Source organism: Mediterraneibacter gnavus ATCC 29149 (genome assembly GCF_008121495.1).
Taxonomy (GTDB): Bacteria; Bacillota; Clostridia; order Lachnospirales; family Lachnospiraceae; genus Mediterraneibacter; species Mediterraneibacter gnavus.
In genome coordinates this window covers 1,090,124-1,147,794 of the sequence record NZ_CP043051.1, presented here as the reverse complement: position 1 = coordinate 1,147,794, position 57,671 = coordinate 1,090,124, and the positions used below count along the sequence as shown (strand labels likewise).

At 40.8% G+C, this 57,671-nt stretch carries 54 protein-coding genes and 1 other annotated feature (2 of these 55 running past the window's edge); of the genes, 39 read left to right on the top strand and 15 right to left on the bottom strand.

Translation table 11 applies throughout. The features are described from left to right. Positions 1 to 776, bottom strand: the 5' portion of a protein-coding gene (locus tag FXV78_RS05565; RefSeq protein WP_004844106.1) for a GH25 family lysozyme. Its footprint begins 31 nt before the window's first position; the window shows 776 of its 807 coding nt (coding positions 1-776); its start codon is at positions 774 to 776; the stop codon falls past the left edge of the window. 217 nt (positions 777 to 993) lie between these two features. Between FXV78_RS05565 and FXV78_RS05560 the strand changes: the two genes are divergently transcribed. The 4 genes from FXV78_RS05560 to FXV78_RS05545 all read left to right on the top strand — a co-directional run bounded on the left by FXV78_RS05560 (position 994) and on the right by FXV78_RS05545 (position 8,034). Further along, positions 994 to 1,689: a response regulator transcription factor gene (locus tag FXV78_RS05560; RefSeq protein WP_009244190.1), complete on the top strand. Its 696-nt coding sequence runs from the start codon at positions 994 to 996 to the stop codon at positions 1,687 to 1,689. A 13-nt stretch (positions 1,690 to 1,702) separates the two neighbouring features. After that, the gene (locus tag FXV78_RS05555; protein ID WP_004844104.1) at positions 1,703 to 4,306 is read left to right on the top strand and encodes a HAMP domain-containing sensor histidine kinase; all 2,604 of its coding nucleotides are present in this window, start codon (positions 1,703 to 1,705) and stop codon (positions 4,304 to 4,306) included. Positions 4,307 to 4,435: 129 nt separating this feature from the next. After that, positions 4,436 to 5,605 carry a class I SAM-dependent methyltransferase gene (locus FXV78_RS05550; protein WP_004844103.1) on the top strand — a complete coding sequence of 390 codons (1,170 nt, stop codon included), beginning with the start codon at positions 4,436 to 4,438 and terminating at the stop codon, positions 5,603 to 5,605. After that, a complete protein-coding gene (locus FXV78_RS05545; RefSeq protein ID WP_004844102.1) occupies positions 5,602 to 8,034 on the top strand; it encodes a C39 family peptidase in 2,433 nt (810 codons plus the stop codon). Before FXV78_RS05550 ends, FXV78_RS05545 begins: the two co-directional genes overlap by 4 nt. A 61-nt stretch (positions 8,035 to 8,095) precedes the next feature. Here FXV78_RS05545 and FXV78_RS05540 read toward each other — a convergent pair whose 3' ends face one another. Further along, positions 8,096 to 8,590 (bottom strand): QueT transporter family protein, encoded by a 495-nt coding sequence (locus tag FXV78_RS05540; protein WP_004844101.1) that lies wholly within the window; start codon positions 8,588 to 8,590, stop codon positions 8,096 to 8,098. Between the two features lie 231 nt (positions 8,591 to 8,821). On the opposite strand from FXV78_RS05540, the gene FXV78_RS18175 reads away from it, so the two are divergent. From FXV78_RS18175 to FXV78_RS05515, 4 genes are all read left to right on the top strand, one after another. Continuing rightward, on the top strand, positions 8,822 to 9,070 hold the full coding sequence (locus tag FXV78_RS18175; RefSeq protein WP_226972112.1) for a DnaB-like helicase C-terminal domain-containing protein: 249 nt from the start codon (positions 8,822 to 8,824) through the stop codon (positions 9,068 to 9,070). Positions 9,071 to 9,287: 217 nt separating this feature from the next. After that, complete coding sequence (locus FXV78_RS05525; protein ID WP_081448196.1) at positions 9,288 to 9,491, top strand: hypothetical protein; 204 nt, start codon at positions 9,288 to 9,290, stop codon at positions 9,489 to 9,491. Positions 9,492 to 9,505: 14 nt separating this feature from the next. After that, complete coding sequence (locus FXV78_RS05520; RefSeq protein WP_004844097.1) at positions 9,506 to 10,060, top strand: hypothetical protein; 555 nt, start codon at positions 9,506 to 9,508, stop codon at positions 10,058 to 10,060. A 1,090-nt stretch (positions 10,061 to 11,150) separates the two neighbouring features. After that, the gene (locus FXV78_RS05515) at positions 11,151 to 12,659 is read left to right on the top strand and encodes a MarR family transcriptional regulator (protein WP_118227401.1); all 1,509 of its coding nucleotides are present in this window, start codon (positions 11,151 to 11,153) and stop codon (positions 12,657 to 12,659) included. Between the two features lie 163 nt (positions 12,660 to 12,822). Here the strand turns inward: FXV78_RS05515 and FXV78_RS05510 are convergent, their stop codons facing one another. The 3 genes from FXV78_RS05510 to FXV78_RS05500 form a co-directional block, all read right to left on the bottom strand. After that, the gene (locus FXV78_RS05510; RefSeq protein WP_004843981.1) at positions 12,823 to 13,071 is read right to left on the bottom strand and encodes a hypothetical protein; all 249 of its coding nucleotides are present in this window, start codon (positions 13,069 to 13,071) and stop codon (positions 12,823 to 12,825) included. A gap of 728 nt (positions 13,072 to 13,799) precedes the next feature. Beyond that, on the bottom strand, positions 13,800 to 14,090 hold the full coding sequence (locus tag FXV78_RS05505; protein WP_004843983.1) for a DUF4318 domain-containing protein: 291 nt from the start codon (positions 14,088 to 14,090) through the stop codon (positions 13,800 to 13,802). Between the two features lie 39 nt (positions 14,091 to 14,129). Beyond that, complete coding sequence (locus FXV78_RS05500) at positions 14,130 to 16,028, bottom strand: PfkB family carbohydrate kinase (RefSeq protein ID WP_004843984.1); 1,899 nt, start codon at positions 16,026 to 16,028, stop codon at positions 14,130 to 14,132. Positions 16,029 to 16,291: 263 nt separating this feature from the next. On the opposite strand from FXV78_RS05500, the gene FXV78_RS05495 reads away from it, so the two are divergent. The 15 genes from FXV78_RS05495 to FXV78_RS05425 all read left to right on the top strand — a co-directional run bounded on the left by FXV78_RS05495 (position 16,292) and on the right by FXV78_RS05425 (position 30,726). Next, positions 16,292 to 16,936 (top strand): ECF transporter S component, encoded by a 645-nt coding sequence (locus FXV78_RS05495; protein ID WP_004843985.1) that lies wholly within the window; start codon positions 16,292 to 16,294, stop codon positions 16,934 to 16,936. Beyond that, positions 16,917 to 17,759: an energy-coupling factor transporter transmembrane component T gene (locus FXV78_RS05490; RefSeq protein ID WP_004843986.1), complete on the top strand. Its 843-nt coding sequence runs from the start codon at positions 16,917 to 16,919 to the stop codon at positions 17,757 to 17,759. Before FXV78_RS05495 ends, FXV78_RS05490 begins: the two co-directional genes overlap by 20 nt. A gap of 15 nt (positions 17,760 to 17,774) precedes the next feature. Next, positions 17,775 to 18,629, top strand: a complete 855-nt coding sequence (locus FXV78_RS05485; RefSeq protein ID WP_004843987.1) for an energy-coupling factor ABC transporter ATP-binding protein — start codon at positions 17,775 to 17,777, stop codon at positions 18,627 to 18,629. Continuing rightward, on the top strand, positions 18,626 to 19,435 hold the full coding sequence (locus tag FXV78_RS05480; RefSeq protein WP_004843988.1) for an energy-coupling factor ABC transporter ATP-binding protein: 810 nt from the start codon (positions 18,626 to 18,628) through the stop codon (positions 19,433 to 19,435). The genes FXV78_RS05485 and FXV78_RS05480 overlap by 4 nt, the downstream gene beginning before the upstream one ends. Before the next feature lies 1 nt (position 19,436). Further along, positions 19,437 to 20,138, top strand: coding sequence for a phosphoribosylanthranilate isomerase (locus FXV78_RS05475; protein WP_039959970.1), 702 nt, complete (start codon positions 19,437 to 19,439; stop codon positions 20,136 to 20,138). Next, a complete protein-coding gene (locus tag FXV78_RS05470) occupies positions 20,131 to 21,108 on the top strand; it encodes a carbohydrate kinase family protein (protein WP_004843990.1) in 978 nt (325 codons plus the stop codon). The genes FXV78_RS05475 and FXV78_RS05470 overlap by 8 nt, the downstream gene beginning before the upstream one ends. Continuing rightward, complete coding sequence (locus tag FXV78_RS05465) at positions 21,105 to 22,076, top strand: nucleoside hydrolase (protein WP_004843991.1); 972 nt, start codon at positions 21,105 to 21,107, stop codon at positions 22,074 to 22,076. The genes FXV78_RS05470 and FXV78_RS05465 overlap by 4 nt, the downstream gene beginning before the upstream one ends. A 95-nt stretch (positions 22,077 to 22,171) precedes the next feature. After that, positions 22,172 to 22,837 (top strand): HAD family hydrolase, encoded by a 666-nt coding sequence (locus FXV78_RS05460; protein ID WP_004843992.1) that lies wholly within the window; start codon positions 22,172 to 22,174, stop codon positions 22,835 to 22,837. 1 nt (position 22,838) lies between these two features. After that, on the top strand, positions 22,839 to 24,020 hold the full coding sequence (locus FXV78_RS05455; protein WP_004843993.1) for an iron-containing alcohol dehydrogenase: 1,182 nt from the start codon (positions 22,839 to 22,841) through the stop codon (positions 24,018 to 24,020). Positions 24,021 to 24,205: 185 nt separating this feature from the next. Continuing rightward, on the top strand, positions 24,206 to 25,099 hold the full coding sequence (locus FXV78_RS05450) for a ribokinase (RefSeq protein ID WP_004843994.1): 894 nt from the start codon (positions 24,206 to 24,208) through the stop codon (positions 25,097 to 25,099). A gap of 26 nt (positions 25,100 to 25,125) precedes the next feature. Beyond that, entirely contained in the window at positions 25,126 to 26,049 is a 924-nt protein-coding gene (rihC, locus tag FXV78_RS05445) for a ribonucleoside hydrolase RihC (protein WP_004843995.1), read from the top strand. A 41-nt stretch (positions 26,050 to 26,090) separates the two neighbouring features. Beyond that, positions 26,091 to 27,530: an MFS transporter gene (locus tag FXV78_RS05440; protein ID WP_004843996.1), complete on the top strand. Its 1,440-nt coding sequence runs from the start codon at positions 26,091 to 26,093 to the stop codon at positions 27,528 to 27,530. A 156-nt stretch (positions 27,531 to 27,686) separates the two neighbouring features. Continuing rightward, positions 27,687 to 27,931, top strand: a binding site (T-box leader). 111 nt (positions 27,932 to 28,042) lie between these two features. Beyond that, complete coding sequence (locus FXV78_RS05435; protein ID WP_004843998.1) at positions 28,043 to 29,053, top strand: ABC transporter substrate-binding protein; 1,011 nt, start codon at positions 28,043 to 28,045, stop codon at positions 29,051 to 29,053. A 25-nt stretch (positions 29,054 to 29,078) separates the two neighbouring features. Continuing rightward, entirely contained in the window at positions 29,079 to 29,960 is an 882-nt protein-coding gene (locus FXV78_RS05430) for an ABC transporter permease (protein WP_004843999.1), read from the top strand. After that, positions 29,953 to 30,726: an ABC transporter ATP-binding protein gene (locus FXV78_RS05425; RefSeq protein ID WP_004844000.1), complete on the top strand. Its 774-nt coding sequence runs from the start codon at positions 29,953 to 29,955 to the stop codon at positions 30,724 to 30,726. The genes FXV78_RS05430 and FXV78_RS05425 overlap by 8 nt, the downstream gene beginning before the upstream one ends. A gap of 75 nt (positions 30,727 to 30,801) precedes the next feature. Here the strand turns inward: FXV78_RS05425 and FXV78_RS05420 are convergent, their stop codons facing one another. After that, the gene (locus FXV78_RS05420; RefSeq protein WP_004844001.1) at positions 30,802 to 31,122 is read right to left on the bottom strand and encodes an FtsX-like permease family protein; all 321 of its coding nucleotides are present in this window, start codon (positions 31,120 to 31,122) and stop codon (positions 30,802 to 30,804) included. 297 nt (positions 31,123 to 31,419) lie between these two features. On the opposite strand from FXV78_RS05420, the gene FXV78_RS05415 reads away from it, so the two are divergent. From FXV78_RS05415 to FXV78_RS05385, 7 genes are all read left to right on the top strand, one after another. After that, the gene (locus tag FXV78_RS05415) at positions 31,420 to 31,911 is read left to right on the top strand and encodes a MarR family winged helix-turn-helix transcriptional regulator (RefSeq protein WP_004844003.1); all 492 of its coding nucleotides are present in this window, start codon (positions 31,420 to 31,422) and stop codon (positions 31,909 to 31,911) included. Continuing rightward, on the top strand, positions 31,904 to 33,637 hold the full coding sequence (locus FXV78_RS05410) for an ABC transporter ATP-binding protein (RefSeq protein ID WP_004844004.1): 1,734 nt from the start codon (positions 31,904 to 31,906) through the stop codon (positions 33,635 to 33,637). The genes FXV78_RS05415 and FXV78_RS05410 overlap by 8 nt, the downstream gene beginning before the upstream one ends. After that, positions 33,630 to 35,513, top strand: a complete 1,884-nt coding sequence (locus tag FXV78_RS05405; RefSeq protein WP_004844005.1) for an ABC transporter ATP-binding protein — start codon at positions 33,630 to 33,632, stop codon at positions 35,511 to 35,513. The genes FXV78_RS05410 and FXV78_RS05405 overlap by 8 nt, the downstream gene beginning before the upstream one ends. A 115-nt stretch (positions 35,514 to 35,628) precedes the next feature. Then, positions 35,629 to 36,405, top strand: coding sequence for an ABC transporter ATP-binding protein (locus tag FXV78_RS05400; RefSeq protein WP_039959971.1), 777 nt, complete (start codon positions 35,629 to 35,631; stop codon positions 36,403 to 36,405). Next, a complete protein-coding gene (locus FXV78_RS05395; protein WP_004844007.1) occupies positions 36,395 to 38,443 on the top strand; it encodes an ABC transporter permease in 2,049 nt (682 codons plus the stop codon). The genes FXV78_RS05400 and FXV78_RS05395 overlap by 11 nt, the downstream gene beginning before the upstream one ends. 9 nt (positions 38,444 to 38,452) lie before the next feature. Beyond that, positions 38,453 to 39,124, top strand: a complete 672-nt coding sequence (locus FXV78_RS05390) for a response regulator transcription factor (protein WP_004844008.1) — start codon at positions 38,453 to 38,455, stop codon at positions 39,122 to 39,124. Position 39,125: 1 nt separating this feature from the next. Further along, positions 39,126 to 40,148, top strand: a complete 1,023-nt coding sequence (locus FXV78_RS05385; RefSeq protein WP_004844009.1) for a sensor histidine kinase — start codon at positions 39,126 to 39,128, stop codon at positions 40,146 to 40,148. A 148-nt stretch (positions 40,149 to 40,296) separates the two neighbouring features. On the opposite strand, the gene FXV78_RS05380 is transcribed toward FXV78_RS05385, so the two are convergent. Next, complete coding sequence (locus FXV78_RS05380; RefSeq protein ID WP_148844604.1) at positions 40,297 to 41,382, bottom strand: IS701 family transposase; 1,086 nt, start codon at positions 41,380 to 41,382, stop codon at positions 40,297 to 40,299. A 445-nt stretch (positions 41,383 to 41,827) separates the two neighbouring features. Between FXV78_RS05380 and FXV78_RS05375 the strand changes: the two genes are divergently transcribed. Next, on the top strand, positions 41,828 to 42,760 hold the full coding sequence (locus tag FXV78_RS05375) for an Rpn family recombination-promoting nuclease/putative transposase (RefSeq protein ID WP_004844010.1): 933 nt from the start codon (positions 41,828 to 41,830) through the stop codon (positions 42,758 to 42,760). A gap of 242 nt (positions 42,761 to 43,002) precedes the next feature. Here the strand turns inward: FXV78_RS05375 and FXV78_RS05370 are convergent, their stop codons facing one another. The 3 genes from FXV78_RS05370 to FXV78_RS05360 are packed head-to-tail and all read right to left on the bottom strand — an operon-like array spanning position 43,003 to position 45,705. Then, positions 43,003 to 44,181 carry a M24 family metallopeptidase gene (locus tag FXV78_RS05370; RefSeq protein WP_039959973.1) on the bottom strand — a complete coding sequence of 393 codons (1,179 nt, stop codon included), beginning with the start codon at positions 44,179 to 44,181 and terminating at the stop codon, positions 43,003 to 43,005. 41 nt (positions 44,182 to 44,222) lie between these two features. Beyond that, a complete protein-coding gene (locus FXV78_RS05365; RefSeq protein WP_004844012.1) occupies positions 44,223 to 44,585 on the bottom strand; it encodes a sensory rhodopsin transducer in 363 nt (120 codons plus the stop codon). Between the two features lie 16 nt (positions 44,586 to 44,601). After that, positions 44,602 to 45,705 carry a substrate-binding domain-containing protein gene (locus tag FXV78_RS05360; RefSeq protein WP_004844013.1) on the bottom strand — a complete coding sequence of 368 codons (1,104 nt, stop codon included), beginning with the start codon at positions 45,703 to 45,705 and terminating at the stop codon, positions 44,602 to 44,604. 187 nt (positions 45,706 to 45,892) lie between these two features. Here FXV78_RS05360 and FXV78_RS05355 point away from each other — a divergent pair, with 187 nt between their 5' ends. The 3 genes from FXV78_RS05355 (at position 45,893) to FXV78_RS05350 (ending at position 49,135) form a co-directional block, all read left to right on the top strand. Next, on the top strand, positions 45,893 to 47,902 hold the full coding sequence (locus FXV78_RS05355; protein WP_004844014.1) for an extracellular solute-binding protein: 2,010 nt from the start codon (positions 45,893 to 45,895) through the stop codon (positions 47,900 to 47,902). Positions 47,903 to 47,976: 74 nt separating this feature from the next. Continuing rightward, the gene (locus FXV78_RS18170) at positions 47,977 to 48,324 is read left to right on the top strand and encodes a transposase (protein ID WP_004615306.1); all 348 of its coding nucleotides are present in this window, start codon (positions 47,977 to 47,979) and stop codon (positions 48,322 to 48,324) included. Then, on the top strand, positions 48,314 to 49,135 hold the full coding sequence (locus FXV78_RS05350) for an IS3 family transposase (protein ID WP_004841748.1): 822 nt from the start codon (positions 48,314 to 48,316) through the stop codon (positions 49,133 to 49,135). The genes FXV78_RS18170 and FXV78_RS05350 overlap by 11 nt, the downstream gene beginning before the upstream one ends. 391 nt (positions 49,136 to 49,526) lie before the next feature. On the opposite strand, the gene FXV78_RS05345 is transcribed toward FXV78_RS05350, so the two are convergent. The 5 genes from FXV78_RS05345 to FXV78_RS05325 all read right to left on the bottom strand — a co-directional run bounded on the left by FXV78_RS05345 (position 49,527) and on the right by FXV78_RS05325 (position 53,437). Continuing rightward, entirely contained in the window at positions 49,527 to 50,024 is a 498-nt protein-coding gene (locus FXV78_RS05345; protein WP_004844016.1) for a DUF6106 family protein, read from the bottom strand. Continuing rightward, positions 50,017 to 50,940 (bottom strand): PucR family transcriptional regulator, encoded by a 924-nt coding sequence (locus FXV78_RS05340; RefSeq protein WP_004844017.1) that lies wholly within the window; start codon positions 50,938 to 50,940, stop codon positions 50,017 to 50,019. Before FXV78_RS05340 ends, FXV78_RS05345 begins: the two co-directional genes overlap by 8 nt. Before the next feature lie 81 nt (positions 50,941 to 51,021). Continuing rightward, on the bottom strand, positions 51,022 to 52,134 hold the full coding sequence (locus FXV78_RS05335) for an ABC transporter ATP-binding protein (protein ID WP_004844018.1): 1,113 nt from the start codon (positions 52,132 to 52,134) through the stop codon (positions 51,022 to 51,024). Between the two features lie 120 nt (positions 52,135 to 52,254). Then, on the bottom strand, positions 52,255 to 52,506 hold the full coding sequence (locus FXV78_RS05330; protein ID WP_009244164.1) for a helix-turn-helix domain-containing protein: 252 nt from the start codon (positions 52,504 to 52,506) through the stop codon (positions 52,255 to 52,257). 13 nt (positions 52,507 to 52,519) lie between these two features. Next, positions 52,520 to 53,437, bottom strand: a complete 918-nt coding sequence (locus FXV78_RS05325; protein ID WP_004844020.1) for a hypothetical protein — start codon at positions 53,435 to 53,437, stop codon at positions 52,520 to 52,522. Positions 53,438 to 53,660: 223 nt separating this feature from the next. On the opposite strand from FXV78_RS05325, the gene FXV78_RS05320 reads away from it, so the two are divergent. From FXV78_RS05320 to FXV78_RS05300, 5 genes are all read left to right on the top strand, one after another. Next, positions 53,661 to 54,179, top strand: a complete 519-nt coding sequence (locus FXV78_RS05320; RefSeq protein WP_004844021.1) for a peptidylprolyl isomerase — start codon at positions 53,661 to 53,663, stop codon at positions 54,177 to 54,179. A 177-nt stretch (positions 54,180 to 54,356) separates the two neighbouring features. Next, entirely contained in the window at positions 54,357 to 55,298 is a 942-nt protein-coding gene (locus FXV78_RS05315; RefSeq protein ID WP_004844023.1) for a DMT family transporter, read from the top strand. Next, positions 55,270 to 56,115, top strand: coding sequence for an energy-coupling factor transporter ATPase (locus FXV78_RS05310; protein ID WP_004844024.1), 846 nt, complete (start codon positions 55,270 to 55,272; stop codon positions 56,113 to 56,115). The genes FXV78_RS05315 and FXV78_RS05310 overlap by 29 nt, the downstream gene beginning before the upstream one ends. Beyond that, positions 56,100 to 56,972, top strand: a complete 873-nt coding sequence (locus tag FXV78_RS05305) for an energy-coupling factor transporter ATPase (protein WP_004844025.1) — start codon at positions 56,100 to 56,102, stop codon at positions 56,970 to 56,972. The genes FXV78_RS05310 and FXV78_RS05305 overlap by 16 nt, the downstream gene beginning before the upstream one ends. After that, positions 56,969 to 57,671: the 5' portion of an energy-coupling factor transporter transmembrane component T family protein gene (locus tag FXV78_RS05300; RefSeq protein ID WP_004844026.1), read on the top strand. 122 nt of this gene lie beyond the right edge of the window; only the first 703 of its 825 coding nucleotides appear in the window; it begins with the start codon at positions 56,969 to 56,971; its stop codon lies off the right edge, out of view. The genes FXV78_RS05305 and FXV78_RS05300 overlap by 4 nt, the downstream gene beginning before the upstream one ends.

Sequence of the window (57,671 nt, the reverse complement as noted above, 5' to 3'; positions counted from 1 at the left end):
GCATAGATCAGATTTGGATTTTGAATGTTGTTTAATGCTTGCAAAGTGGCAATAGTTGTTCCAAATCGCTGGGCAATTTCACTCAGCGTATCTCCGGATCGTATCACATAAGCGGTATATTGCGGGGCGGGTGGTTTCGGTTTCTGAGACAAATGATTTAGTCCTGCATTTTTTATAATAGAAGGATAATCAACAAAAACATAGTCCAGATCAACGTCCCCGGATATTCCGGCGATCTCTCCCTGACTTGTGAATTGCCACATCTGGCAGTCTGTATTATCCAGCTTGCTGTTATAAAAAGCGTACCACAGTGCATATCTTGAAGAAAGTGACAGAAGACGGTACGTTTTGAGGAAATTCCGGTTGCTGTAATACATTGCAAAATATCCGTTTTTTTCCATTCTGTCACAAAAATTCTGCACAATTTTCCCTACGGTTTCCGGTGTGAAAGCAACTCCGTTTTGTGCGGCATAGTTTACAGATGCCTGTTCAATATCGTAGCATACAGGATAATCGAGACGATAACCGGAGATTGCTTTGAGACAGCCATCAGCTTCCTGGCGTGCAATCTCCGGAGTCAGGGCATAGCAGAACCAATAGACTCCGATCGGGAGACCAATCCGGTTACATTCTGAGGCATTGCGTTTAAATTGTGGATCAATCGTGTTAAAACCATAGCCGGCACGGAGCATGGCAAACTGATAGCCTGCGGCTTTGACCTTTTCCCAATCTACATTTCCTTGAAATTCGCTGACATCCAGTCCTTTTATTTGCATTATATAATCCTTTCATAAAATATAAAAACGGGTTTCTTATGTTTATTATATGAAAAAATGAGGAATATGTGCAGAGTAGCAGTGATTGTTTTTCATAAGGATTATAACGGCATTGTTACAAACAGAAATGAAATCGAATTAAGAATTTCCTAAGATTTTCCCCAATGGCTCTTAAAAAAATGAGAATATCATGTATACTGTAAAGGAGGTGATGAAAATGTATAGTATTTTAGTTTGTGATGATGATAAAGAAATAGTAGAAGCAATTGAAATATATCTTACACAGGAAGGGTATCAGGTTCTGAAGGCTTATGATGGGATGCAGGCATTAAAGATGCTGGAGACGGAAACGGTGCATCTTTTGATTCTGGATGTTATGATGCCGCGTCTGGACGGGATCAGGGCGACTTTGAAGATCCGTGAAACGAACAGTATTCCAATTATCATTTTATCGGCAAAATCTGAAGATGCGGATAAGATTCTGGGGTTGAATATCGGAGCGGATGATTATATGACAAAACCATTCAATCCACTGGAGCTGGTTGCAAGAGTGAAATCTCAGCTTCGTCGTTACACACAGCTTGGCGGGAATGTGAGTAGTACGCAGGAGACGATTTATGAGGTTGGCGGCCTTCGGATCAATGATGATCTGAAAGAAGTAACGGTAGACGGAGAAATGGTGCGCCTTACTCCGATTGAATACAATATTTTATTGCTTTTGATGAAGAATCAGGGAAGAGTATTTTCGATTAATCAGATTTACGAATCCATCTGGAATGAAGATGCAATCGGAGCGGATAATACGGTAGCAGTACATATTCGTCATATCCGGGAGAAGATTGAGATCAATCCAAAGGAACCGCGATATTTGAAAGTGGTATGGGGAGTAGGATATAAGATCGAGAAATTATAGAAGGGAGTTTTTCATGAGTAAATGGTATAAAAGTGCGCTTGTAAAAGGCATTTTGATCTTTCTTTCTGTTCTTTCGGCAATTACGGCACTGCTGAGTCTGGTGATTATTTCCACATATTCTGTAAGTGTAAAAGAAATCTGGAATAAAAAGCCGACAGAGTATACAGATTCCAAAGAATTTGAGAATCAGATGTGCCGGGCTACGATGGATGTTTTAGGTCAGATTTCCTATGAAGATATTTTCGAGACAGATGGAAAAAACAATCCGGATAAGCTGATCGATATCATGCAGTATGGATATAACGGAAGGCACTATGATGAAGAGACGGAAAGACTGCGGTATAAACTCTCGGATCTTCAGAAATGGAGTGAGGAGTATCAAAATAACTATGCAACGCAGGAAAATCCCATCGTTGTCTGTCAAAAAGCAGATAAAACCTATCATTACTATTACTGGGATGAATTTTTAAGTCTGCTGAAAAAGAAAACGCTGACAGTGGATATAGATGGATATACATCTGATGAGATTGTAAATGCACTGGCTTCTGGAAATGTGAGTCTCAGTCAATTTGCCGGACATGATATTCTGGATGAAAAAGGCGAGACGGTGTACCGGGATTTCTGGGGATTCAGTGGTGCCATTGAAGAAGAGGCGCGGCCGGATGGAGGAAATAATATTCTGGATGTTGTAAATCAGACGCCGCAGCTGAATGGAAAGCTGAGTGAAGTGTATGCACAATTGGGCAGCATCCTGTCAAATCTTTATTATGATTTCCAGTCTTATCAGAACAGTGCAGAATGGACAGAGGGAAATACAAACTTTGCCTATATTTTTGTTGATAAAGAAACAAAAAAAGTTTATACAAATCGCAAGGAATATCAGGATTACAACAGTGTAAAAGAAAATATCTCAGATATTCAGAAAAATGCGAAGTATATGATTGTTCAGCCAAAGCTTTCTGATTTTAAGACCAATATGGATATCACAGCAAATGACTGGAAGGAGTTTGTAAAGTCACAGCGCAGAAACAGCAACGGTGATTTTATTTTTGCAGCGGCAGTAGATACCAGGTTTTCAATACAGGATTCTTTTTATCTGGATAAGAAATTATATGATGAATATGCACCTTATATCAATCGTGCGGTGATCCTGCTCGGTGCGGCAGTATTACTGATAATCGTGAGTTTGATATGGCTGACAGTGGTCGCCGGAAGAAACAACCGAAGTGACGGAGTGCATTTGAATGTATTTGACAGATGGAAAACGGAGCTTGCAGCAGTGTTTGTGATTGGGATCTGGATAATTCCGATGATGTTCTGGATGAATAATGGGAATATGGCCCTCGGGTATTTTGCAGAAAGCACGGATTTGATGACTGCAACGATCGGATATTCTTATGAATATGCATCCGGATATGTTCCGACAATGCAAGATATGATCCAACTTGCATGTACAGCGGCTTATACCATGATCATGTTCCTGGTCGGATATCTGAGCCTGGTCCGCAGGATAAAAGCGGGAACGATGTGGAAGAACAGCGTATTGTATGCGTTTTGCAGATTCTTTAGAATATTCTGGAGAAACAGAAATGTGGTGTGGAGAATGGTTGTATCAGGGGTGATACTGATTGGAATCCACTGGATGCTGGCATTATTCAGAACGCCGGGATTTGTGCTGATCACGCTGGCAGCAGATGCATTCATTGTGTATTATCTGGTATTGAATGCGATTGCAAAGAATAAAATCATAAAAGGAATCAAAGCAGTTGCAGGAGGAGATCTGGAATATCAGATTTCTCTGGAACATCTCAGAGGAGAACAGCGTGAAGTAGCAGAAATGCTGAATGATATCGGAACCGGATTGCAGAAGGCTGTGGAAAAAAGCGTGAAAAGCGAGCGTCTGAAAACGGATCTGATCACAAATGTATCTCATGATATCAAAACACCGCTAACTTCCATTATCAATTACGTGGATATCCTGAAACGATCCAATATTGAAGATCCTAAGATACAGGGGTATCTGGAAATTTTGGAGGCAAAAGCACAGCGTCTGAAAACATTGACAGAGGATGTTGTAGAAGCATCCAAGGTGAGCAGCGGGAATATCAATCTGCAGTTGATGGATGTCAATCTGGTAGAGATGATGAATCAGACGACGGGAGAGTTTGCAGAAAAATTTGAACATAAGAATCTGGAGCTGATTCAGACACTTCCAAATGAGCCGGCGATTATTCATGTAGATGGAAGAAGAATGTGGAGAGTATTGGAAAATCTTTATAATAATGCGGCGAAGTATGCAATGCCGGGGACGAGAATTTATGCAGATCTGCGCACTGATAAGGATGAAGTGATATTTTCTTTGAAAAATGTTTCGGAGTATCCGCTCAATTTCTCAGCAGATGAACTGACAGAACGTTTTATTCGCGGTGATATTTCAAGGAGTACCGAAGGAAGCGGACTGGGATTATCGATTGCGAAAAGTCTGGTACAGATGCAGGGCGGAAAACTGGAATTATATCTGGACGGAGATCTTTTTAAGGCGACAGTTCGTTTTAGAAAAGCAGATAAAAAAGAACAAGATTCATGTTTTTTCAGAGAGAATTCTGAAGAAGAGTAGGAGAGGCGGGAATTTTTCCCGTCTTCTTTTAATTTAAGACTTGTTTTATTGCACGAGACTTTATTTTGTTTTACAATAGTTACTGTTCACACATAGCTTATATAGAAAACAAATGACAAGGGGAATCGCATGGAAACGATCAAAAAATTATTATCAGATATTTTAAATATAGAATTTGTTCAGGCAGTTTTGAGCAATCCGAGGAAAAAAGAGGGAATTTTAAAGGTAAAGGTTCGGCCGATCGAGAAAAAAGGCAATTTATTTTTTCAACTGGAGTCTTTTACAAAAACACAGGCCTTTCATGAGAATCTGGACCCGATTTCGGCACGAGACCGATTGCTGGAATATATGGAAGAATTCCGGCAGATGCAGGCATCTACAGTGCATATGAATTACACTGTTTTAGTGAGCAAAAAAGGCAAGGTAACCATTCAGAAAAAAGCGTCAAAAGGCAGTGTAAGACCGGTAGAATTGTCACATAATAGAAGTAAGAAATATATTTTAGAGGAAGGAATTCCGGTTCCATTTCTCCAGGATCTGGGTGTGATGACAAAGGATGGAAAAATTGTACATTCCAGATTTGATAAATTCCGGCAGATCAACCGGTTTTTGGAATTTATTGAGGATATTCTTCCAAAACTTGAGAAAGACAGAGAGATCACGATTCTGGATTTTGGATGTGGAAAATCGTATCTGACATTTGCCATGTATTATTATCTGCATGTTCTGAAGGAATACGATATCCGTATCATCGGGTTAGATCTGAAATCGGATGTCATTCATCATTGTAATGAGTTAAGCCGCAAATATGGATATGACAAACTGGAATTTCTGGTGGGAGATATCGCGGATTATGAAGGTGTCAGAGAAGTGGATATGGTTGTGACGCTTCATGCCTGTGATACAGCGACAGATTTTGCACTTGCCAAAGCGGTGGGATGGAATGCGAAGGTCATCCTGTCGGTTCCATGCTGTCAGCATGAATTGAATGGGCAGATGCAACGGGAAGGAGCCGGATATGATAAGCTGGCGCCGATTCTGGATTATGGTCTTTTAAAAGAGCGGTTTGCGGCGCTTCTGACAGACGGACTTCGAGCGAAATATTTGGAGCAGTCTGGTTATGAGACTCAGGTTCTGGAATTTATCGATATGGAACATACGCCGAAAAATATTCTTCTGCGTGCAGTAAAGACGAATCAGGCAAAACAGGGGAGTGAAAGCCAGGTTTGGGAGTGCAGGAAATTTTTGGGGATTGACCCAATGCTGGGAGTGTTATTAGATAAGGGGACAGAATCATGAAAAAAAGAATGAGAAAGGCAGGAATACTCCTTGTAGTATTTGTGGCAGCAATTTTTGTCAGCAGTCTGTTTATGAACAATGGTGTAGACGATCAGATCATCGATCTGGGAGATCCTACACTTCCGAGAATCTCATTTCAAAAGGAAGGCAGGACTGTGAATGCTCTGGCCGGCTATGTAAATGAGATGGATGTTACGGCAATGCGGGACACCATTACACCCCTGGAGGCAAACGGAACACTTCAGATACAGATTGAAGAGTTTGGAAATAAAATCACAGGCGTTGAATATAAAGTGTATTCGCTGAATGGAGAGGAAACCTATCTGGAAGGCAAACAGAAGGATATTTCTGATGAGACGATTTTGCTGGATCTGAAAAAAGGTCTTCCGGATGAAGTTTCAGAAGCTGTTCTGGAAGTGATTCTTTCCATGGAGGAGGAACAGGCTCACTTTTATACCAGAATTACAAGACCGGATGAACTTTCTTTAAAAGAATGTCTGGATTTTGCCCAGGATTTTCATGCAAAGACGCTGGAAAAAAACAGTCAGGAGGAATTGAAAAACTATCTTGAAACGAGTGCAGAAGGGGACAATACAACTTACCAGACTGTTACCATCCATTCTGATGCAGATCATGTGACATGGGGAAATCTGAGTCCGCAGGTGGTTGAGGAACCGGAGTGGAGCATTAAAGAGAGCAATTCCGTCTATACGTCGCTGCTTGCACAGTATCAGGTGACATGTGCCGGAGATACGGGAGAGATCGAGACGTATGATGTCCGCGAGTTTTTCAGGATTCGCTACGTGCAGGGGGAAATCTACCTTTTGGATTATAATCGGAAGATGGAACAGATTTTTGATGCAAATCAGAAAGTGCTGGATCAGAACGGGATTCTTCTGGGTATAGCATCGTCCGATATATTGTATGAAACAAATTCGTCAGGAAATATTGTTTCTTTCGTGAGAAATGGAAATTTATGGACATACAATGTAAAGCAGAATGAGCTTGCACAGGTATTCAGTTTTAGCAATATCGAAGGAAATGATGCTCGGAGCAGGTGTGACCAGCATAATATCCGGATCATCAGTGTGGAAAAGAATGGAAGTACTGCGTTTGCAGTTTATGGGTATATGAATCGCGGAGCACATGAGGGAGAAGTCGGAGTTGATATTTACTATTATGATATTGAAAAAAATGTAGTACAGGAAAAAGCGTTTATTCCAAGTACAAAATCATTTGCAATCGCAGAGGAAGAGCTTGGAAAAATGGTGTATTACAATCAGGATCAGAATCTTTCGTATATTCTGGCAGGCGGAAAGTTTTACAAGATAGATCTGACAAAGGATGAGCAGACAGTGTTGGCAAAAAATCTGGAAGAAGGGCAGTATACGGTGTCTGCAGACGGGCATTTGATCGCATACCAGACGTCAGGAACGATCAATACCGCACAGGAAATCAAGGTATTGAATCTGAAAACAGATGAAGAAAATGCTGTAGCCGCAAAATCAGGGGAAGCAATCAGACCGCTTGGATTTATCGGATCAGATTTTGTGTATGGATATCTGCGGCAGGGAGATGTCGGTCATACGGCAGCGGGAGGGGAACTGTTCCCGATGTATGAGCTGGAGATCAGAAATTCAGAAAATGAAGTGATGAAGACATACTCAGCAGATAAGATTTATATATCCGATGTATTTATTGAAGAAAATATGATGACTCTGAACAGGGTTGTAAAATCAGGAGAGACTTATACAGTTACCAGTCAGGATTATATCAGCAGTAACGAAGAAAAGAAGACAAAAAGTATAACTCTGGAAGCTTTCAGTACAGATTTAAAAGAAAAGCAGATGCGGCTGACTTATGAAAAAGGAATTTCCGATACTGTTCCTAAAATCCTGCGTCCGAAGCAGGTGGTGGGGAAAAAGCCGATCACGATCACGCTGAATGACAAGTCGAAGTCTGAAAAGTACTATGTATATGGAATGGGAGAACTGGTTGCGATTTACGATAAGGCGGCTTATGCAATTCAGAGAGCAGAGCAGATTTCGGGAGTAGTAATCTCATCAGAACAGGCATATGTATGGGAAAAAGGCAACAGAGATCTGGTTTATGATACAGAGACAGCACCGTTTGGAAATGGAGAAGGAAAGACCTCTCTTCAGACCTGTGAAGAGGTGATGGCAGCGTATAATGCCAAAAAAGTAGACCTGACCGGATGTAGTCTGGAACAGGTTCTGTATATTATCAACAAGGGCCTTCCGGTCATTGCGATGACAGATGCCAATCATGCGATCCTGCTGACAGGATATAGTATGACGGATATCACTTACATCGATCCGGATACAGCATCCCAAAATACAGTTTCGATTGAACAGATGAGCGCTATGATAGCAGGAAGTGGAAACACGTTTATCGGTTATATGAAATAACAGAAAAAGGAAGAAGTCTTTGAGAGAATTTATTCTCTGTGAAAGAACTTCTTCCTTTTTGTTATTGACGGAAAATAACTGTCTTATATTTATTCAGAGCGGTGTAGACAATCATACCCAATATTCCACATGAGAGAACTTCACCAATTCCCACGGTAAGCATCTGGAATGGAATTGGAAGCAGAATCTGATATCCATAATAAAGAACAAATGGAATCAGAACTGTATTTGCAATAATCGGCGGCAGTGGTGCGAGCCATTTGCTGCGGTTTCTCAGAAGATAGGTGAAAATAGCACCGAGCAGAGTTGCCATGCTTCCGACAATAATGTCAGGAAGAATTGCGCCTCCTAAAATATTTCCGATCAGACATCCCACAAAGAGTCCGGGAATTGCAGCCGGAGTGAAGGCGGGGAGGATGGTCAGTGCTTCTGCGATACGAAACTGAATCTGTCCGAAACTGATCGGGGCAAATACGATGGTCAGGACCACATAAATCGCAGCGATCATTGCTGACTGTACCAGAAACAGTACGCTGATTGTTTTTTCTTTTTTCATAGATCAAAATCTCCTTTAGTTTTATTTTACGTGTGGAAGGTCTCGAACACACGATAGTTGATTGCTGGAAATGCCTTAAATACGCCACTTTCAGCAGGTGGAATTGTAGCACAGACAAGCGTAAAAATCAAGCTGTACCCACAATTTACCCACAATGAGAATAAAAGCACTCGATCCGGGGAGTGCTTTCATTTATTTTGTTTAGCTTTAGCTCGGCGTCTTCTTTGCGCCATGCGGTCATTGCAAGTATCAGAAGCCGGAGACATTGAACAGGATGCAAGCATTATCATTTTGTTGTGGAATCTGGACAATGAGGATAAGACCAGGAAAGGTCTGAAAGTGGATAAGAACCGGCAGGGAGAACTAGGGAAGATTGTATACCGCTTTGATGGAAATGAAATGCGATTCCAGGAAACAGAAGAGGAACTCAAAAGCAAAGATGGATTCAAGACGGTACGGACACCGACACCGTTTGATTAAAAGATGGGCAGCGTAAAATTATTAAAAGGCAGTGAAGAATTTGAAATGTTTCAGGACTATTGGAAAATGATGCAATCAGTCTGGAGCGTAGAGAACACAAAGGAATACTGGGAGAAGGTAGTAGAAGATACCGACAGATTTTACAGGAAGTACCAGACAGAGTTCTCGAAAGAATTAGCACTGGCACTTGCAAACGAATTGGAAAGGAAAGCGAAACATGAAGCAGAGCAGACTACTGTTCAAGAAAGAATGGGTATCCATTTTGGCAGATGCAGGGGAACGAGTTGGGGAGAATGAAGAAACATTCCATGAGGTGGAAGGGGAACTGATAGAGTTTCGGGAAACATCGGGAATTGTAGTTTTAAAGGGCGGCATCCTTGCGTCAGTTCCAATGTATCGAATTCAAATGTTAGAAGCGTAGGAGGAAAACAAAGTATGAGCAAATTATTTTTTGAAATGACAGAAACAGAAGCACAGTTACAGAATATTTTAAACAGTCTGGAATATGCGCAGTACCAGATGTCAACCGGGATCAACGGATACGGCAACGGCACTATGACAAGAGAAGAGCATCAAGAAACAGAGCGGAGCGTGCGGAGTTTGTTAGTGGTAGCTATGAGCGGTATACAGAAGCTGATCGGAGAGTATGCATCACTGGAAGAAGATGGACTGTTGCCAGAAATGGCAGCGGAAGAAATCATGCAGATCAATGCAGAAAGCGTGGATCAGTACGAAGCAATCCAGAAAGCCTTCCGGCTTGGAATGGAGAAAGCGAAGTCAGAGAATGTTGTAGAACATCCGGTATATGGATCAGAGGACATGGAAGAGTTGAGACAGTGCGTTTTGATCGATCTGGAAGATTGCATGACAAAAGACCGGGAGACCGGAGAAAAGGGAGAAGCTCTTTGCATGACGTTCCAGAACGAAGAAGGGAAGTATATTATTATCAAGCACACTATAACAAACTTATTTTTCATCTTTAAGGCGTAATAAAAGAGGTCTTGGAATAAAGGAATCTGACGTATTTTCCATCAAATTGTTTTATCCTGAGACCTCTTGTGTTATCATATGGTTTTGTAACCATGAAATTAAGAAAGCAGAAACCTCCCCTACCAAAGTTTAGTTTCTGCCTTCACCTAAACATGGCTCTTATAAACGCAGCATCCAGCTTGCTGACAGGATCCTCTCCCTTTCCGTTGTTCGTGTGTACTGCAAAATCTGCGGACATACCCATGCATTACTGCTTTCATCCATGGTCCCGTATTCCCAGATCCCCCTGGCCCTGCACGTCCGTCTGATTCAGCTATTGCAACAGAATCCAGAGCAATTCAGATTAGGAAGAGTGGAACGGGTGAAGGGTACTATTGTGTCTAAAGAATATTTCTTTCCAAAAAGATTCGTTACAATTCGGTCAAGAGATATTAAGCGAGAATTAACAGAAGAACAGCGGAAAGAAATTGCAGAACGGCTCAAGAAGTTATCATAAAATCAATTCTGCGCTTTAAAACTCCATACAGGATAGAGGAAATTATAGTTTAAATCTATTCAGTGAGGAAAATGTTAGGGTAAAGGGGTAAAATTGATTTTTCATTGAAATACTACAGTAAATACAGACCGTTAGAAAATGGGATGCATTGGCAGCAGAGGAATTGAAAGCAAGTTGAGAATATGCTATAATCTCGGCATGGGAAACCAAAGCCGGGCGGCTTACCCTCTTTTACGGAGGGGCGACCCTCCAGACGAAAGAAAGGAGGGCGATGCCAATGTGTGTTACATATACTGATCTGATTCAGTTGTTAATATTCATTGTTGCCCTTGTTAGTCTTTGTTATGAGATTTTCAAGGATAAACGAAAATAGCCGCCATTACTGCGAATAATGACGGCTGTTTGTAAAAACAGTTTCTAAATTTTCGGGGTAAGCCGCTTGCGGTTTCCCTTTTTATATCTTCAATATAGCACATCTGTATCAATTCTGCAAGATAATAGGTTACATTTTACAGTCCCTAACCCGGATAAACCGGAAAAGTTATTTTTATTTTCTACCCCTTGTGTTATTCTAAAGAAAAAGGGGGTTTTTATATGTTACTCACTGATAAATACGCTGATAAAATTCATGGCATCATTACCTGTTATGACCGCATGATCATTCAGGGATATATCCCAAACTGGAGCCATGCGGAAGCAATGACTGCCTATATGAAACTCAACGGTATCCGTATTTTTGATTATCCCACCAGTTTCTCCCAGCCCCTTACGGAACAGGTCCGTCAGAATGCGGAAAAGATTGCTCACGAAAATGGAATGGAAATTGAGTTCATCCGAAAACTCCATGCTTTTCGAAAAGATGACCGCATCCAGAACATCATTGCCGAAACCGGAAAAACGGAAGGTCTGATCCATATCTTTTCTGCTATGGAATGCTGTAATACCTACAGGCCCTGGCATGATAAAACAACTGGGAAGACCTTCCTGAAGTTTGACCAGAGCAAGTGTCTTCATTACTATTTCTATTTTATCGACAGGGAACTTGGCCTTTGCTATCTTCGTGTCCCTACATGGCCGCCTTTCCGTCTTCAGTTTTACATGAACGGTCATAACCTGCTCGCCTATAAGCTTGATAAAAAACAGCTTTCTTACCGGATGCAGGACAACGCGTTCCTTGAAATCTCCGATATTGAAACTGCTCAGAAACTTTCTGACCGTATCAACCCGCAAGGGCTCCATAAAGTTCTCGATGTCTTTGCCAGACGCTACAGTCCCGTTCCGGAATCTCTCGGGCTGGGTTATACCTGGACGGTTCAGCAGATCGAATGTGCCACGGATATCATGTTCCGTAAGCCGGAATACCTGGCACCAATCTATGATGAAATCATCCACACTGCGATATATACTGTGAAGCCTGACAACATCGCCACTTTCCTTGGACAGCGAATCACTTATAACTGTACCAAAGAGATTGGCACAAACTATAATCAGCGCATCCTCGGAACGAGGATCAAGCACCACATGGGTGATGTGTCCATAAAAATGTATGACAAGTTTGGCTGTGTACTGCGAATTGAAAGCACCTGCAATGATATCAGTACGTTCCGTGTGGAGCGGGAAGTTCAGCATAGGGATGGAACATCCGATATTCGGAAAGCCCCTTTAAAAAAGAGTATTTACAGCTTATATCAGTTATTCACAATCCTGAAATCTGCGAATTACAGATATCTTGAATTTATCTCATCCTTTGATGATCACAGCAGCGGCAGGAAGAAATTGGATGAAGTCAGTCATTCCCGGAGGGAAAAGGAACGAACCTATCGCGGATTCAACTTTTTTGATTCCCGTGATCTGTCTGTACTGGAAGCCATCAGCAAAGGGGAATACATGACATTCGGGATACAAGGAAAACAGATCCGCCAGCATCTTCCGAAAATCACTCCGTCTGCCATGACAAGGAGCTTTAAACGTCTGAAAGTCCATGGACTGATTGAAAAAATCCCAGGATCCTATAAATATTTGATAACGGCTCTTGGAAAAGAGATCATAGCTGCTGGTTTATCGATAAAAAACCTTATCCTTGTTCCAGCGCTTACATCTTGATTTTCCTGATGCCGAAATTTTGCCATTTTGCGTAGAAAATCATTTATAAGTGGCCTAAGATCTCTGTACAGATCAAAGTATATCCGGAATAAAATCGTCCGTGGATAAGTTGTGCTTCGGCAGTATATTTTGTTTTCCATCCATTCTAACAACATCATAGGATTCAGCCGGTAAAGACAGAGCATTTTTGTACACATTTTTCAGCTAATTTGATTCCTTCTTTTGTTACGCTGTTATATCCAATGTTGCCTAATCCACGTTCTAAAATAGCTTGACGCTTATCAAACATTGACATTATATATCTATACAAATGCAAACCGTCTTCTTCATTTCTGAAATTCCATTTTGATTTTCTCGATCGTGCTGTACTTAATACTTCTTCTTTCCATAAGCGAAGTAATTTTTCCTTCACTCCAGCATCTTGGATAGTTATGGAATCAACAGTAACCCATTCTTCTAGAATTTTTTCAAGTCTCTCATTTTTAAAATATAATGAAAGCTGTGTTTTCTGTGAGTTTATACCGCGAGCTAACGCTTTTCAATCTTCGGGAGTTATATATCCCGTTTTGATACCAATAATGAAAAAGTAATTATATACTCTATTTGAAATGGGAGTTGCTAACTTAGAGTGAATACAGACGGTTGGAAAATGGGATGCATTGGCAGCAGGAAATTGAAATACAGTCAAGAATGTGATACACTTTCGATAGAACAACCGTGTTACAGGGTGGCTGACCTCTATTCTTACATAGAATGGGGGTGGTGCTGATGGACAAGAAACCGTTTGACTTTAAAGATCTTATGGCCTTTGGAATGTTCATTCTGGCATTGCTGACATTCGTATTTACGTTTATCAGATAATGTTTTAAGTATAGAAAAACCACCCTCTAAACTTTGACCGAGTGCCGAGGGTGGCAATTCTATGATTTGTCACTAATGCTATGAGGTCAACCCCTTGTGGGCGGTTGTTCCTTTTGTATTTTCAATATAGCACATCTGCATCAATTCTGCAAGGTGATAGGTTACATTTTCTGAATTTCTGGAATAGAAGATCCGGAGAGATTATTAACTTTCATAGAACCCGATAAATAAAGGAGATTACTGTAAAACGAACAGGTTTATGGGAACCTCCTTTATTTTTTATGTTTCTGTATCTTCTAATATCTCTGTACAGATCAAAGTGTATCCAGAATAAAATCGTCCGCGGATAAGTTGTGCTTCGGCAGTATATTTTGTTTTTCCATCCAATATAAAAGTGATTGGTTTATACTTACTGATATACTCCAGGTGGATTCCGTTTTTCAGGCAGTAATTTTCCAGTGCGGCCTGTATGACCAGAGAGTTTGGATAAACAAAATCCTTTTCATTTGGAAAACAATTCTGGTCATCCAGTTCGATGGAAAAAGATCTTTTAAAATGGTGTTTGAACATATCATATTCCCCCTTCTGATATGAAACGCTGATTATGTATTAAGTCTCATCTTGAAATAACGAAGGTTCTTTTTGGCGAATATAAGTTTCAAGACTGCTTCTGTCTATTAATGCTGGAACGACCCCTTCTCTTGAAATGCAGAATCCAGCAGCATATGTTGCAATTCGAACAGCCTTTTTTAAATCATATCCATAAAGCAGATAGGAAGCGAGTGCACTGATAAAGGCATCGCTGGCACCTGTTTTGTCAACTGCAGAAAAATCGGCAGCAGAAAAATATTGTTCCCAGTCCTTTGTTTTTACATAACAGCCTTTTTCCCGTAATGTAACAATTACAGCAGATATTCCACATTCCAGCATGGAAGCTGCCTGTGCTTCCATAGATGGATAGTATTTAGAACATAGCTCGAATAGTTCATCCTCGTTAGGAATTATAATATCAATATCAGCAAGCATTTCCCGTGTCATAGAAGAGCAGGCAGAAGGCTTTACGATGGTTTTTGCATGATATTTGTGTGCCATACGGCATGCCTCTCGCATAGTATCCAATGGAATCTCTGATTGAATCAGACAATATCCGGTGTTTTCAAATAAATGTTCTTTCTCGCAAATATCCTGAGGAGTGAAAATTCCGTTTGCCCCTGTGAGAATTGAAATCATAGAGTCACCATTAGAATCTACAAAGATATATGCTTTTCCTGTATCGGTTTGCAGACATCTTTTTACTCCATGGGTTTCTACCCCATTTTCATTTAATGCACGATAAATATTGTCAGAATCAAGATCAGAACCTACATTTCCAATCAGTGTTACACGATGTCCAAGTCTGGAAGCACCGATAGCCTGATTGATTCCTTTTCCGCCAGGATAAACGGAAGAGGTCGATGTGATGACTGTTTTTCCTGTATGTGGAAGCTGTGGAACATTTAGATAAGTATCCATATTGATGCTTCCTACAACTGTAATTTTTAAAGAGTTCAAATTAAATGGTATACCAATGGTAGCCGTATTATCTATCTTGAATCCTTCAGAAAATCCAGGAGTCCTTGTATGAGATTTTTCTATTCTGGCAATTATTTTTTCGCATAAATAAACACCAAAGTCTTTGTTGGATGCTGTGTAAGTAGAAATCTCAGGGAACGCCAGGGTTTCTGTTGCGTCATTTTTCAGGCAGATAAGAGAAAAATCTTCAGGTATTCGGTAATGTAAAGAATTCATAAGTTGGTAAAATTCAAGTGCTTTCTGATAATGTGAAGAGATAACAGCACTTATACGATGGGTGTTTACTTTATAGATTAAGGAGTCAGTAAACTCGTAAAAAATGAATTCTTTATCCAATTTCATATGATTATCAAATAAACATTTTTTATATCCTGATAAAAATGCGTCAGTTCTCCGCCCTTCTGTAAGCAGGCAGGCAATATTGTGGTGCTTTCGATCAATTAGTTCCTGCGTTAGCCGATAGGCAAATTCTTCATAAGGTAAGAATATGGAATTTTTTCCGCCTACAGGTCCAATAGTAAGGAAGGGTATATCTTTTGTTTTAAAGCAAGAAGCATAATCAAGGCTTTTTGTTTCAATAGGTTCCCAGATAATTCCATCGACATTGTTTTTACAGAGAGCAGTGATATTTTTGAATTCTTGTTCTGTACTCGAGTTACTATTACACACAATAGTCGTATATCCGTTTTTTTGAGCAGTCTGAATAATTCCATCCAGAGTCTTATCGAAAGAAATAGAGGAACGCAGTAGTATGCCAATAACCCATGTTTTTTGATGCGATGCAGCTGAAGAGTAGGGGGTATAATTATATTCTTTCACAATTTTTAATACACGTTCACGTGTTTCCTGACTGATACTTTCGTCTTTTTGGTTTACGATTTTGGATACAGTGGAGGTGGAAACTCCTGCAAGTTGGGCAATCTCTTTAATATTCATAAATTTTCCTCCAAATTATTGATATATCCATGATAGAGAAATTATAAAAATATGTCAACAAAACACTTCATATGAAATGTGCACAATTTTTACTCTCTAAAATTGTTGGTATTGATGTATTGGTGAAAATATATTGACAATAGGAGTAAATAAGTGATAAAACTTATATAAGAAAATAGTTTCGGAAATCTATTTCTTAAAATAAATGTAGGTATAGTAGAATAAAAGGTTTCGAAACTGACTAGAAGAAGGAGGGTAAGGGGATGACAAAGAAGAGAAATAAGATGACCTTTACAGAGGGAATGAAGGCGCAGTTTTCTACGAAATCAATTGTATTAATCCCGATAGCAGTAGGGATTAATCTGATTGGAGGAACTTTATGTTCCGCTTTAAAGCTCCCATTATTTTTGGATATGATAGGTACAATTGTGATTGCTTGTCTGTCAGGTCCATGGGTGTCGGCGCTTTGTGGTTTGTTGACAAATGTATTTTTAGCTCTGGTTGCAAATCCAGTTTATCTGCCATATTCCATTGTCAGTGTTTTATGTGGTCTTATAACGGGGTATATGGTGAAGGCCGGACTATTTAAAAGAATATGGGGAACTGTGTTAATTTGGATTGCATGCACACTTACTAATACGGTGTCAGCATCATTAATTACCATTTTTGTATATGGAGGGGCGACAGGAGTTACAGGTTCCTCTGTATTTACGGCAACTTTGATTGCAGCGACGAAAGATATTATGATGTCTGTATTTTCTTCTTCCTTTATTGAAAATTTAATAGATAAAGGGATTGCATTTTTCATTGCCTATATTATTGTACAGAAAATACCAAAAAGATTTTTAAGTCAGTATGCGGCAGATACAATGGAAGAAGATGATGAGGATGAAGACGAAGCTGAATAAAATAGGATGTTTTTTATTAGTGGAGGGAATCATGGTCAAAACATCAAATACATTTGTGGAAAAGCACACAGTGATTGAGAAATTAAATCCAATGACTAAAGTATTGGCAATTTTTTCTTTGGGGCTGGGAACATTGATTTTTCCTAACTCCTGGCTTGGACTTTTGGTAATTATAGGATTATTTATAGTAGCATATATTGCAAAAATCTTAAAAGAGTTTACAAAAGTAATGCTGGGATTTGGAATACCGATTACAGTAATGTTAATGTTTATTCAGGGCTTCTACAGTCCTAAAAATAAAACAATGATTGCAGACTTTGGATTTGCCAGTCTTGGTCTGGAAGGAGTTTTATATGCATTGAAAATTGTCAGTACATTATTAGTTTTTCTTGGTTCTTTTTATATTATGAATAAAACAACTTATACAGGGAAATTAGTTGCTGCATTAACAGAAACAGGGCTTCCACCAAAAGTTGGATATTTGATTCTTGCAAGTCTGAATGTTGTTCCTCAAATGCAAAGAAGAATGTCTGTCATTCAGGAAGCGCAGAATGCCAGAGGTGTAGAAACGGGTGGAGGAGTCATATCAAGAGTGAAAGCATACATTCCTTTGCTTGGGCCGGTGGTGATGTCTTCTTTAACAGATGCACAGGAAAGAGGGATGACTTTGGAAACACGTGGATTTGGAATTAAAGGTGTGAAACAGACAAGTTATGTAGAAGTTACAAAATCTAAACTGGATAAAGTATTACGCTCCTTACTGATTGTATTTTTTGTGTCAGTACTGCTTATCACAGTACTAATGAAAACAAATGTGATATAAAGGAAGGAGCTAAAAATGGGAGAAGTAGTATTAGAAGTCAGAGATTTTTCATTTAAATATCGACAGACCAAAAGAAAAGCTTTGAAAAAGATTAATTTTCAGGTGAAAAAGGGAGAATTTTTTTGTATTATCGGCGCAAATGGTGCTGGGAAGTCTACCTTGTGTAATTCATTGGTAGGATTGATTCCTCACTATTTTGTAGGAAAAATGTCAGGTGAAGTACTGGTATCTGGAGCAAGGGTTTCAGATAGTAGCATTTCGGATTTATCTGCTCAAATTGGCCTGGTTTTTCAGAATCCGTTTAATCAATTGTCATATACTGCTGGAACAGTGGCAGAAGAATTGGCATATGGACTCGGAAACAGGGGGATACCTAGAAGTGAGATGATACAGAAAGTAGAGTATGTTGCCAAAATAATGCGTATAGATCATATTCTTAACAAAAATCCGTTGGAGTTATCTGGTGGACAGGTACAAAGAGTAGCATTTGGTTCTACTTTTATTATGGAACCTCAAATTCTTGTCCTGGATGAATGTACCACTCAATTAGATCCACTGGGGAGTGAAGAGATTTTTGATATTGTTAAAAAACTTAACAGCGGCGGTATTACTGTAATCATGGTAGATCATGAGATGGAAAGAGTGGCGAAGTATGCAGATAGAGTTATGGTACTGGATAAAGGGCAGGTGATTGCAATTGATCACCCTGGCAAAATCTTTGGGGATCCTGATATCGTAAACTATCATATTGATGTACCAGACTACGTGAAAGTTATACAGGAACTTAAGAATAGGGGATATACAGACAGAGACATAGAGATTACAGAAGAACCAACAATCGCACTGGTAAGGGAGGCGCTTGGAAGATGAAAATAGAATTAAAGAAAATGCGCTATGTGTATCCTACAGGAGAAGAAGCATTAAAAGGGATTGATTTAACAATAGAAGGAACAGATCCAGTTGCGATTATTGGGCAAAATGGTGCCGGAAAAACAACAATAGTAAAACATTTTAATGGTATTTTAAGACCTGCCTCAGGAGATGTTTTCATTAATGGAGAAAATATTCAGAATCGCTCTACTGCTCAGTGGTCAAGAGAGGTGGGATATGTTTTTCAAAATCCGGATGATCAATTATTTTTGGAAACTGTGAGAAAAGAGTTTGAATTTGGACCACAACAGCTTGGAATATCAAAAAAAGAGATTAATGAGAGGATAAATTGGGTTGCTGATATCGTGGGGTTATCAGAGAAATTGGATACACATCCTTTCGATTTAACGTCTACGGAAAAAAAGTTTTGTACAATTGGCGCTGTAATCATGATGGATCCCAAGATTCTTATTTTTGATGAGCCAACTTGTGGGCAGGATGTAGAAGGAAACTCCAGGCTTCAGAGAATTATAGAAGAACTGAAAAGCAGGGAGAAACTCTGCATTACAATTTCACACGATATGAAATTTGTAGTAAGAAATTTTAAAAGAGTGATTGTAATGTGTAAGGGGAAAATTCTGTTGGATGGAAATGCGGAAGATGTATTTGCACAAACAGAACTGCTAAAACAAAGTTTTGTCACTCCTCCGCCAATCACAAGGATTGCACAGGGGGCAGGACTTAAAAAGACCGTTTTTACAACGGGAGCATTTATAAAAATTTTTGAAGAAGAAAGGAATTGTTAAAATGGCAGATGTAATTATTCAAATTTATGGAATCAGAACAACAGAGGATGCAAGAATGGTAGTTGAACAGGGAGCGCATCATATAGGAGTCTCCTATGGGAAAATCAAAAGAACTCCAGGGCAGCTTACATGTGAGCAGGCAAAACAGATTTTTGAGGGGGTACAGCCGGAAGCAGTAAAAATTGGTCTAACAGTATCAGAAGACATTGATGAAATTACGGAAAATTTAAAAGAAGTATTACCGGATGTTTTACACCTTTCAGGGGATATAGAGGGGATATCGCCATTGGAGGTACAAGAGCTGAAAAATAGATTTCCCGGACTTAAAATCATGCAGGCTATACCAGTATTATCAGGTGTGCCGCTGGAAGAACAAAAAATAATGCAGTATATCAAAGAGTATGAGCCAGTATCAGATTTCTTCCTGATTGATACAAAAGCTCCCATGGCAGGAGATATTGGTGCGACAGGATTGACACATGATCGGGAAATCGACAGGGTGATTGTAGAAAGTACAAAGGTGCCATGCATTATAGCAGGTGGTCTGGATGCGGATAATGTAGCGGAAGCAATTCATGTCACACATCCTTATGGTGTTGATTCATTTAGTTTAACCAATTATGATGATGAGCGTGCAGATACTCTTCATTGCAAAGATCCGGCTAAAGTAAAGGCGTTTATAGAGGCTTCACAGAATGCATAATGTAATTGTAATTGGTGATGCCAATGTAGACATTATTGTGCCGTACCCAAGATTTTTAAATAAGGAGCGAACATTAGTGGATTATCCAACGCCAGAATTACAGGGAGGCGGAACATCTGCCAATACAGCTGTAGCCCTTGCAAAATTGGGGGTTGGAGTAAGCTTTTGGGGAACAGTAGGGGAAGACCAGTATGGGCGGTACATAAAAAAGGATTTAAAAAGTGAAGGCGTGAATATAGCTGACATGATTACTGAGCCGGAGTTAAATACAGTTGGTGTATTTGCGTTTATCGATGAGAATGGGGAGAGATATCTCTGGGGTTGGCCGAGAACAGCACAATCCTTTAAAGTCCTTGATGAAACAAAAATACCATTCGAAAAAATTTACAAAGCAGATTGGGTGCATTCATCGGGAATGTGCTTAGCGTATGAGAGCTCAGCCCGGAGCACAATCATAAAAATATTTAAGGCAGCGTATGAGTCAGGAATACCGACTTCTTTCGATTTGAATTTGAGGGTGGATAATGGAGCGTTGGATCCAGAATATGAAAAGGCTGTACGTGAGATTATCAAATACACAACATATTTGTTAGGTTCAGGAACTGACGAGTTTATTTGGCTAGGTGAAGAAAAAGACTGGAGAAAAAATGCGCTTAAGTTTGTTTCTGATACAAGGACGGTAATTGTGCGTAATGGAAAAGATGGATCGTACGGCTTTTCAATAAATGAAGAGGAGAAAGCAGCAGCATTTAACGTTAAAGTCGAGGATACAGTTGGAGCAGGAGATGTTTATAATGCAGGATTTATCAGTGCACGGCTGAATGGGCAATCGCTAAAAGAGAGCTTGATTTTAGGAAATGCCGTTTCTGGATATACGGTAAGCAGAAAAGGGGCACGAAGCAGCCCTGATCAAACAGAACTAAAAAGATTTTTAAGAGTACACCAGGCAGAAGTGGAGGAGAGAAGATGAGGAAAGTAATTTTAGATTGCGATCCAGGGCATGATGATGCATTTGCAATGATGTTGGCAGTGCAGCATTTAGATGTATTGGGAATAACAACGATTGGCGGGAATTGTACATTGGAGAATGTTACAAGAAATGCGCTGAAGGTGCTGGAAGTTCTTGGGAGAACCGATATTCCGGTATTTTCAGGTCACTCCTGTCCGACAACAGTTCCGCTTGTAACGGCACCGCAGTTTCATGGAGAAACCGGACTGGATGGACCGGTACTGCCAGAGCCGACAATAAAAGCGCAAAGTAAGCATGCTGTAGATTTTATCGTAGAAACTGTGATGAATACAGAAGATGTAACATTGATTGCAACAGGGCCGTTGACAAATATTGCAGCAGCGATTAATCGTGAACCCCAAATTGTAGAACGAGTAAAAGAATTGAGTATTATGGGTGGTTCTGTGACTTTTGGAAACTGGACACCGGCTGCAGAGTTTAACATTTATGTGGATCCAGAAGCGGCATACCGTGTATTTAATTCTGGATTACACATAAAGATGTCTGGAATCAATTTAACAAGACAGTGTTGTCTGACAGCAGAGCATGTAGCTGAATTTCGTAAAATTGGTACAAAGGCGGCGAATTTCGCAGCAGATCTTACAGAATTCTTCATTGACACAACGATTAAAAGTGCTTCTCTTTCAGGGGCAAATATGCATGATGCTTGTGCAGTTGCCTGGTTGATCAATCCTGATTTAATAAAATCAGCAGAAATGCATATCGATATTGAGTTGAAAGGAGAATTGACAAGGGGGATGACAGTGTGTGATTACAGACATCTTCGAGGTGTGGAACCAGCAGTGGATTTATACAGGGAACCACAGATGGAGTTTCGAGGCAAACAGCCAAATGCAGAAGCAGCACTGGAACTGGATTTTCCGGGATTTATGAATTTGTTGTATAAGACATTAGCGGAATATAGATAGGATGGTATAAGGGCACAAAGCGGTTATAATACTCACTTAACAGGAGTGTGACCGCTTTTTACTTTAGACTTATCAGGAAAGTTGGGAGAAACAGAATGAAATATAGAATACGATTATGGGATTTTGATGGAACTTTGGCTGATACAGGAAGAGATGTCTGGAATTCTATTCAATATGCAGCAAAGAAATGTGGCGGTGAGATTGACAGAGATTATATGAAAAATGACAGTAATTTGGGAAAACCGCTGGCAGAAATTTTTGAGAAAGTGATGCCGTATCCGGGGAAGCAGAAATTTGGGCAATTTGAACAGTTGGTAAGAATACATTACAGAGAAATAAGTATGTACGAGGAGACCTATTTATATCATGGAATTGCAGAGATTCTGGAGAGTGCAGAAGTGGAGGATGCAGCAGATTACGTGATTACGATGAAACCAAAGTCGGCATTAGAACGGATTTTGGAAACAAAAGGGTGGAGTAATCTGTTCACGGATTGTCTGTCTCCAGATTCTTTTGACGGGAAAGAGAAAAAGAAAAGTGAGTTAATTTCTTATATCCTAGAAAAAACAGGATGTAAACCAGAAGAAACAGTTTATATAGGAGATACTTGGAGTGATGTAATAGCAGCAAGAGAAAATAATATCGACTGCATTGGAGTTACATATGGAGATGGAGATACAGGAGAATTATTAGCGGAAAATCCACGGTTTTGTGTGGATTCTGTTTGTGAGCTTAAAAAAATATTAGAGGAAGGTGCATAAAATGCTTCAGGATTTTAACATTTGTATTCAAACGCAGTTTGTATTTGGGAAAAATGCGCAGAATCAGATAGGATCTGAATTGAAGAAAAGAGGAGTAAAGAGGGTACTAATTCATCATGACAATGGCGAGTTTTTATATGCAACAGGATTGTTAGAAAGTATTAGTAGAAATTTAGAAAAAGAGGGGATATCTTGGGTAGAACTAGGAGGTGTGTTGCCAAATCCAAGACTATCCCTTGTGTATGAAGGTATTGAGATTGCAAAGAAAGAAGATGTAGATTTTGTAATTGCAATAGGCGGAGGAAGTGTAATAGATTCAGCGAAGGCAATTGGATTGGGAGCTGTTATCAAAGGTGATGTATGGGACTTTTTTACAGGAGCTGCAGTTCCGGAATCCTCTCTTCCTGTTGGCGTAATCCTGACCTGTCCTGCTACGGGAAGCGAATCCAGCGCTGTTACAGTTGTAAATAATACAGAAGAGGGGAAGAAACTACTTGTGAGTCATCCGCTTGTAAGACCGGTTATTGCATTTATGAATCCGGAACTTACTTGTTCTTTATCTCGTTTTCTTACATCATGTGGTGTGATAGACATGTTTTCTCATGTATGTGAACGATACTTTACTCCGGATGATGAAATAGGGGTAATTGACAGAATGAGTGAAGGCATTCTAAAAACTTTAGTAGATCTAGGACCTCGTGTATTAAAAGAACCGAGGAATTATTCTTATAGAGCAGAGATTATGTGGATTGGTACTATTGCCCATAATAATACAGTTGGTGTAGGAAGAGTCCAGGACTGGGCAACCCATGAGATAGGAAATGAGTTGAGTGCGCTTTATGATACTCCTCATGGGGCTACACTGTCTATTATTATGGGCTCATGGATGCGTTATGTGTATAAAAATAAGCCTGAACGGTTTGCGCGATATGCACAAGAGGTATTTGGGGTAAAATGGGAGCCGGAAAATACAATAGAGGCGGCGTACCAAGGAATTCTGAGAACAGAAGACTTCTTTAAACATATGGGGATGCCTGTATCTTTTCATGACTTTAAGATTCCTACGGACGGGACAGAAGAAATGTTGAATCGAATTGCATTTAGTCAGGAAGATCATTGTATTGGGGGGATCATGCGGTTGAATAGAGAAGACTGTCAGAAAATCTATCAAATGGCATTTTAAGAAAATGATGGAAGGGATATCTTTTGAAGAAAAGATATCTCTTTTGTTATATTGAACAAAAAAAGAAGAGCAAAATTGTATAAAACGACGTATATTACAAAAAATGTTGACACAAGTATAAAAAAATGATAAATTTTATTTAAGAAAATAGTTTCGGAAAATAATTTCCTAAAAAGGGGTAAGTTATGAAAGTTCTTAATTTTGGTTCATTAAATATTGATTATGTTTATAGTGTTGAAGATTTTGTAAAAAAAGGAGAAACCATTTCATCCAATAAACTGAATGTTTTTAGTGGAGGAAAAGGGCTGAATCAGTCAATATCTCTTTCTAAAGCAGGAGTGAATGTTTGTCATGCAGGAATGATTGGACATGATGGAACGTTTTTGGAAAAAACATTAAAGCAATCGGGAGTTGATATAAAATATCTGAAAAAATCGGAATCTGTGCGAACAGGAAATGCAATCATACAGAATAACAGGCAGGGTGATAATTGTATTATATTGTACGGCGGTGCAAATCAAGAGATAACAAAGGGATTTGTGGATACAGTGTTACGGGAGTTTGCATCAGAAGATTGGCTAGTATTACAAAATGAAATAAATGAAATTCCTTATATTGTTGAGCAGGCCCATAAAAAAGGGATGAAAATAATCTTAAATCCATCACCGATGAATAAGCGTATTTTTGAGATTAATCTAAATTACATAGATTGCTTTATTTTAAATGAAATAGAAGCACAAGAGCTTACAAAGACAAGTTCAGATCAGGAGATATTAAAGCAGGAACTGGTGAAGAGATTTCCGAATGCAGAAATAGTGCTGACACTTGGAGAACAAGGGGCTATGTATCTGAAAGGTGACAGATGCATATTCCAGAGAGCTTATCGAGTAGAAGCAGTTGATACAACGGCGGCCGGAGATACATTTACAGGATATTATCTGGCGGGAAGAATTCAGCAGATGCCAGTGGAAAAAGCGCTGGATATGGCTGCAAAAGCATCTGCAATTGCGGTTTCAAGAAAAGGAGCAGCACCGTCAATTCCAAGTAGAGATGAGGTGACGCAATACCAACAATTGTAAAAATCTAATATTAGGAGGAGAATATCGTGAAGAAAAGAAATTTGATTATTGACACAGATCCAGGAATTGATGATGCGGCAGCAATCACAATTCTATTATCGGAACCATCGTTGGATGTCAAATTGATTGCAAGTGTGTCAGGAAATGTTGGAATCGAGCATACAACCAATAATGCATTGAAACTTTTGACATTTTTAAACAAGAAAATTCCAGTTGCAAAGGGAGCGGCAGCCCCATTAATGAGAGAGAATCGTTTTGCAACAAATGCACATGGAAAATCGGGAATGGGAGGATTTGAGTTTCCGGAATTTGGAACAGAGCTTCTTTTAAAAGAAAATGCTGTAATGAATGAATATTATACGTTGCTGAATTCCGATGAAAAAGTAACAATATTGACATTGGGACCATTGACAAATATTGCGCTTTTGATTGCTACTTTTCCGGAAATTAAAGAAAAAATCGATGAAATTATTATGATGGGAGGCTCAACAGAAAGAGGAAATATAGGTATTTATGGTGAGTTTAATGTCATGATTGATCCAGAAGCAGCAAAAATGGTTTTTGGATCAGGTATACCGATTACGATGGTAGGGCTTGACATAGGCAGAAAAGCACGATTGACTGTTGAAGATCTTGAAACCCTTGAAAAGAGTGGAGAAGCTGGAAATATGGTAAGTTCGCTGTTTCGCTCCTATGATGGAGGACATATTGAGGAAGGAATTAAGATGTATGATCCATCAGCGGCAATGTACCTTATGGAGCCAGAGTTATTTGAAGTAAAAGATGCTTTTATTGATGTTGAAATTTCAAGCCCTCTTACGATTGGCGCAACAGTGGTTGATTATGATGGTACATTGTGTGCTCAAAAGAATGCAAAGGTTTGTGTAGATGTAGATGTCGAGCGCTTCCGCAGACGTTATGTACAGAGGGTGGCAGAGGTTAAATGTTAGTAAATAAAAAAGTAAAAATAGTGAAAGGTATGGTATGAGTAATGGCTAGTACAAATGAGACAAAAGTAACTGGAATTCCAGTTCCGGCAGAGGGAACTCCGGAATTTGAAAAAATGAATCGCATGGCAAGAAGGGCGATTCCATTAGTTCTGATTATATTTATTTTTGGTATTCTGGAACAGCAGGCGTTTGGAATGATTTTCGTAAATATCGGTCAGCAGTTGGGAACTCCGGAATTGGCATCACTAATCACATCACTCCCGGGGATTGCATTGGGGATTGTGTGTGTTATTTATGGGTCACTTGGAGACTTTGTTTCTCTAAAAAAGATGACATTGCTTGGAGTTATTGTATTTGTGATTGGTTCAGTGATCGGATTCGTGTGTGGTGGAATGAGCATTTGGTTTGTTGTAATTGCACGTATGCTTCAGTCAATTGGTGGTCAGGTAGCGGGTTCTGTATTTTTAGTACTTGTATCTAAGTATGTATCTCAGAGAGAACGTGTTGTTTATTATGGTATTTTCGTAGCGGTTTTCAGATTTTCAGCAGCTCTTGGTGTTGTGGCAGCTGGGTATATCACAAAACTGGACTGGCGGTGGATGTTTGCAATTCCAATCATCTCCGTTTTATTCATTCCGGCATTGGTTAAGAACTTACCGGATGAACATGCGAAAGGCGCTCAGATTGATGGATGGGGATTTACCCTGATAGGTGCTTTTGCAGGTGCGGTTACAATGTTCTTTACGGATATGAATTTACTGTGGTCAGTAGCATCTATTGTAACTTTGGTAGCATTTATTGTTTATATTAATAAAGCAAAAGATCCATTTATTACACCTGCATTTTTCAAAAATCCTGCATTTGTAGCAACAATGGTTGTAATCTTTGTTGGATATTTCTTTAGTTATACACTGAATGCAGGAGTAAATGCAATTGGGTTGGATGTATTTGGACTTGATTCAGCACAGGTTTCCAATTTGCTGGTATGGTCAATCTTATTGGCAGCTGTTTTGGGATTTGTATGTGGACCGGTTGTAAAGAAAATTGGACGTTCAGCAGCGATTATTATGGCATTGCTGACGATGGGATTAGGATTGATTGCAGTGGCATTTGCAATTCCGCACGGAAGCATCGCAGCACTTGCAGTTGCACCTTGTTTATATTACTATGGAACATCCTTCTTCTATTCACCGATCGTTGATACTGCAACATTAACTGTGACTCCAGAAGAATCAGGACGTGTTTTGGGAGCAAATGATTTGATCCAGGCAATTACTGGGTCTGTAGGAGTTGCAATTTTTGGTCAGATGATGTCAGCAGGAGTGATGTCTGGCGGAAGTATTGCAGGAACAGAGGCAGGTGCAGCATCTACATATGCAAATGTATTTCTTATTGGTGGTGTGATTGTACTTTCAGCGCTGGTAATCTTTATTCTGACAAAGAAAATGATATATAGTCGTTCAAGAAAAGATGGTGAATAATTGAAAACTTTGACAGAAATATAATCATATAAAAAGGTTGTGGAAATATCAGAAAAATACCGTAAGCAATAGCTTTAAATTCACCAAATCACCACTTTACCTTAAAAAAGTACTTGACAAATCCTAAATAGGACATTACAATTAAAAACATCAAAAGCAAAACCGATGAGAAAGAAGAGTAGGTTTTAAAAGAGATCACAGAGAGCAGCAGGCGGTGAGATTGCTGTATGGATTTTAATTCTGAATGGACTTTCGAGGGCGGCCTGAAATGAAAAGAGTAGGCGTCGTCGGGAACCGAACCCGTTATCAATCAGGAGCGTATGTCAGTACGTGAGAAAGTGGACATTTGTCAATTTGAGTGGTACCGCGATAATGAATTTGTATTTATTACCGTCTCAAGCATATAGCTTGGGGCGGTTTTTTTATACGATCATTGCAGAGCATCCACCCTGTATCCACATGATCGGCTCCTTTGCTTTTGGAATATAGTAATAGAAAAGGAGAACCAAATTATGAAAAAGAGAGTATTCGCAGTTATTTTAGGAAGTGTAATGGCAGTCAGCCTGATGGCATGTGGAACAAAGGAAAATGAGACAAAAGATGGTACCAAAACATATACAGTAGGGATTTCCCAGTTTGCAGAGCATGCCTCTTTGGACAACTGCAGGGAGGGATTTATTGAAGGACTCAAAGAAGCCGGATTTGAGGAAGGAAAGAATCTTACGATCAAAGAGGAGAATGCGGCGGCCGATCAGGGAACAGCAAAGCAGATCAGTGATGGATTTGTTTCAGACGATGTGGATCTGATCTGTGGAATCGCCACTCCAAGCGTGCAGGCGGCATACAATTCAGCAATGAATACAGAGATTCCGGTAATCTATACAGCAGTGACAGATCCAAAAGCAGCAAAGCTTGCAAATGACGATGGAGCTCCGGTGGGAGAGGTCACAGGAACCAGTGATGAGCTTCCGATCAAAGAGCAGCTGGAGATGATCCGCGAGATGCTGCCGGATGCAGAGAAGATCGGGATCCTCTATACAACAAGTGAAGTGAACTCTGTATCAGCAATTGAGAAATATGAAGAGCTGGCAGGAGATTACGGATTTACGATTGTGAAAAAAGGTGTGACGCAGACAGCAGATATTTCGCTGGCAACAGAAGAGATTTTATCCGAGGTGGACTGTCTGACAAATCTGACGGACAATACGGTTGTAAATTCTCTGGCAACGATTCTTGACAAAGCCAATGAAAAGAAAATCCCGGTGTTTGGAAGCGAGATTGAACAGGTGAAACTGGGATGTCTGGCAGCAGAGGGGTTGGATTATGTGGCGCTTGGAAAACAGACCGGAAAGATGGCAGCAGAGATTTTAAAAGGAGAGAAGACGGCGTCTGAGATGAACTATGAGACGATTTCTGAACCTGGACTTTATATCAATACAATGGCAGCAGAAGAACTGGGAGTTACGGTAGACGAGACACTGCTTGAAGGTGCAGCGGAAACGTTTGACAGTATTTCAAAGTAAAAAGTAGAAACGGAGAGGAATTGAGATGGACATTTTTGTAACGATTTTGGAACAGGGACTGATTTACGGAATCCTTGCTCTTGGAGTTTATATCACATATAAAATTCTGGATTTTCCGGATCTGACAGTGGATGGAAGTTTTCCGCTGGGGGCTGCAGTGACGGCGACAATGATCACACAGGGAGTGAATCCGTACCTGACCATACCGGTCTCTTTTCTGGCAGGAGCAGCAGCCGGAATCTGTACAGGATTGATCCATGTCAAAGGAAAGGTCAGGGATCTCCTCTCTGGTATCATTATGATGACTGCGCTGTGGACGATCAATCTCAGGATTGCAGGGAAAGCAAATGTTCCGATTTTTGGAGAAGAGAATATTTTCGACAATGAGACAATGAATGGGATTTTCTCAGGCGGGGCAGCGAAATATAAAGTTCTTGCAGTAGTACTTATTCTTGCAGTGATCGTGAAAATAATTCTGGATCTGTATCTGCAGACAAAATCCGGATTTCTTCTGAGGGCTGTGGGAGATAATGCAAATCTTGTGACTTCCCTTGCAAAGGATCAGGGAAATGTAAAGATTTTAGGACTGGCGATCGCCAACGGAATGGTTGCTATGGCAGGCGGAATTTTCTGTCAGGAGCAGAGAGTATTTGAGATTTCCAGCGGTACAGGAGCTATCGTGATCGGGCTGGCAAGCGTGATCATCGGAACCAGCCTGTTTAAGAATCTGACATTTTTGAAAGCAACCACAGCAGTTCTGATCGGTTCTGTCGTTTACAAAGCCTGCGTGGCAGTTGCTTTGAAGTTTTTTGAACCACAGGATATGAAGCTGATCACAGCGGTATTATTCCTCGCGATCTTACTCATTGGAATGGAACGGAAAAAGAAGGTGAAGACAAATGCTTGAGTTAAAACATATTCATAAATATTATAATCCAGGAACAGTCAATGAAATGTGTCTGTTTGAAGATTTTAATCTGACAGTAGAACAGGGAGATTTTGTTTCTGTGGTAGGAAGCAACGGCTCCGGAAAGACTTCCATGCTTAATATCCTGTGCGGCAGTATTCCGGTAGAAGCAGGACAGATTCTGATGCATGGGGAAGATATTTCCCGCATGAAAGAGTATAAAAGAAACCGGAAGATCGGAAGAGTGTATCAGAATCCGGCGCTTGGAACCTGTCCTTCCATGACAATTCTGGAAAATATGTCTCTTGCAGACAACAAAGGCAGTTTTTACGGATTGAGAAAAGGAATTAATAAAAACAGAAAGTCTCATTATCAGGAGCTATTAAGCCAGTTGAATCTGGGACTGGAAAATAAGCTGAATGTAAAAGTCGGTTCTCTCTCCGGCGGGCAGCGTCAGGCAATGGCACTTCTGATGTCAACCATGACACCGATCGATTTTCTGATCCTGGATGAGCACACAGCGGCGCTGGATCCAAAGACGGCAGATCTGATCATGGAACTGACAGATAAGATCGTGAAACAGAAAAACCTGACAACGATCATGGTGACACATAATCTCCGCTATGCAGTAGAATATGGAAACAGACTGTTGATGATGCATCAGGGGGAAGCAGTGATGGATCTGTCAGCAAAAGAAAAACAGGAATTGAAAGTAGAAGATATTTTGGAAAAATTCAATGCAATCAGTATTGAATGTGGAAATTAAGAGAAAGATAGCAAGTACAGATGTAATAAGTCAAGGAACTGCATTGTGTCAGTCCCTTGACTTTTAAATTTTTTGCTATTCTACAGATTTTAATGCGCTGAGCATATCTAAGTATTTGAGTTTTCGATTCATTATGTATCCTAGAATAAATGTAATGACTGCAATCAAAATGGCAGGAATCACAAATGCTTTTGCACAAAGAGCGGGGTTAAACATCACTTCATCCGGTGGAACAACTGCCAGTATGTACTGGTAAAGCAGATCACCGACTCCAAATCCTGCTAAAATACCGAGCAGGGAAAGGAGTATTGTTTCCCGGTAAATATAGAGTGTTACTTCTTTGTCGTAGAATCCGAGAACCTTAATGGTTGAGAGTTCACGGATACGCTCTGCCACATTGATGTTGGTAAGGTTATAAAGGACTTAAAAAGATTCTTTTATACAGAGGCAATTGCGGAGACATTACTGGAATGGATCGTGAACAAAGAAAAGTATGACAGGCAGCAGACGATCGATTATATTTCTGTTATTTTCCGTACCGGGCTGCCTGCTGCCATCAGGCAATATTCAGACGTGGCAAAATAAGTTTTATGATTTCAATAATCTGAAAAAACTTCTTGACAATAAAAAATATCCTCCGTATAATGGTTAAAAGTTAGGGAGCTAACTATATAAAGAGAGAGGGATGGAATTATGCAGGATATAGAAGATAAGGAAAGGTACATCAATACCGGCAGGCTGATTCACATTCTTTCCAATCAGATGAAGCGCAGAAATGCGTCTGAAGCAGTGGGAGATGATGGCCTGACCACCATGCAGAAGCATGTGTTAAAGCATATTCTTTTGGAAACGATGCACAGGGAAGTATATCAGAAAGATATAGAAGAAGAGTTTCGAATCCGGAAGTCCACAGCCACAGGGATTTTGCAGCTCATGGAAAAAAATGGATTTATTTCCAGGGAAAGTTCGAAAAAGGATGCCAGATTAAAACGTATTGTACCGACTCCAAAAGCAGAAGCACTCAGACCTGAGATTCTGGAGCACATCAGAGATACGGAAAAGCGGCTGATACAAGGGATAGATCAGGAAGATGTAAAGATTTGCAGAAAGGTGCTTGTGCAGATGATTCAAAATCTTGCAGAAAACAAAAAAGAAAATAAGGAGGAAGACGAGAACGATGAATAAAACACTTTTAAAATCAGTCCGGGAATACAAAAAGCAGTCTGTGTTGGCTCCATTTTTCGTAATCCTGGAAGTTTTAATGGAAGTTCTGATTCCGATGGAGATGGCGAAGATCATTGATGTTGGAATCATGCAGGGAAATTTGAGCTATATCGTACGGCGGGGATTGATTCTGGTCATTATGGCTATGCTGGCTCTGTATTTCGGTATTATAGCAGGAAAAATGGCAGCAACAGCAGGTGCAGGATATGCCAAAAACCTGAGACATGATATTTTTTATAAAGTACAGGAATTTTCATTCAAAAATATTGACCGGTTTTCCACATCCGGTCTTGTAACACGTATGACAACAGATATTACCAACGTACAGATGGCATATATGATGAGCATTCGTCTGTTGGCGAGAGCTCCGATCATGATTGTTTTATCCTGGATCATGACACTTTTGATCAATAAGAAAATTGCTTTGCTGTTCCTGATCATCATACCGCTGCTTGGAGGAACACTGATCTTTATTGCAAAGAAAGCGCATCCGCATTTTATCAAAGTATTTGATGAGTATGATATTCTGAATAATTCCGTACAGGAAAATGTCAATGCATCCCGCGTGGTAAAAGCCTTTGTACGGGAAGATCATGAAATTGAAAAATTCCATGGAATTTCAAAATATGTCTATACATTATTTACAAAAGCAGAAAAGATCGTGGCATGGAACTCACCGGTTATGCAGTTTACGATCTATACGGCGATGCTTCTGATGGTAGCGATCGGAGGAAGAGAAATTGTATTCGGTGCGATGGAAATCGGAGAAATGACCAGTGTGATCGTGTATGCGTTCCAGATCATGATGGCTCTGATGATGGTTACATTTGTATTTGTTATGATCATGATCGCAGAAGCGTCTACAGACCGTATTACGGAAGTTCTGACGGAAGTTCCGGAGATGCAGGACAAAAAGAATGCGGTTACAGAAGTGGCAGACGGAGAGATCCGGTTTGAGCATGTAGATTTCAGTTATGCGGGAGAAGGCGGAAATCTTTCGTTAAAAGATGTCAATCTTCATATTAAATCCGGACAGACGATCGGGATCATCGGAGGAACCGGAAGTGCGAAATCAACATTGGTACAGCTGATCCCGAGACTTTATGACGTGACAAAAGGAACTGTAAAAGTCGGCGGACTGGATGTCAGAGAGTATAATCTGGAGGCACTGCGCGATCAGGTATCTATGGTATTGCAGAAAAACGTTCTCTTTACAGGAACGATTTACGATAATATCCGCTGGGGAAATGAACATGCCAGCGAGGAAGAGGTTCAGAGAGTCTGCAAACTTGCACAGGCAGATGGATTCGTAAAAGAATTTCCGGCAGGTTATCATACGATGATCGTGCAGGGCGGAAACAATGTTTCCGGCGGACAGAAGCAGCGTCTGTGTATTGCACGGGCACTTCTGAAAAAACCGAAGATTCTGATTCTGGATGACTCCACAAGTGCGGTAGATACAAAGACAGATGCGCTGATTCGAAAAGCATTCCGGGAAGAAATTCCGGATACTACAAAGATCATCATTGCGCAGCGAGTTTCTTCTATAGAAAATGCAGACCAGATCATTGTACTGGATGAAGGAAAGATCATGGGAGTCGGCACATCCGAAGAATTGCTTGCGACAAATGAAATCTACAGAGAAGTATATGAATCTCAGGTAAAGGGAGGTGAGGACGATGAATAGAAAACCAAAGGTTTCAAAAGAAAATTTACAGACCGCAAAGCGGCTTTTAAAATATGTGACCGGAACGTACAAGGTTCGGTTTGTGATCGTATTTATCTGTATTTTGTTAAGTTCGATCGCATCAATTTCGGTATCATTGTCCCTCAAGTTTTTAATCGATGATTTTATCAGTCCTCTGATCGGACAGAAAGATCCGAATTTTGCAGAACTATATCGGGCACTTGCGGTGCTTGGAAGCATTTTCCTGATGGGAGTCATTGCTACATTTACTTATACACGACTGATGGTCTACATTGGTCAGGGTGTTCTTAAAAAAGTAAGGGATGATATGTTTGAACATATGCAGACTCTTCCAATCCGTTATTTTGACCAGAATACGAATGGTTCTATCATGAGTCTTTACACGAATGATACAGATACGCTCAGACAGATGATCAGTCAGTCGATCCCACAGGCACTGATGTCCTTTTTTACGATTATCGTAACCTTTATTTCAATGCTGATCTTAAGTCCGCTGCTTACAATTTTAGCAGTTCTGATCATTGGTCTTATGATCTTCGTAACAAAAAAGATCGGTGGAAACAGTGGAAAATATTTTGTTCGTCAGCAGAAATCTCTGGCAGATGTGACTGGATTTGTGGAAGAGAGAATGAACGGACAGCGCGTAGTAAAAGTGTTCAACCACGAAAGAAAGTCAGAAGAAGAATTTGACAAACTCAACGAGGCGCTCTTTGAAAGTGCTGCACAGGCGAATACCTTTGCAAATATGATGGGACCGGTAATCGGAAACATCGGAAACCTGCAGTTTGTACTGGTCTCTGTACTTGGAGGATTCCTTTCTATTATGGGAATCGGAGGGATCACTCTGGGAGTTATGGCATCTTATCTGCAGTTTACAAAGAGCTTTACACAGCCGTTTATGCAGGTGGCGCAGCAGTTTAACTCCATTGTTATGGCACTTGCCGGAGCAGAGCGTATTTTTGCTCTGATCGATGAAGAATCGGAAAAAGACGAGGGATACGTAACACTGGTCAATGCGAAAAAAGACGAGAACGGCAATATTATCGAATGCAAAGAAAGAACCGGAATGTGGGCCTGGAAGCATCCACATTCGGCAGACGGAAGTGTGTCTTATACAGAACTGACCGGAGATGTGCGTTTTGAAGATGTGACATTTGGATACAACGAAGATAAAGTGATCTTAAAAGATATCAGTCTGTTTGCAAAACCGGGACAGAAGCTGGCATTTGTCGGTTCTACCGGAGCAGGAAAAACAACCATCACGAACCTGATCAATCGCTTTTACGATATTCAGGAAGGAAAGATCCGGTATGACGGAATCAATATTACAAAGATTAAAAAGGATGATCTGAGACGTTCCCTCGGAATTGTACTGCAGGATACCCATTTGTTTACAGGAACCATTATGGATAATATCCGTTATGGAAAACTGGATGCTACTGATGAGGAAGTATACGAGGCTGCAAAACTGGCTCATGCAGATCAGTTTATCAAAATGCTTCCGAAGGGATACGACACTATGTTAAGCGGTGATGGAGAAGAGCTTTCACAGGGACAGAGACAGCTTCTTTCCATTGCGAGAGCAGCAGTTGCAAATCCGCCGGTACTGATTCTGGATGAAGCAACTTCCAGCATTGATACCCGTACGGAGAGTATTGTGCAGAAGGGTATGGATAACCTGATGAAGGGACGTACAGTATTTGTTATCGCGCACAGACTTTCTACGATTCGCAACAGTGATGCGATTATTGTTCTGGAACACGGAAAGATCATCGAGCGTGGAGATCATGCGGATCTGATCAAAATGAAAGGAACGTATTACCAGTTATATACCGGAAAACTGGAGCTTTCATAAAAATTTACTGTGAATGGCAGACCATAAAGCGGATGGAGTTTTCTTACAGAAAGTGTAAGTGTTTTTCATCCACGATACGGCTTATAATATTCTTATCACGAAAGGGAGGGATATTATGAGCCGTACTATTTTGGAAATAGAATCGTTGTACAAAACATATGGGGAAAAGGAGAATGCAGCAGAGGCACTCAGAGGAATCTCGTTTCAAGTATATCAGGGAGAATTCCTCGGAATTATGGGAAGCAGCGGTTCGGGAAAAACGACGCTGTTAAATTGTATTGCTTCGGTTTTAAGACCTACACGAGGTAGGATTCTTCTGAAAGGACAGGATATCGGAATGTATACGGATGCTCAGCTGGCAGCGTATCGGGGAAGACAGATCGGGTATCTGTTTCAGCAGTTTGAATTGCTGGATAATCTGACGGGTGGAGAAAATATTCTTTTGCCGGCACAGATTCACAAAATGCCGGAAAAGGAAAGCAGAAAAAGGATGCAGAAGCTGGCGGAATATTTTGAGATCGAGGAGGTGCTGGAAAAGTTTCCGAATCAGATGTCCGGAGGACAGAAGCAGAGGGTAGCCGCATTAAGAGCGCTTCTTTTGCATCCGCAGATCGTACTGGCAGATGAGCCGACCGGTGCGCTTGACAGCCGAAGTGCACGAAGTCTGATGGAGCAACTCTCCGGAGTGAATCGAGAGGATGAGGCTGCGGTTCTGATGGTGACACATGACGCACAGGCTGCGAGTTTTTGTTCCAGAATTTTGTTTATTCAGGATGGAAAAGTATTTCATGAATTACGGAAGCGAGTCGGGGAGGAGACAAACCGGGAATTTTATGAGCGCATTTTGTCCGTGATGGCGCAGTTGGGAGGAGGAAGCAATTATGTTCTCTGAACTGATCAGACGAAACAGTAAACGAAACCGGCAGGAAAACACGCTGTATTTTGTTACGATGATTCTCACGGTGGCGGCATTTTATATTATCCTTGCGCTGGATCATCAGGATGTGATGATCTTTCTGAAAGAGATGGAGAGAGATGCTGTAAACAAGCTGCTGATGCTGATTCCGATTTTATATGTGGTATCTCTGTGCCTGCTTTATTTCCTGGTATATTTTACGGATAAGTATCAGATGGAACGGCGAAGTCATGAGTTTGGAACCTATGTGATGCTTGGTATGAAGAAAAGAAGTCTGTTTCAGATGCTTTTTCTGGAAGATCTGCGAAATATTGTGTATGCGCTTGTGATCGGGATCCCGGGGGCGCTGCTGATCTCGGAACTTACAAGCCTGATTACGGCGAAGCTTGCAGGATTTGGAATTCTGCGTCATCAGTTTACATTTTCCGGTTCGGCTGCATTGTGGACAGTTATTGGGATTTGCGGAATTAAAATGCTTGCCCGGTTTGTGCTTTGCATCAAGCTTTGGAAAAAAGAGGTTTATGAATTGTTATCCCGTGAACAGAAGGAAAAACAGCGTGCATTTTCGCCCATAAAAACGTGTGTGAAGCTGATGATGGGAATCATTCTTCTGGCAGTAGCCTATGGGATCGGATGCGGGATACTGAGTTCGGAACTTGGGATAAAACGAATGTTTCGTATGACTGCAATTTTATGTTTTTGTGGAGTACTCGGTACATTCTTTTTCTTTCAGGGCCTGGCATATCTATTTGATAGGATATGCAGAAAACTTCCAGGGAAAAAGCTCTGGACATTTACATGCCGTCAGCTGCAGGAAGCGGTATTTTTAAAATCATCTTCGTTGGCAATTTCTTCCCTTCTGATTCTGTTTGCGATCATATGTTGTTCCTATGGAGTCGGGATGAGTGGGCAACTGGGACAACAGGATACGGCAGGGATTGATTTTACATTTGACGAGAAAAAAGAAACGTTAGAAGAAGTGCTGTCATCTCAGAAAGTAGACCAATATTTTTCCAATCTGTTTGAAGTACGAAATGGATTACTTTGGACAGATCTGGATTTTACGGAAGGTATGGAGGAGCGAAAAGTATATGCATATGACTGTGAGGAATTACATGAGCGTCTGAAAAACAGATTGAATCCATATTCTTGGGAAGAATCCCCATTTTTGATAGCAGAATCAGGGTACAATGAGATTTTACGTTCAAAAGGAATGGAACCTTTGAACTTAAAGGAACATCAGATGGCAATTTACGGGCACCCCACATATTTGTCGGATGAGACTGCAAAGAGCGTAGAGAAACTTCTGAAAGAGAAAGTTTTTGTGCAGATAGAAGAGACCGATTATGAAATCATTCCAAGAGTATGCAATGACAATCTGGTGGCAGACCGGATGTTGACGATCATGTATGGTTTTATTGTACCGGACGAGGTTTTTGATGTCTTTGTAGCAGACGGAAGCTATTCTTACTGGAACGGGATTCTTGGTCCGGTTCTGGTAAAGGAGGAAGGATTGCTCAAAGCAGTGATGTCTGTCAATGACCGTCTAAAAACAACCGATCTGCATTATGAAAGTTATCTGGGAACAGCCGGACGGCATATGTTTTATCAGGTGGCATTGGGATATACGACGATCTATCTGGCTGTGATTTTTTTGATTATCGCAAATACACTCATTGGAGTTCAGTTTTTAATTCAGCAGGAGAAGACCGGGGCACGCTACAGCGTTCTGCTTACACTGGGAAGTAACTACAAAGAGCTCTGTCATTGTGCGAAAGTTCAGATCTGGTGGCACTATGGACTGGTATTGAGCGTTGCATTTTTCAGTAGTGTGTTTGGGGTCTGGACATTGTTCCGGCTGATTGGACAGGTGCAGGAAGTAAAAGTTTTCTGGCAGATGGCAGGAAGTGTGTTTCTTTTCTTGTGTCTGATAGAAACAGCTTATATAATAGGAGTTATAAAGACAAGCAATCGCAGGATTTTGAAATTTATTCAGAGAAAACGGCAGGAGTAGAAGACAGGCATGCAAAAAATCATGATCGTAGAAGACGATGAATTCCTTCGGGAAGAACTGGAAAATATTTATCATAAGGCAGGCTATGAGGTATGCTGTGTAACGGATTTTCCAGAAACCGGTGCTGTCTGTGAGGCAGAGCATCCGGATTTGTTAGTGCTGGATCTGGGACTTCCGGGAATCAGTGGATTTGCACTTTGTAAAGAAATACGAAAGAAAGGCAGCCTTCCTATTCTTGTGCTGACCTCCAGGGATAAAATGCAGGATGAGTTGAAAGCACTGGAGCTGGGAGCTGACGAATATCTGACGAAGCCGTGTCATAAAGACCGTCTGCTGGCAAGGACAGAAAATCTGCTGAAACGGGCAATGGGGAATGCACATTTACTGGATGGAGACGATTTTCTTTTTGATACCAGAACCTATACGGTCTGTCAGGGGAAAGATGCCTGTCATATTCCGGAAAATCAGGGGAAGATCTTAAAAATTCTTTTGGAATATGCAGGAACAGAGGTGAAAAAAGAATGCATTTCAAAGGTATTGTGGGGAACAACCGAATACATTGATGAAAATGCGCTTCAAGTCAATGTGACAAGGCTGAAAAAGACATTAAAAGCGCTTGGTCTGGAGAATCGGATAGAAACAATCCGTGGCAGAGGATATCGGTGGAAGAGAGAGCAGTAATATGGAATATATCAGACGAATCTGGAGCGAGATCAAAGAAGAAAAAATATGGTTTGTGATCCTTATGTGTACAGAACTGGTATCGCTATTCTTTCTGTGGCTGTCGGGGATAGAGCAGTTCAAAGTTCTGGCAGGACTGGAAACCAGTTGTTTTGTAATTATTTTCTTGTATGCAGTAATCTGGAACGTAAGGAAAGAGCAGAAAAAGAAAGAGCGGTTTCTTACATTTCTGGCGGATCCGAGTGAAGAAAATGAGAGACTTGCGATCGGGGGAGCAGGAAATGAAGAACAGGAAATCCTGCGGGAGATCGGGGTATATCTTCGAAAAGCATACAGGCAGGCTGATGCAGGGAGGATACAGGAAGAAGAATATGAACGGTATGTAGAATTATGGGCACATGAAGTGAAAATTCCATTATCTCTTTTTACACTTTTGCTTGAGAACAGAAGTGAGGAGATGTCACCGACAGTATACAAAAAAATGGAGCATGTCAGACTGCAGATGCAGTCCTATGTAGAGCAGATGTTATATTATGCCAGGGTTAAAGCAGTGAATAAAGAGTATTTGTTTGAAGAGATAAGTCTGGAAGAATGCTGCCGGGAGGTGCTGGATGAATACCGTCTGTATCTGGAAGAAAAGCAGATCCTGGTGCAGTTGGATCTGAAAGAGAAAACCGTACTGTCAGACCGGAAAAGTCTGTGTTTTATGCTCAGTCAGCTGATCGCGAATTCCATCAAATACACAGGATATGAAGCCGAAAAGTGTCCGAAGCTGAAAATCAGTTCCGGAAATGAGAACAACAGAGTCAGCCTTTCTGTCTGCGACAATGGGTGTGGCGTAAAACCATATGAACTCCGCTATCTTTTTGAAAAAGGATTTACAGGAGAGAACAGCCAGAAAAAATCGACAGGGATGGGATTGTATCTGGTACGGCAGATCGGACAGGAATTAAAGATAGAAGTAGAAGCAGTGTCAGTCTACGGAAAAGGAATGGAAATCAGACTCTGGTTTCCGGTGGTGTAGGGCAGTTCCATGTGGAACTGCTCTGTTACTGTGGCTTGCAGAGTTATTGTTTACAGTAACTTTTTACAGGATATTTATGGAAATTTAATTGTATCCTGATCAAAATTCAAGTATCTATAAATGAGCAAATTTGAAAAATTGCACAAAACTACACTGCGAATTTCATAAATGAATCAAAATCATTGCTTTCCTTTGCGCATTGAAAAAGATAACGATACTTTTCCAGCTGAATGGTATCACAGATTTCGTGATATCCAGTTTCAAATGAACAGAACCTACCAGTACCCACTGCACACATGAAATGTGCCAGTGACATAAGCAGCCAGTACCTTTTGATTCCCTGTGCAGAGCGTATCTGATAGCTGTCCAGTGCCAGTTTATCCTTACACTGGCGGAAAAATACTTCAATCGGCCATCGACACACATACCAGGAAAGAATCTCCTGTGTAGATAGGGCTGCGTTTGTACTGATGAAAGCACGCAATGCTTTGGGATTACCAAATGCTTTTTCCGGATAACTCAAAAGAACTACCGCATTTTCTATGCCGTTGAGGTTTCCCTCGTACCGGTACACATAATAGTTTCGTTTTTTGACTGTCACAAGGTCAAATTCACGATGTGTAACAGACAATTCGGCGGCCAGTTCACGAAGTTTCTTTTTCATTCCCGATGGATACAGCAAACGGTTTGTTTTCAAAGCACCGATGGTATGGAACCCTCTCTGTGCAAAGGTATTGATTATCTTTTCAGAAACATACCAGCAGTCGCAAAGAAAATAGGACATTACCGGTGGAACAGGCAGCTCCTTTGCAATGCTTTGTACAATGTCAATCTTGGAAATTGACTTATTGTAGATTACAAAAGCATAGTTCAGAACAATGCCATTGCAGGAAAGCATAACAGCAACTGCCTGATGCCCGTAGTCCTGTTTTCCCTTTAAATGGGATTGGTGAAAATACGCATCTTCAATCGGATGTAAAGCCCGTGACGAAGGCTTTGTCTTTGAAGCAATCGTATCGTCCACAATGCAGAAAACAGGCTTTCCGGTGCGTGCTGCTTCTGAATAAATAATCTCAATGACAGAGCATTTTAACGTATCTGAAAGTAATGAATCATCCCATTTTCCGGAATTGAGAAAATGGGCAATCGTCGTTCTGTGGCAGGAACTGTTTTTAGCAAAGTCCGTAGTTTTTCCATGATATCCTAAAATGAAAATACTGATTAGGATACTCATAAGATGGTTTATTACTCGGTTCGAATAAAATTTGCATAAGTTTAATTTTTTAAACTGGTTGTATATGAATGAGGAATGATGTATAGTATTTGCGAGAGACACCTTCTTTCGTAAATGTTGCAAATGTTTGTTTTGGCACTTTCATTATACAACACATGGAATCGAGGTGTCTTTCTTTTATGCAAAATCACGAACTTGCTCATTTATAGCAAGTATAATAAAACCAATCTTGAAAGGAGTCCCTTTCAATTTTCAAATATGGCAAAGAATTGCCATTCAAAAGTTATTCCCAGATAAAGAGTAAAGAGATGGATAAAAGAATAGAGGGAGTTTGTCTGTATTTGCGATTGTGAAACATCGCGTCAAAAGATATAATAAAATCAACGATATAGATACATACTCGCCGAAATATTCTGGTTTCCATCAGAACAAAGGAGGAGTGTGTATGAAGAAAGAAAAAACAACACAATTTTTAATGAAGCCAAAGGTAGATTTCTGTTTTAAAGAACTGATGCAAGATGAAGAGGTGCGCAATGCATTTCTGGCAGCAGTACTTGGGATCAATCTGGAAGAAATCGTTGAGAGCAGGATTTTGCCGTCCCACCTGCGTCAGAAAGACAAAGCTGATAAACTGGGGATTCTGGATGTACGGGTATTGCTAAATAATAAGGAGCAGATCGATATTGAAATCCAGGTGACATCCAGTGAATACTGGGCAGAACGTACCTTGTTTTATCTGGGAAAGATGTTTGTGGATCAGCTAAAACCGGGAGAAGACTATCAAAAATTAGAAAAATGTATTCATGTCGGGATTTTAAATTTTACATTGTTTGATGATCAAGAATACTATTCCCGCTTTCATTTCTGGTCGGATCAGGGAAGAAAGATGTATAGTGATAAGTATGAAATCCATACGCTGGAACTTCCCAAGCTGGCAAAACATGAGTATCCGGAGACAGAGCTGCTGAAATGGCTTCAGTTTATCAATGCAGAGACCAAGGAGGAATTTGAAATGGCAGCGGAAAAAAGCGAATATATTAAGAAGGCGTATGAGGATTTGAACCGGATCAGCGCAGATGAAGAAAAGCGTCTGGAATATGAAGCAAGAGAGCGTGCGATTCGAGATCACCAGTATTTTTCTACTGTTTACAAAGAGACTGGGCTTAGAGAGGGACGAAAAGAAGGCCTAAAAATAGGCCGACAAGAGGGTCTGCAAGAGGGGCGACAGGAGGGCCGGCAAGAAGGCATACAGGCCGTAGTAGAGTTGCTTCAGGAAATGGGAATGGAGAAAGAAATTGTATGTGTAAAAATTCAGGAAAGATTTCAGTTTTCTCTGTCAGATGCAGCAAAGGAGGTAGAAAAGTACTGGAAATCATAGAGGAAGCCGAAAAGGAGGCATCATTAAAAATTCATAATAAAATTCCCTGACAGCATTTTGGTTGCTGTCAGGGGGCTTAAAAACGAAAATTTAATCTATAATTTGCGGGAAACGAATAAACACACGTGTTCCGATACCTTCCTGACTTTCGATAAAGACGCCAGAACAACACTGGAAATGAATCGAGAGGGCAGGCGGAAACTGCCCTCTCTATATCTTAGGAAAATGATGTAAAATGTAAATTAGAAATCTAATTCATATAAAGTTCCGATTTCCTGGGACAGAACATCACAGCCGTTTTCTGTTACGGCAATGCCTTTTTCCCAGCGAACACCAAAGGTATCTGTTGAAATGAAGGTATCGATTTGGAATGTCATGTTTTCCAGTAAATTGTAGTTGGAATCAGTCTCTACCCAAGGAGCTTCTACTTCGATCATTCCCGTGCCATGTAAAGGTCCATAAACAAAATTATCTTTAAATCCATTGTCTACATAATAGTTATAAAAGTTTTTGGCGATCTGAGATGCCGGGATTCCAGCTTTAATTTGTTTTTGAGTCCACCGATGAGCCTCTAATCCGAAAAGAACCACTTCTCTGCATCTTCCTTCCAATTTTCCCAATACGATTGGATAACCGACAGCGGCAGAGTACCCATCAATCCTTGCGGATAAATTTAATTGTACGATATCATTCTTCTGGAATTCCCGGTACGAAGACCGTGAAATAGCATGTCTGGTAGAGGACTCGGAGAAAACGTACATAGGGAGTCCTTCATATTCTGCACCATTTTCATAAATTACGCGCTGAGCGACTCCGACCATTTGCAATTCGGTCATTCCTGGTTGTATTTCCTGAATAACCTGCTGCATTGCCAATTCAGCAATGCGATATCCTTCTCTTAAACAATTGATCTCATTTTTTGATTTTACAGATCGCAAAGCAGTCATGATATGATCTGCGCGTACGATTTCAGCATCTGGAAAAGCAGCTCTGATTCCATCCATAATCACAACGGATGTATCCAAATAGCTGGCTACGCCAATCCGGATATTTTTTTGTGTCACTCCAATTGCATGAAATACATCCTGGAAGGTATCTGGAGTTAATTCCGGATAGGCTGGGTCTGCACTCTCTCTATATTCCTTTAAAATAAAAATCTTTTCAATCTTAGAACGGTCAGCGGCAAAATAGCGGCTTTCAGGCCCTACCATAAGGGCAGCATCTCCGGATGCAGAGATGGCAACCCCGGCACGTTCAAAAAGTGGCCAGAAGCCAGAAAAATATCTTGCATTTGCGTAATCAGCTTCATTCGAATTGACAATCAGAACATCAAGATGTTCTTTTTCAATCAGCTTTGCAGCATTTTGGATTCTTTCCTGGTATTCATGATCAGGTATAAAAATTCTTTTGTTTGTACTCATTGTTTTCTCCTTTTCTATCATTTGATATGGTTGATGTCAGGCTAATTTGTGTTGTACCCGGGTGTTGTATAAAAAGCTACAGTTCTCGGATCAGCTCTGCCGTATTGTGCGATGACAGGACAATCACTTTCCAGCATAATGGCATATTGTTCGCTGATAGGCACAGTATAGTTCCCAAAGTCCTGTTCACTATTTGTCCGAAGGCATCGTACACGTCTGGCATTTACTGTGACCTCAGACAGTTGAACAGGATCTTTGTCTGTGAAAAACAAGGTAAGCGTAATATGTGCATCACAGTCACATGTATTCGTTATTATAATAGATTCATGTCCTGGTATACTGTTTACGCCTTCAGGCGGACATTCCGCATCTGGAAATATCCAGATTTTACTTCCATAATTCATAAAGTTCACCTCATAGTTAGTCGTATAAGTTCGGGGCGATTTTATCCTCGTCCATATTTTGAGCATGGTACCAATAGCAAGGGGTTGCAATGTCGGAGACAGTTTCATTGTCTGCGATTTTTGTTAATGTTTCCACGGTAACCCGGCCCATTTCCATAGGAGCCTGTGTTACAGCACCTAGCATAATTCCGTCACGCACAGCAGTTTTGATCGTTGCTCCAGCGTCAAATCCAACCGCCAGGACATTTTGAGTTGGATCGGATCCTAAAACATTTAAATTGACATTGGCTGTTAAAATTCCTTCTGCGGCGACCTGATTAGAGCCATAAATAGCAACTGTGTCTTCTTTATTTAAAATTTTTGAAGCTTCTGTTGCACATAATTCTACGGTTGTCTGTGCAGGGACAGCAACTTCAATTACGATGTCCGCATCTGAGATATTTCCAGGATCCTTACAGTGGTCGGTATAATATTCATGTCCTGTTACGGCTACTTTTTTCCCGTCATTTTTCGCCAGTTCGCTAAATTTATCGATAAATCCCATTCCTCTGGAAATAATGGATTCAGAAGTTGCTTCCTGGTTGATTTCCCCAATTCTAACCGGTGAAGAAGCAGCAGCTAAGGTATCTTTTAAAGCATCGTACAAATTTTCAGCAGCTAATTCCCCTGCCTTATAGTTGTCACTTGCTATTGTGGAGTAGACAGATCCTTCCGGGGCATCTGGTACACCAGAGTCAAAACACACAACAGGGATTTTTTTATTGTAAGCTTTCTGCAAAGAATCTAAGACAGAATTTTGATCGCAGGCAGCGATTCCAATCCCATCAGGTGAGCTGTTGATCGCGCTGTTGATCATATTTACCTGATCGGCAATGTCTGACTCAGTGTTAGGTCCCGTACAATTTACATCTACATTGAGATCAGCGGCAGCTTCCTGAATTCCAAGCGCAGCAGCCTGCCAATAAGAAGATTGATAGCTTTGCACGATAATCTCAAAATGATATTTGCCTTTGTCTTTATCAGTTGTATTATCTGCCTGCGTATTTTGTTCACCACATCCAAATAGACATGAGATGGATACACAACTAAGTAATATTGCTGTAATTACCTTTTTTTTCATGGAATGTACCTCCTTTTGATTTGGAATAAAAAGTGCACTCTTGATTATGCCCTCATTGTAAGAGTTTTGCTCAGCAGAGTCAACAAAAGAGGGTGAAACTAAAAAGCATTTTATTAAAACGTTTAACTATATTTACAAGATGGAAAGATTTGTGATATTCTAAAAAAAATGAAAGGGAAGTTATTTCATGGTAACAATAAAAGATGTCGCAAAAAAGGCAGATGTTTCGATTGCTACAGTTTCTAATTATTTAAATCGGACAAAACCTGTAAGCAAAGAACTTGGGGCAAGAATTCAAAATGCAGTGGATGAATTGGGCTATTCTCTCAATCTGAATGCAAAGATTTTGAAGACTGCACAATATATGGATATTGGTGTGATCTTACCGAGTTTAAATGATTCTTATTATGTGCAGCTTTTTCAAGGAATTAAGACGTATTTTCAAAATACGAACTATTTTATTAATTTGGTGTTTTCCAATAATATTCCCGAACTGGAAGTTACCATTGCTCAAAATTTGAAACGGAAACAAATATGCGGGTTGATTTTAGTTTCATGTCAGCCGGAAAATTGGAAATTTTATTACGATAATTTTACCTCGAAAAAAATTCCTTTGGTGTTGATCGACAGAAAAATATATGGATTGGAAACCAATTTTGTGTCTTGTAATAATCGAGTCCTGATTCGAAATATGGTGGATGAATTGCTGAAAAGAAAGATGGAAAACATATTTTTGCTGTCAGGGCCAGAGAAATTTTACTGTGAACTGGAATGCATGAAAGGAATGCGGGATGCATTTGAAAACAATGGAAAACAGAACGTTTCTGACTATTTTATTCAAACCAACATGGGGAAAGAAGATGCTTTCCGCAAGACATTACAGTTGTTAAAGAGGAAGAAACCGGATGCAATTGTTACAACATCAGAATCGCTGGCATTGGGGATTATTGAAGGGATTCGTTTGATCGGATATACAACGGTCGATATTCCGATATTTACGTTGGGAGAACAGCACTGGAATCTCCATACGCATTCTTTTGCAACCAATTCTCTGGTGCGTCCGGCTATGAATTTGGGAAAGACAGCTTCGAAATTATTATTAGAACAACTGGAATCACCATTGACAAAAGAATCGGAGAAAATTATATTGGCGGGATGCAGTTCAGACTGGGAGCATGAGAAGAGGTATCTGTCGGTAAAGAAAAAACCGGAATCAGAACAGAAAAAATTACGGGTTTTAATGTTGGATACCCCACAAGTCGAATCTATTTCCGGATTGATTCTTAATTTTGAGAAAAGAACAGGAATAAAAATGGAAATTATTACAATGCCTCATAATGAACTGTACAATACGATCTTAACGACGTATTCAGAAAATCAGGAAAAGTCTTATGATGTGTTTATGTATGATATGCCCTGGCTTTCCTTCCTGGCCGCAGAAGGAATTTTGGAAGACATTTCTGACAAAATGAAAGAGATGGATTTAGAACTCTTTTTCCCGGGAGCTCTGAAGTATTATAGTATGTTCAATGGTCGATATTTTGGAATTCCGTTTATGTATGCACCACAGGTACTTTTTTATCGAAAAGATTTGTTTGAAGATGTTGCGGTCAAAAAAGAGTACGAAAAGCAAAACAATATTTCACTGCGACCACCGGTTACATTGAAAGAATTTAATACAATTTCTGAATTTTTTTCCGATAAAACAAATATTATCGAATATGGAACTTCAATTCCAACGGCTTATAACGAATGCTTAACACCAGAAGTTTACATGAGATTGAAAGCATTTGGCGGACACATTTTTGATCAGAAAGGAAATGTAGTGTTTGAATCAGACCAGACACTGCGTGCATATATTAATTTCCTGCGAGCAATAAAATTTGCAAAACCAGACTATAGAATTGCAACAGATATGAGCGCAGCGCAGGATTTTATAGACGGAAAAATAGCAATGTTAATTTCCTATCCGTCATTCTTGAGAAATATTCCGGATTTGAGAAAAAATAGTATGATAGGTTCTATCGGGTATCATTTAATTCCCGGGCGAACCCCTTTATTGGGAGGGTGGAGCCTTGGGATCAATCAGCATTCTTCAAACAAAGAAGAAGCATTTCAGTTTTTAAAATGGACGTGCGAAGAACAAACAGCGAATTATACTACGTTGCTGGGAGGGCTGACTATAATGGTATCGTAATTTAAGACACTTCAAGAGACATTTCTTAATGAATCTGATATACTGTAAACACTACAGAAAGAAGGATTATTATTATGTCTCGAACAAGAAGAAATTTCTCTGCCAAATTCAAATCAGAATTAGTGATTGAACTGCTCAAAGGAGAAAAAGACTTAAATACAATCGCAACCGAAAACAATATTCAGCCGAATCTTCTCCGCAACTGGAAGAAGGAGTTCCTCGATAAAGCATCCGTGGTTTTTAATGACACACGAGAGGATAATCTGAAAGAAAAACTCGCTTTAGAACGCAAGGAAAAAGCTGAATATGCGAAAAAAGTTGGCCAGCTCACCATGCAGGTGGATTGGTTGAAAAAAAAATCTGAAGAAACACTTGGACCTGACTACGAGAGTAAATTTAGTCCAAAACCTTTTGAAGACTAAAGAACTTCCAGTTAAAACAGGAGCTACACTTCTTGATATCAATCGTACCAGTGTTTATTACAAGGGCATGCCCATATCTCAGGAGGAGTTGGATTGCAAATCGATCATAGATCGATTACACACGGATAATCCGGCCTGGGGAGCACGACAACTGTCTGCTCAACTGAAGAAGCGTGGGCATCAGGTTGGTCGCCGGAAAACGCGCCGTTATATGAATGAAATGGGGATTGATCCAATTTATCCAAAAATGAACCTTTCTAAACGTATGCGACAGGCTAAAGTCTGCCCGTATCTGCTACGTAACGCCGTTATCGACCGTCCAAATCAGGCATGGTCAATCGACATTACATACATCCCCATTAAGCGTGGATTTCTGTATCTGACCGCTGTGATTGACTGGTACAGCCGCTGTATCGTTGGCTGGGAAGTCGATGATACTCTGGATACCAGAATGGTCATAACTGCGTTAAAAAAGGCGTTTATAGTGGCAAAACCTGTTATCCTGAATTCAGATCAGGGCTGTCAGTTTACAAGCAATGAGTACATGAATTTCCTCAAAGAGAACCAGATCCGTCAAAGCATGGATGGTAAAAGCCGGTGGGCTGACAATATCATGATTGAACGATGGTTCCGAAGCTTCAAGTACGAGGAAGCATATCTGACCCAATATAACAATATCAGAGAAGCACGGAAGGCAATCGGTAAATATGTGCACACTTACAACTTTGAACGTTGTCATTCTGCACTCAATAATCAAACACCGGCATCCTGCTATTATCCGATTCTGTTACTGGATGATCATGCAGCCTAAGGGGGGATTTTCTCCCCTACCCAGTTACATATATCAGTTCATTATAAAAAGCTTAGATTTTTGTCTTGACAACTGAACCACTATAGACAGTTCTGACAAATACTTATGTAAATGATGAATTATCAGATTTGTATCCATGGCTGCCGTTATATTACTCTATTTATCAATATACGAAACCAGTTATTCCGCCAAAGCTGTTGAACAATAAGGTGATTCCACAGTGGGAAATTGATGAAGTAGTGTGTAAATGGTTATATAAATTATTAGATTCTGAAATAGAAGTGCGCGAGACAATCTCAGAAACGCAAAAAGCTTTGCAGATACTGGCAAAGCAATATCAATAAAAAAATTGCTGTAAAAGACTTTTTCAGTCATTTTACAGCAATTTTTCTTAGTCACGGAACATCTTCATGCCCATCCATTGCTGCATATGATCCAGCATCTTTTCATCCGGATCGATCAGGATACAGCTCATCGTCTGTTCAGCCGGGATTACAATGGCATAAGTACCTTCGCCTGTACCTGCGGAAAAATCTTTTGTCTTGTCTGCGTGTACAGAATCAAGACGGTGAGAATTTTTTGGCGCAATGATCTCAGCCTGCTGGATATCCAGAGTCATGAGTTTTTTGCGTTTTGATTTACTGTAAATAGCGTCAATTTCCAGATCGTGGTTCAAAAGTGTATACTCATATTCTACATCGAGTTTCGGAAATACAAAGTAGTAAATCAGAACTCCGAGAAGAATCGTAACGAGAACTGCCAGAGAACCGATAAAAAGCATACCTCCGCAAAGCACGACTACGAGAGCGGCAATGCACAAAATACGGATCACGAGGTCCATAGGTCGGGATTTACGAGTAACTAATTGTTCATAAAGTGCGTCATTCATGTGGTATATTCCTTTCAGTATATAAATAATTCATTACCATAGAGGCGATCTTAAATGTCATGGCATCTTCAAACTGGCGAAGATCCAGACCGGTCCGCTTTTCAATCTGCTCCAGACGATAGATTAAAGTATTGCGGTGCATATGCAGCTGCCGGGAGGTCTCTGCGATATTTAAGTTATTCTGTAGAAACTTATTAACGGTTGCAGTGGTTTCTTCATCCAGTGCCTGTGGAATCTCCTCTCCGAAAATTTCATGAAGAAAATTCTCACACAACGAAGTTGGAAGACGGTAGATCAGACGTCCGATTCCAAGTCGGTTATATGGAAATACCGTCTGTTCGGAATAGAACAGCTTACCGACTTTCAGTGCAAGACTTGTCTCACGAAAAGCAGTGGAGAGATCCAGCAGATTATGCAGAGTCTTGCTGTACGAAACACGGACACGTGCCAGAGCTTCCGCGTTTACGGTATCCACGATCATGCGGGCAGTAAGATGTACAGTTTCCTGTGAAGAATCTGCCAGAGATCTGACAGGACAGAGAATGGCACAGGAAGCTTCTGTCAGCGGAATTCGAAATGCTCCTGACTGGGATGGAAAGAGATTCTTTAAAATCTCGGAAATATCTTCGTCCAGGCTGTGAGAAGTCTCCAGAAGATAAAGGATACGCGGCTCTTCCGGAGCAATGTGAAGACGGGCAGCCCGGTCATATACATTATATGTAGGGATGCTGTCTGTCATCAGGCTCTGAAGAAAATGAATCTTGTTATACTTTTCTTTGTATGCGGAGGAAAGGAGCTTTAACTGCTCCAGCGCTTTTGTCACTTCTTCTTCTGTTTCTGCGTGAATCTCCATAGAAATTCCGGTAATATGTCTGAGGTCTGTCAATGCTTTCTCTAATTCTGCTGTATGATTCATAGTGTTTCTCCCGGTAGACAGAGAAGGAGCTGCACAATCGTACAGCCCCCTGTCATTTTTAGTTATAACTATTTTAAAACATTAGTTTGTAATCGTCAACTCTGTTTCTTTGTCGAAGATGTGGATCTTTTCCATATCCAGAGCAAATACTGCGTGATCTCCGTTTCTTAATGTTGTACGAGGATTTACGCGGGCTGTCATCTGTGTACCTTCTAAGTCAAAGTACAGATATACTTCTGCTCCAAGCAGCTCATAAACTTTGATTGTAGATTCGATCACGCTGTCAGGTGAATTGCTGATGAATGCCTGTGAATCATGTACATCTTCCGGACGAATACCAAGAACAACAGTTCTTCCGTTGTATCCACCGTCGATCAGTGCCTGTTTTTTAGATGCAGGAACTTTCAGTGTATGTTTTCCGACAGTTAATGTTACATCATTTCCTTTGATGTCAACAACAGCATCCATGAAGTTCATCTGAGGAGATCCGATGAATCCTGCTACGAACAGGTTGCAAGGTGTGTTGTACAGGTTCTGAGGTGTATCTACCTGCTGAACAACTCCGTCTTTCATAACAACGATTCTTGTACCAAGAGTCATAGCCTCTGTCTGGTCATGTGTTACGTAGATGATTGTAGCGCCCAGATTTTCATGCAGTTTGGAAATCTCGATACGCATCTGAACTCTCAGTTTTGCATCCAGGTTGGAAAGAGGTTCGTCCATAAGGAATACTTTTGGATTACGAACGATCGCACGTCCCATAGCAACACGCTGTCTCTGTCCACCGGAAAGAGCTTTTGGTTTACGGTCAAGCAGTTTTTCCAGGTCAAGGATTCTTGCTGCTTCTTTTACTTTTCTATCAATCTCATCTTTCGGAACTTTACGAAGCTTCAGTCCGAATGCCATGTTATCGTATACTGTCATATGTGGATACAGAGCGTAGTTCTGGAATACCATCGCGATATCTCTGTCTTTTGGTTCCACATCGTTCATAACTTTTCCGTCAATCTCCAGTGTACCGCCGGAAATATCTTCCAGACCTGCGATCATACGAAGTGTTGTAGATTTACCACATCCGGAAGGTCCTACAAAGATGATGAACTCTTTGTCTTCAATGTCCAGATTGAAATCTTTTACTGCGTGAAATCCGTTCGGATAAATTTTCTGAATTCCTTTTAATGATAAACTTGCCATTTTAAATAGCCTCCTTAAAATCAGTGTTTCGTTGTTTTCTGTAATTAAGTATACCTTTGGAGGCCAAAACAGACAATGTTACGAGTAACTAAAAAAAACAGATAATGGTGTACAAAGTGACTATAGAAGCTTTTTGATCGCAGGAATGGAAAGTCCGTCCTGCCGAAGAGAACGAATCTGTTCGATTCTTGCGACCGCCGCCTCTCTGGGGAAGCGGCGTGTCAGATTTTCTTCTGCCTGTTCAAATGGCAGCATTCCTTCTTCTGTATAAAATTTTAAAGTACTGTAGCGGCAGCCGGTGATGCGCACCAGCTCGCCGATCGAAACATATTCCGAGGCCAGAATTTTCTCCATAGAACGTTGTCTGGACATAAGAACACTCCTTTTACATAATATATCTTCTAAGCTGAACACCGAAAACAGGAACCCGGTAATATTTGTGCTGTGTCGGGATACATTCATAATAAAGATTGTCAATCTGAAGAAGAGGTACCGTGCCTGCGCGGATCACATGGACTTCATTTCCGTTTTCTTCCAATCTGGCAATGACGCTTTCCAGACGCTTTTCGGCATTACAATATAATTCTTCAGACTCAATGAAAACGGCACTGGAACGTTCCATAAACGGAACCTGAAATAGAACCCCGGTACCGAGCTGGGTGGAAAAAATCGCTTTCTTTTTCGAAAAGAGCCCAAGTGCCGCACTGTCAAGCGCATTGTGGATGGAAACGGAAAGCAGTGTTTTTGCCAGAAGGGAGTTCAGGTATAACTCGTTAATTCTGGAAGTGAGGTATTTTTGTTCCTCCCTGGAAAACAGATCATAAAAGCAGCTGCTTTCACGTAAAAGCCAGAGCATACATACGGTTTCATCGAATACGTTGCCTTCTTCCATCAGTTCTGCACGAAGACTCTCTGTCTGCCGTGAATATTCATCGGAATCCGTGCGGTATTCCAGAATCTTGTTTCCGGCAGAAGAAAACTCCAGATCACAGCTGACCAGGGAGGATGCTTCTGTCATCAGTCCCAGATTATTTAAACGGGTATATACTGTGTGTTCCAGCTCTTTTGCAGCAGAAGAAGATAAATGAGCTGCTTCCTTCAAAGAAACAGATAAAGCATCCAATCTGGAGCGGTATTCGTCAGAGTCTTCGGTGAGCTCTTCTGTTTCCTGTAGAAATCGATCCAGTACACCGGCAGCAGAGATACAGCGAATTGCTGCTTTTTTTGCAGTAGAATTACGTGTGCTGTTTAAAGCGTTTAATGAAATGAGTGAAAAACGGTCCTGTAATGATAAGTTCGTCATAGGAAAACCCTCCTCGTGGATAAGAAAATTTATATTTACTTATTACTTACTACTTACGATTTAAAAATACTGCGATAACAGGAAAAAATCAAGAGATTTTCAGCAAGTTTTCAGAAAACTCCAGAAAAACACAATGCGTTGACGAAATCGTGCAAATCCGCTACAATAACTTCATATACGGCTTCTTCAAAGCCGCAGTTTGATAGAAAAGAGGAGAAAACATATGGCAAATCCAGTTGTTACATTTGAAATGGAAAACGGCGATATCATGAAAGCGGAGTTATATCCGGAGATCGCACCGAACACAGTGAAAAATTTTGTATCGCTTGTAAAGAAAGGATTTTATGACGGACTGACATTCCACCGTGTGATCAGCGGATTTATGATCCAGGGAGGATGTCCGGACGGAACAGGTATGGGTGGCCCGGGATATACAATCAAAGGAGAGTTCCTTCAGAATGGCGTGACGAACAATCTGGCACATGATGAAGGTGTTCTGTCTATGGCACGTGCAATGCATCCGGATTCTGCGGGAAGCCAGTTCTTTATCATGCATAAGAAATCCCCGCATCTGGATGGAGCATACGCTGCATTCGGAAAGATTACAGAGGGAATGGATGTTGTGAATAAAATTGCAGACACAGCTACAGACTACAGTGACAAGCCACTGGAGCCTCAGGTAATGAAAAAAGTGACAGTCGAGACTTTCGGAGAAGAGTACGGCGAGCCGGAGATGGCGTAGTTGATAAATGGTAAAAAGCGATATTCAAAAGGGCAGTTTTTGTACTTTGAAATGCACTTTGGATGTATATACGAGTTGTCATATTGATGAAAATCAATGCGACAACTCTACTTTTTTCTTCTATAAAAATGTGTTATACTAAGAAACTGGTAAAAATGAAAGGATATCACATTGTATATGGAAAAGAAATTACAAAATCCAGGTGTTGTGTTTGCTCTGGCTCTGCTTTGCTGTGCATTGTGGGGAAGTGCCTTTCCATGTGTGAAGATAGGATATGAATGGCTGGCGATCGAAGGCGCGGGCAGCCAGATCCTGTTTGCGGGATACCGGTTCTTCCTGGCGGGAATCTTTACATTTCTGATCGGAAGTTTTCTTGAGAAGCGCTGGCTTATGATCCGAAGAAGTTCTGTATTGCCGGTTTTCGGACAGGGAATGTTGCAGACATTTATACAGTACATCTGTTTTTATATCGGTCTTGCACATACAACCGGGGCAAAAGGTTCGGTGATCAATGCTTCGAACGCATTTTTTGCGTTGATATTTGCACATTTTATGATAAAATCAGAGAAAATGACGTGGAAGAAGAGCATCGGTTGCCTGATCGGGTTTGCCGGTGTGATCGTGATCAACCTGACACCGGGTGGAATGGCCGGTGGATTTCAGTGGATGGGAGAAGGGCTGATCCTGGTCTGTTCCATGGCATATGGAGCAAGTTCTGTGACATTGAAGCTGCTCTCGGGGAAAGAAACGCCCACTGCGATTACAGCTTTTCAGCTTTTATTCGGTGGAGGAATGCTGATTTTGGCAGGTGTTTTGCTTGGCGGCCACGTGCGTGGATTTACGATGCGGTCCGTGTTGCTTTTATTGTATATGGCACTGCTGTCCACGGCTGCATTCAGCATATGGGCGTTGCTTTTGAAGTATAACCCGGTTGGGAAAGTAGCGGTGTTTGGGTTTACGATCCCTGTTTTCGGGGTAGCACTCTCAGCAGTATTTCTTGGAGAGGACATCTGGAAAATACAGAATCTGGCGGCGCTGATTCTGGTCAGTGCAGGGATTATTTTTGTAAACAGAGAAAAGGAGTCTAAAAATGATACAGACCAAAGAGCTGATTTATGAATATGAAAAAAGAGATGAAGAGGGAAATATCATCGGCATGAAGCGTGCGATTGACGGCGTGGATATTGATATCCCGGAGGGGTCTTTTGTGGCAATCCTGGGACACAACGGTTCCGGAAAATCGACGCTGGCAAAGCATATGAATGCGATCCTGGTGCCGTCCGGCGGAACCATGTGGGTAAACGGAAGAGATACGAAAGATCCGGAGAATCTGTGGGATGTCAGACAATCCGCAGGAATGGTATTTCAGAATCCGGACAATCAGATCATCGGAACGGTGGTAGAAGAAGACGTCGGATTCGGACCGGAGAATCTTGGCGTGCCGGCGGACGAGATCTGGAAGCGGGTGGAAGAAAGCCTGAAAGATGTCGGAATGCTGGAGTATCGCAAGTCTTCCCCAAACAAGCTTTCCGGAGGACAGAAACAGCGAGTTGCCATTGCGGGCGTGATCGCTATGGAACCAAAGTGTATTGTTTTAGATGAGCCGACTGCTATGCTGGATCCGAATGGAAGAAAAGAAGTGATCAAAACTGTCCGCCGTCTGCAGAAGACGAAAAAAGTAACGGTGATCCTGATCACCCACTATATGGAAGAAGTGATCGAGGCCGATCAGGTATTTGTTATGGATAAGGGTCATGTTGTGATGCACGGAACTCCAAAAGAGGTATTCTCTCAGGAGGAAAAATTGAAAAAGTATCGTCTGGATGTACCACAGGTAACGATGCTGGCAGATGAACTGAGAAAAAGAGGTTTGGATATCCCGAAAGGAATCCTGAAGAAAGAGGAACTGGTGGAGGTATTATGTCGATTAAATTAAAACACATTCAGTATGTTTACGGTCAGGGAACTGCATATGAAAAACAGGCGTTAAAAGATGTCAGCCTCGAGATTCCGCAGGGACAGTTTCTCGGGATCATCGGTCATACAGGTTCCGGAAAATCAACACTGATCCAGCATTTTAATGGTCTGATCAAAGCTGCATCCGGAGAGTTGTATTATGAAGGAAAGAACATCTATGAAGACAGATACGATATGAAGTATTTAAGAAGCCAGGTAGGACTTGTGTTTCAGTATCCGGAGCATCAGCTGTTTGAAGTGGATGTTCTGACAGATGTATGCTTTGGTCCGAAAAATCAGGGGCTTTCAAAAGAAGAGTGCGAGAAACGGGCGAAAGAAGCTCTGGAACTGGTTGGTTTTCCGGAAGAATTATATTTACAGTCTCCGTTTGAGCTTTCCGGAGGACAGAAGAGAAGGGCGGCGATCGCGGGAGTTCTTGCCATGCGCCCGAAAGTACTGGTACTGGATGAACCGACTGCCGGACTGGATCCGAGAGGACGGGATGAGATTCTGGATCAGATTGCAGAGCTTCACAAGAAAACGGGAATCACTGTTATTTTGGTATCTCACAGTATGGAAGATATCGCGAAATATGTGGATCGAATTATTGTGATGAACCGCGGGGAAAAGTTTTTAGATGGAACGCCCCGGGAAGTGTTTGCACATTATCAGGAACTGGAAGAGGTTGGCCTTGCTGCGCCGCAGGTAACTTACATTATGCACGATCTGCGGCAGAATGGACTGCAGGTCGGCAATGATGTGACGACAGTAGAAGAGGCGGCAGATGAGATCATGCGCTATTTTAGAGGGAAGCATCCGGAGGAAACAAAATTATGATTCGAGATATTACAATTGGACAATACTATCCGGCAAACAGCGTAATACACCGTCTGGATCCCAGGGTGAAGATCGTGGCGACACTGTTATTTCTGATCTCGTTGTTTGTACAGAAAAGCGTACTCGGCTATCTGGTTGCAACCTTGTTCCTGGCAGGGGTGATCCATTTAAGTAAAGTGCCTTTGAAGTTTATTATGAAGGGCTTAAAACCGATTATGATCCTGCTCTTGATCACAGTAGCATTTAATCTGTTTTTGAATAACGGAGGAGAGGTGCTGGTTCATTTCTGGATTTTTCAAATTACAGAAGATGGACTGGAAATCTCGGTATATATGGCGATCCGTCTCATTTATCTGATCGCGGGATCGTCGATCATGACATTTACAACCACTCCGAATGCACTGACAGATGGGATAGAGAAGCTGCTCCGACCGCTGAACAAAGTGAAAGTTCCGGTACATGAGGTGGCAATGATGATGTCGATCGCGCTGCGCTTCATTCCGATCCTTCTGGAGGAGACAGACAAGATCATGAAAGCACAGATTGCACGTGGGGCAGATCTGGAGAGTGGAAATATCATTCAGAGAGCAAAGGCCATGATTCCGATTCTGGTTCCGTTGTTCGTATCGGCATTTCGCCGTGCCAATGATCTTGCCATGGCAATGGAGGCGCGCTGTTACCGTGGCGGAGAAGGGCGTA

What these genes read in the sequence shown, in the direction of transcription:
- FXV78_RS05400 (WP_039959971.1), top strand. Translation starts at nt 35,629, where the DNA reads ATGAGCCGTACTATTTTGGAAATAGAATCGTTGTACAAAACATATGGG.
- FXV78_RS05365 (WP_004844012.1), bottom strand. Translation starts at nt 44,585, where the DNA reads ATGAATTATGGAAGTAAAATCTGGATATTTCCAGATGCGGAATGTCCG.
- FXV78_RS05540 (WP_004844101.1), bottom strand. Translation starts at nt 8,590, where the DNA reads ATGAAAAAAGAAAAAACAATCAGCGTACTGTTTCTGGTACAGTCAGCA.
- FXV78_RS05480 (WP_004843988.1), top strand. Translation starts at nt 18,626, where the DNA reads ATGAAAATAGAATTAAAGAAAATGCGCTATGTGTATCCTACAGGAGAA.
- FXV78_RS05310 (WP_004844024.1), top strand. Translation starts at nt 55,270, where the DNA reads ATGATACAGACCAAAGAGCTGATTTATGAATATGAAAAAAGAGATGAA.
- FXV78_RS05545 (WP_004844102.1), top strand. Translation starts at nt 5,602, where the DNA reads ATGAAAAAAAGAATGAGAAAGGCAGGAATACTCCTTGTAGTATTTGTG.
- FXV78_RS05430 (WP_004843999.1), top strand. Translation starts at nt 29,079, where the DNA reads ATGGACATTTTTGTAACGATTTTGGAACAGGGACTGATTTACGGAATC.
- FXV78_RS05450 (WP_004843994.1), top strand. Translation starts at nt 24,206, where the DNA reads ATGAAAGTTCTTAATTTTGGTTCATTAAATATTGATTATGTTTATAGT.
- FXV78_RS05460 (WP_004843992.1), top strand. Translation starts at nt 22,172, where the DNA reads ATGAAATATAGAATACGATTATGGGATTTTGATGGAACTTTGGCTGAT.
- FXV78_RS05560 (WP_009244190.1), top strand. Translation starts at nt 994, where the DNA reads ATGTATAGTATTTTAGTTTGTGATGATGATAAAGAAATAGTAGAAGCA.
- FXV78_RS05375 (WP_004844010.1), top strand. Translation starts at nt 41,828, where the DNA reads ATGAAGAAAGAAAAAACAACACAATTTTTAATGAAGCCAAAGGTAGAT.
- FXV78_RS05475 (WP_039959970.1), top strand. Translation starts at nt 19,437, where the DNA reads ATGGCAGATGTAATTATTCAAATTTATGGAATCAGAACAACAGAGGAT.
- FXV78_RS05405 (WP_004844005.1), top strand. Translation starts at nt 33,630, where the DNA reads ATGAATAGAAAACCAAAGGTTTCAAAAGAAAATTTACAGACCGCAAAG.
- FXV78_RS05515 (WP_118227401.1), top strand. Translation starts at nt 11,151, where the DNA reads ATGTTACTCACTGATAAATACGCTGATAAAATTCATGGCATCATTACC.
- FXV78_RS05440 (WP_004843996.1), top strand. Translation starts at nt 26,091, where the DNA reads ATGGCTAGTACAAATGAGACAAAAGTAACTGGAATTCCAGTTCCGGCA.
- FXV78_RS05345 (WP_004844016.1), bottom strand. Translation starts at nt 50,024, where the DNA reads ATGAATGACGCACTTTATGAACAATTAGTTACTCGTAAATCCCGACCT.
- FXV78_RS05330 (WP_009244164.1), bottom strand. Translation starts at nt 52,506, where the DNA reads ATGTCCAGACAACGTTCTATGGAGAAAATTCTGGCCTCGGAATATGTT.
- FXV78_RS05555 (WP_004844104.1), top strand. Translation starts at nt 1,703, where the DNA reads ATGAGTAAATGGTATAAAAGTGCGCTTGTAAAAGGCATTTTGATCTTT.
- FXV78_RS05385 (WP_004844009.1), top strand. Translation starts at nt 39,126, where the DNA reads ATGGAATATATCAGACGAATCTGGAGCGAGATCAAAGAAGAAAAAATA.
- FXV78_RS05455 (WP_004843993.1), top strand. Translation starts at nt 22,839, where the DNA reads ATGCTTCAGGATTTTAACATTTGTATTCAAACGCAGTTTGTATTTGGG.
- FXV78_RS05390 (WP_004844008.1), top strand. Translation starts at nt 38,453, where the DNA reads ATGCAAAAAATCATGATCGTAGAAGACGATGAATTCCTTCGGGAAGAA.
- FXV78_RS05410 (WP_004844004.1), top strand. Translation starts at nt 31,904, where the DNA reads ATGAATAAAACACTTTTAAAATCAGTCCGGGAATACAAAAAGCAGTCT.
- FXV78_RS05470 (WP_004843990.1), top strand. Translation starts at nt 20,131, where the DNA reads ATGCATAATGTAATTGTAATTGGTGATGCCAATGTAGACATTATTGTG.
- FXV78_RS05550 (WP_004844103.1), top strand. Translation starts at nt 4,436, where the DNA reads ATGGAAACGATCAAAAAATTATTATCAGATATTTTAAATATAGAATTT.
- FXV78_RS05320 (WP_004844021.1), top strand. Translation starts at nt 53,661, where the DNA reads ATGGCAAATCCAGTTGTTACATTTGAAATGGAAAACGGCGATATCATG.
- FXV78_RS05415 (WP_004844003.1), top strand. Translation starts at nt 31,420, where the DNA reads ATGCAGGATATAGAAGATAAGGAAAGGTACATCAATACCGGCAGGCTG.
- FXV78_RS05465 (WP_004843991.1), top strand. Translation starts at nt 21,105, where the DNA reads ATGAGGAAAGTAATTTTAGATTGCGATCCAGGGCATGATGATGCATTT.
- FXV78_RS05380 (WP_148844604.1), bottom strand. Translation starts at nt 41,382, where the DNA reads ATGAGTATCCTAATCAGTATTTTCATTTTAGGATATCATGGAAAAACT.
- FXV78_RS05315 (WP_004844023.1), top strand. Translation starts at nt 54,357, where the DNA reads ATGGAAAAGAAATTACAAAATCCAGGTGTTGTGTTTGCTCTGGCTCTG.
- FXV78_RS05305 (WP_004844025.1), top strand. Translation starts at nt 56,100, where the DNA reads ATGTCGATTAAATTAAAACACATTCAGTATGTTTACGGTCAGGGAACT.
- FXV78_RS05370 (WP_039959973.1), bottom strand. Translation starts at nt 44,181, where the DNA reads ATGAGTACAAACAAAAGAATTTTTATACCTGATCATGAATACCAGGAA.
- FXV78_RS05490 (WP_004843986.1), top strand. Translation starts at nt 16,917, where the DNA reads ATGAAGACGAAGCTGAATAAAATAGGATGTTTTTTATTAGTGGAGGGA.
- FXV78_RS05425 (WP_004844000.1), top strand. Translation starts at nt 29,953, where the DNA reads ATGCTTGAGTTAAAACATATTCATAAATATTATAATCCAGGAACAGTC.
- FXV78_RS05525 (WP_081448196.1), top strand. Translation starts at nt 9,288, where the DNA reads ATGAAGCAGAGCAGACTACTGTTCAAGAAAGAATGGGTATCCATTTTG.
- FXV78_RS05340 (WP_004844017.1), bottom strand. Translation starts at nt 50,940, where the DNA reads ATGAATCATACAGCAGAATTAGAGAAAGCATTGACAGACCTCAGACAT.
- FXV78_RS05355 (WP_004844014.1), top strand. Translation starts at nt 45,893, where the DNA reads ATGGTAACAATAAAAGATGTCGCAAAAAAGGCAGATGTTTCGATTGCT.
- FXV78_RS05485 (WP_004843987.1), top strand. Translation starts at nt 17,775, where the DNA reads ATGGGAGAAGTAGTATTAGAAGTCAGAGATTTTTCATTTAAATATCGA.
- FXV78_RS05335 (WP_004844018.1), bottom strand. Translation starts at nt 52,134, where the DNA reads ATGGCAAGTTTATCATTAAAAGGAATTCAGAAAATTTATCCGAACGGA.
- FXV78_RS05325 (WP_004844020.1), bottom strand. Translation starts at nt 53,437, where the DNA reads ATGACGAACTTATCATTACAGGACCGTTTTTCACTCATTTCATTAAAC.
- FXV78_RS05435 (WP_004843998.1), top strand. Translation starts at nt 28,043, where the DNA reads ATGAAAAAGAGAGTATTCGCAGTTATTTTAGGAAGTGTAATGGCAGTC.
- FXV78_RS18175 (WP_226972112.1), top strand. Translation starts at nt 8,822, where the DNA reads ATGCGGTCATTGCAAGTATCAGAAGCCGGAGACATTGAACAGGATGCA.
- FXV78_RS05395 (WP_004844007.1), top strand. Translation starts at nt 36,395, where the DNA reads ATGTTCTCTGAACTGATCAGACGAAACAGTAAACGAAACCGGCAGGAA.
- FXV78_RS05360 (WP_004844013.1), bottom strand. Translation starts at nt 45,705, where the DNA reads ATGAAAAAAAAGGTAATTACAGCAATATTACTTAGTTGTGTATCCATC.
- FXV78_RS18170 (WP_004615306.1), top strand. Translation starts at nt 47,977, where the DNA reads ATGTCTCGAACAAGAAGAAATTTCTCTGCCAAATTCAAATCAGAATTA.
- FXV78_RS05500 (WP_004843984.1), bottom strand. Translation starts at nt 16,028, where the DNA reads ATGAATATTAAAGAGATTGCCCAACTTGCAGGAGTTTCCACCTCCACT.
- FXV78_RS05520 (WP_004844097.1), top strand. Translation starts at nt 9,506, where the DNA reads ATGAGCAAATTATTTTTTGAAATGACAGAAACAGAAGCACAGTTACAG.
- FXV78_RS05495 (WP_004843985.1), top strand. Translation starts at nt 16,292, where the DNA reads ATGACAAAGAAGAGAAATAAGATGACCTTTACAGAGGGAATGAAGGCG.
- FXV78_RS05505 (WP_004843983.1), bottom strand. Translation starts at nt 14,090, where the DNA reads ATGTTCAAACACCATTTTAAAAGATCTTTTTCCATCGAACTGGATGAC.